The sequence below is a fragment of the Rhodoblastus sp. genome, from assembly GCF_019449565.1.
Lineage (GTDB): Bacteria > Pseudomonadota > Alphaproteobacteria > Rhizobiales > Beijerinckiaceae > Rhodoblastus.
In genome coordinates this window covers 56835-111546 of the sequence record NZ_JAGRPM010000006.1, presented here as the reverse complement: position 1 = coordinate 111546, position 54712 = coordinate 56835, and the positions used below count along the sequence as shown (strand labels likewise).

At 64.4% G+C, this 54712-nt stretch carries 61 protein-coding genes and 1 tRNA gene (2 of these 62 only partly in view); 36 read left to right on the top strand and 26 right to left on the bottom strand.

Annotated elements, in window-relative coordinates:
• The 5 genes from QZ409_RS00985 to QZ409_RS00965 all read left to right on the top strand — a co-directional run.
• Positions 1-976, top strand: the 3' portion of a protein-coding gene (locus QZ409_RS00985) for a sigma-54-dependent Fis family transcriptional regulator (RefSeq protein WP_296706178.1). 935 nt of this gene lie to the left of the window's left edge; 976 of the gene's 1911 nt are visible here — the last part of the coding sequence; the start codon falls outside the window, past its left edge; its stop codon occupies positions 974-976.
• A gap of 152 nt (positions 977-1128) precedes the next feature.
• Positions 1129-2175 (top strand): NAD(+)/NADH kinase, encoded by a 1047-nt coding sequence (locus tag QZ409_RS00980; protein ID WP_296706177.1) that lies wholly within the window; start codon positions 1129-1131, stop codon positions 2173-2175.
• 38 nt (positions 2176-2213) lie between these two features.
• A complete protein-coding gene (locus QZ409_RS00975) occupies positions 2214-3197 on the top strand; it encodes a thiamine pyrophosphate-dependent dehydrogenase E1 component subunit alpha (protein ID WP_296706176.1) in 984 nt (327 codons plus the stop codon).
• A gap of 24 nt (positions 3198-3221) precedes the next feature.
• Positions 3222-4244, top strand: coding sequence for an alpha-ketoacid dehydrogenase subunit beta (locus QZ409_RS00970; RefSeq protein WP_296706175.1), 1023 nt, complete (start codon positions 3222-3224; stop codon positions 4242-4244).
• Between the two features lie 11 nt (positions 4245-4255).
• Positions 4256-5371, top strand: coding sequence for an acetoin dehydrogenase dihydrolipoyllysine-residue acetyltransferase subunit (locus QZ409_RS00965; protein ID WP_296706174.1), 1116 nt, complete (start codon positions 4256-4258; stop codon positions 5369-5371).
• A 48-nt stretch (positions 5372-5419) separates the two neighbouring features.
• Here QZ409_RS00965 and QZ409_RS00960 read toward each other — a convergent pair whose 3' ends face one another.
• Together QZ409_RS00960 and QZ409_RS00955 are read right to left on the bottom strand one after the other, a co-directional pair.
• A complete protein-coding gene (locus tag QZ409_RS00960; RefSeq protein ID WP_296706173.1) occupies positions 5420-6169 on the bottom strand; it encodes a sulfite exporter TauE/SafE family protein in 750 nt (249 codons plus the stop codon).
• A 19-nt stretch (positions 6170-6188) separates the two neighbouring features.
• On the bottom strand, positions 6189-6866 hold the full coding sequence (locus QZ409_RS00955; RefSeq protein ID WP_296706172.1) for a GntR family transcriptional regulator: 678 nt from the start codon (positions 6864-6866) through the stop codon (positions 6189-6191).
• A 133-nt stretch (positions 6867-6999) separates the two neighbouring features.
• On the opposite strand from QZ409_RS00955, the gene madL reads away from it, so the two are divergent.
• From madL to QZ409_RS00885, 14 genes are all read left to right on the top strand, one after another.
• Positions 7000-7440, top strand: a complete 441-nt coding sequence (gene madL / locus QZ409_RS00950; protein WP_296706171.1) for a malonate transporter subunit MadL — start codon at positions 7000-7002, stop codon at positions 7438-7440.
• A gap of 11 nt (positions 7441-7451) precedes the next feature.
• Positions 7452-8216, top strand: a complete 765-nt coding sequence (gene madM, locus QZ409_RS00945) for a malonate transporter subunit MadM (protein WP_296706170.1) — start codon at positions 7452-7454, stop codon at positions 8214-8216.
• Positions 8217-8245: 29 nt separating this feature from the next.
• Positions 8246-9889: a malonate decarboxylase subunit alpha gene (mdcA, locus tag QZ409_RS00940; RefSeq protein WP_296706169.1), complete on the top strand. Its 1644-nt coding sequence runs from the start codon at positions 8246-8248 to the stop codon at positions 9887-9889.
• A 7-nt stretch (positions 9890-9896) separates the two neighbouring features.
• The gene (gene mdcC / locus QZ409_RS00935) at positions 9897-10214 is read left to right on the top strand and encodes a malonate decarboxylase acyl carrier protein (RefSeq protein WP_296706168.1); all 318 of its coding nucleotides are present in this window, start codon (positions 9897-9899) and stop codon (positions 10212-10214) included.
• Positions 10211-11086 carry a biotin-independent malonate decarboxylase subunit beta gene (locus QZ409_RS00930; RefSeq protein ID WP_296706167.1) on the top strand — a complete coding sequence of 292 codons (876 nt, stop codon included), beginning with the start codon at positions 10211-10213 and terminating at the stop codon, positions 11084-11086. Before mdcC ends, QZ409_RS00930 begins: the two co-directional genes overlap by 4 nt.
• 1 nt (position 11087) lies before the next feature.
• A complete protein-coding gene (mdcE, locus tag QZ409_RS00925) occupies positions 11088-11792 on the top strand; it encodes a biotin-independent malonate decarboxylase subunit gamma (protein ID WP_296706166.1) in 705 nt (234 codons plus the stop codon).
• On the top strand, positions 11779-12453 hold the full coding sequence (gene mdcG / locus QZ409_RS00920) for a malonate decarboxylase holo-[acyl-carrier-protein] synthase (RefSeq protein WP_296706165.1): 675 nt from the start codon (positions 11779-11781) through the stop codon (positions 12451-12453). The genes mdcE and mdcG overlap by 14 nt, the downstream gene beginning before the upstream one ends.
• Complete coding sequence (gene mdcB / locus QZ409_RS00915; RefSeq protein ID WP_296706164.1) at positions 12450-13301, top strand: triphosphoribosyl-dephospho-CoA synthase MdcB; 852 nt, start codon at positions 12450-12452, stop codon at positions 13299-13301. The genes mdcG and mdcB overlap by 4 nt, the downstream gene beginning before the upstream one ends.
• Before the next feature lie 44 nt (positions 13302-13345).
• Positions 13346-14254: an acyltransferase domain-containing protein gene (locus QZ409_RS00910; RefSeq protein ID WP_296706163.1), complete on the top strand. Its 909-nt coding sequence runs from the start codon at positions 13346-13348 to the stop codon at positions 14252-14254.
• A gap of 177 nt (positions 14255-14431) precedes the next feature.
• On the top strand, positions 14432-15478 hold the full coding sequence (locus tag QZ409_RS00905; RefSeq protein ID WP_296706162.1) for an alpha/beta fold hydrolase: 1047 nt from the start codon (positions 14432-14434) through the stop codon (positions 15476-15478).
• A 37-nt stretch (positions 15479-15515) separates the two neighbouring features.
• Entirely contained in the window at positions 15516-16163 is a 648-nt protein-coding gene (locus QZ409_RS00900) for a DUF938 domain-containing protein (RefSeq protein WP_296706161.1), read from the top strand.
• A 7-nt stretch (positions 16164-16170) separates the two neighbouring features.
• Entirely contained in the window at positions 16171-16959 is a 789-nt protein-coding gene (locus tag QZ409_RS00895; RefSeq protein ID WP_342394819.1) for an SDR family NAD(P)-dependent oxidoreductase, read from the top strand.
• A gap of 13 nt (positions 16960-16972) precedes the next feature.
• A complete protein-coding gene (locus QZ409_RS00890) occupies positions 16973-17290 on the top strand; it encodes a YdhR family protein (protein WP_296706160.1) in 318 nt (105 codons plus the stop codon).
• 184 nt (positions 17291-17474) lie between these two features.
• Positions 17475-18443 (top strand): DUF4105 domain-containing protein, encoded by a 969-nt coding sequence (locus QZ409_RS00885; protein ID WP_296706201.1) that lies wholly within the window; start codon positions 17475-17477, stop codon positions 18441-18443.
• A 33-nt stretch (positions 18444-18476) separates the two neighbouring features.
• On the opposite strand, the gene QZ409_RS00880 is transcribed toward QZ409_RS00885, so the two are convergent.
• From QZ409_RS00880 to QZ409_RS00865, 4 genes are all read right to left on the bottom strand, one after another.
• The gene (locus QZ409_RS00880) at positions 18477-18860 is read right to left on the bottom strand and encodes a hypothetical protein (RefSeq protein WP_296706159.1); all 384 of its coding nucleotides are present in this window, start codon (positions 18858-18860) and stop codon (positions 18477-18479) included.
• A gap of 22 nt (positions 18861-18882) precedes the next feature.
• Positions 18883-22023, bottom strand: a complete 3141-nt coding sequence (locus tag QZ409_RS00875) for an efflux RND transporter permease subunit (protein WP_296706158.1) — start codon at positions 22021-22023, stop codon at positions 18883-18885.
• Between the two features lie 4 nt (positions 22024-22027).
• Positions 22028-23650 (bottom strand): HlyD family efflux transporter periplasmic adaptor subunit, encoded by a 1623-nt coding sequence (locus QZ409_RS00870; protein ID WP_296706157.1) that lies wholly within the window; start codon positions 23648-23650, stop codon positions 22028-22030.
• Positions 23651-23720: 70 nt separating this feature from the next.
• Positions 23721-24197 carry a hypothetical protein gene (locus tag QZ409_RS00865; protein ID WP_296706156.1) on the bottom strand — a complete coding sequence of 159 codons (477 nt, stop codon included), beginning with the start codon at positions 24195-24197 and terminating at the stop codon, positions 23721-23723.
• Positions 24198-24381: 184 nt separating this feature from the next.
• Between QZ409_RS00865 and QZ409_RS00860 the strand changes: the two genes are divergently transcribed.
• Positions 24382-26124, top strand: coding sequence for a metallophosphoesterase (locus QZ409_RS00860; RefSeq protein ID WP_296706155.1), 1743 nt, complete (start codon positions 24382-24384; stop codon positions 26122-26124).
• Positions 26125-26131: 7 nt separating this feature from the next.
• Here the strand turns inward: QZ409_RS00860 and QZ409_RS00855 are convergent, their stop codons facing one another.
• The 6 genes from QZ409_RS00855 to QZ409_RS00830 all read right to left on the bottom strand — a co-directional run bounded on the left by QZ409_RS00855 (position 26132) and on the right by QZ409_RS00830 (position 30086).
• The gene (locus QZ409_RS00855) at positions 26132-27166 is read right to left on the bottom strand and encodes an AI-2E family transporter (protein ID WP_296706154.1); all 1035 of its coding nucleotides are present in this window, start codon (positions 27164-27166) and stop codon (positions 26132-26134) included.
• 105 nt (positions 27167-27271) lie between these two features.
• Entirely contained in the window at positions 27272-27760 is a 489-nt protein-coding gene (locus QZ409_RS00850) for a MarR family transcriptional regulator (RefSeq protein WP_296706153.1), read from the bottom strand.
• A 97-nt stretch (positions 27761-27857) separates the two neighbouring features.
• A complete protein-coding gene (locus QZ409_RS00845; RefSeq protein ID WP_296706152.1) occupies positions 27858-28283 on the bottom strand; it encodes an organic hydroperoxide resistance protein in 426 nt (141 codons plus the stop codon).
• 63 nt (positions 28284-28346) lie between these two features.
• Positions 28347-28607 (bottom strand): hypothetical protein, encoded by a 261-nt coding sequence (locus QZ409_RS00840; RefSeq protein ID WP_296706151.1) that lies wholly within the window; start codon positions 28605-28607, stop codon positions 28347-28349.
• 74 nt (positions 28608-28681) lie between these two features.
• On the bottom strand, positions 28682-28948 hold the full coding sequence (locus tag QZ409_RS00835; protein ID WP_296706150.1) for a hypothetical protein: 267 nt from the start codon (positions 28946-28948) through the stop codon (positions 28682-28684).
• A 148-nt stretch (positions 28949-29096) separates the two neighbouring features.
• A complete protein-coding gene (locus QZ409_RS00830) occupies positions 29097-30086 on the bottom strand; it encodes a P1 family peptidase (RefSeq protein ID WP_296706149.1) in 990 nt (329 codons plus the stop codon).
• A 112-nt stretch (positions 30087-30198) separates the two neighbouring features.
• Between QZ409_RS00830 and QZ409_RS00825 the strand changes: the two genes are divergently transcribed.
• Positions 30199-30930, top strand: coding sequence for a cytochrome c biogenesis protein CcdA (locus QZ409_RS00825; protein WP_296706148.1), 732 nt, complete (start codon positions 30199-30201; stop codon positions 30928-30930).
• A 98-nt stretch (positions 30931-31028) separates the two neighbouring features.
• Here the strand turns inward: QZ409_RS00825 and QZ409_RS00820 are convergent, their stop codons facing one another.
• From QZ409_RS00820 to QZ409_RS00785, 8 genes are all read right to left on the bottom strand, one after another.
• Positions 31029-32153, bottom strand: a complete 1125-nt coding sequence (locus tag QZ409_RS00820) for a branched-chain amino acid ABC transporter substrate-binding protein (RefSeq protein ID WP_296706147.1) — start codon at positions 32151-32153, stop codon at positions 31029-31031.
• A 101-nt stretch (positions 32154-32254) separates the two neighbouring features.
• Positions 32255-32788 (bottom strand): hypothetical protein, encoded by a 534-nt coding sequence (locus tag QZ409_RS00815; protein ID WP_296706146.1) that lies wholly within the window; start codon positions 32786-32788, stop codon positions 32255-32257.
• Positions 32789-33159: 371 nt separating this feature from the next.
• The gene (locus QZ409_RS00810; RefSeq protein WP_296706145.1) at positions 33160-33645 is read right to left on the bottom strand and encodes a hypothetical protein; all 486 of its coding nucleotides are present in this window, start codon (positions 33643-33645) and stop codon (positions 33160-33162) included.
• Positions 33646-33749: 104 nt separating this feature from the next.
• Positions 33750-34058: a DUF6867 family protein gene (locus tag QZ409_RS00805; RefSeq protein ID WP_296706144.1), complete on the bottom strand. Its 309-nt coding sequence runs from the start codon at positions 34056-34058 to the stop codon at positions 33750-33752.
• Positions 34055-34792, bottom strand: coding sequence for an ABC transporter ATP-binding protein (locus QZ409_RS00800; RefSeq protein ID WP_296706143.1), 738 nt, complete (start codon positions 34790-34792; stop codon positions 34055-34057). Before QZ409_RS00800 ends, QZ409_RS00805 begins: the two co-directional genes overlap by 4 nt.
• Positions 34789-35664, bottom strand: coding sequence for an ABC transporter ATP-binding protein (locus QZ409_RS00795; RefSeq protein WP_296706200.1), 876 nt, complete (start codon positions 35662-35664; stop codon positions 34789-34791). The genes QZ409_RS00800 and QZ409_RS00795 overlap by 4 nt, the downstream gene beginning before the upstream one ends.
• Before the next feature lie 50 nt (positions 35665-35714).
• A complete protein-coding gene (gene livM / locus QZ409_RS00790; protein WP_296706142.1) occupies positions 35715-37043 on the bottom strand; it encodes a high-affinity branched-chain amino acid ABC transporter permease LivM in 1329 nt (442 codons plus the stop codon).
• A 3-nt stretch (positions 37044-37046) separates the two neighbouring features.
• Positions 37047-37961, bottom strand: a complete 915-nt coding sequence (locus tag QZ409_RS00785) for a branched-chain amino acid ABC transporter permease LivH (RefSeq protein WP_296706141.1) — start codon at positions 37959-37961, stop codon at positions 37047-37049.
• Positions 37962-38138: 177 nt separating this feature from the next.
• On the opposite strand from QZ409_RS00785, the gene QZ409_RS00780 reads away from it, so the two are divergent.
• From QZ409_RS00780 to panC, 7 genes are all read left to right on the top strand, one after another.
• Positions 38139-38624 carry a flavin reductase family protein gene (locus QZ409_RS00780; protein ID WP_296706140.1) on the top strand — a complete coding sequence of 162 codons (486 nt, stop codon included), beginning with the start codon at positions 38139-38141 and terminating at the stop codon, positions 38622-38624.
• 146 nt (positions 38625-38770) lie between these two features.
• Positions 38771-39196 (top strand): GFA family protein, encoded by a 426-nt coding sequence (locus QZ409_RS00775; protein WP_296706139.1) that lies wholly within the window; start codon positions 38771-38773, stop codon positions 39194-39196.
• Between the two features lie 225 nt (positions 39197-39421).
• Complete coding sequence (locus tag QZ409_RS00770) at positions 39422-39880, top strand: hypothetical protein (RefSeq protein ID WP_296706138.1); 459 nt, start codon at positions 39422-39424, stop codon at positions 39878-39880.
• A gap of 140 nt (positions 39881-40020) precedes the next feature.
• Positions 40021-42063 (top strand): acetyl/propionyl/methylcrotonyl-CoA carboxylase subunit alpha, encoded by a 2043-nt coding sequence (locus QZ409_RS00765; RefSeq protein WP_296706137.1) that lies wholly within the window; start codon positions 40021-40023, stop codon positions 42061-42063.
• 136 nt (positions 42064-42199) lie between these two features.
• Entirely contained in the window at positions 42200-43051 is an 852-nt protein-coding gene (locus tag QZ409_RS00760; protein WP_296706136.1) for a DUF4339 domain-containing protein, read from the top strand.
• A 26-nt stretch (positions 43052-43077) separates the two neighbouring features.
• Positions 43078-43560 carry a gamma-glutamylcyclotransferase family protein gene (locus QZ409_RS00755; protein ID WP_296706135.1) on the top strand — a complete coding sequence of 161 codons (483 nt, stop codon included), beginning with the start codon at positions 43078-43080 and terminating at the stop codon, positions 43558-43560.
• A 7-nt stretch (positions 43561-43567) separates the two neighbouring features.
• Positions 43568-44419, top strand: a complete 852-nt coding sequence (gene panC / locus QZ409_RS00750) for a pantoate--beta-alanine ligase (protein WP_296706134.1) — start codon at positions 43568-43570, stop codon at positions 44417-44419.
• Here the strand turns inward: panC and lipB are convergent.
• Positions 44416-45138 carry a lipoyl(octanoyl) transferase LipB gene (lipB, locus tag QZ409_RS00745; RefSeq protein WP_296706133.1) on the bottom strand — a complete coding sequence of 241 codons (723 nt, stop codon included), beginning with the start codon at positions 45136-45138 and terminating at the stop codon, positions 44416-44418. The genes panC and lipB overlap by 4 nt on opposite strands.
• A gap of 141 nt (positions 45139-45279) precedes the next feature.
• Between lipB and QZ409_RS00740 the strand changes: the two genes are divergently transcribed.
• Positions 45280-45366, top strand: a tRNA-Leu gene (locus tag QZ409_RS00740).
• 31 nt (positions 45367-45397) lie between these two features.
• Here QZ409_RS00740 and QZ409_RS00735 read toward each other — a convergent pair.
• Positions 45398-46300, bottom strand: coding sequence for a polysaccharide deacetylase family protein (locus QZ409_RS00735; RefSeq protein ID WP_296706132.1), 903 nt, complete (start codon positions 46298-46300; stop codon positions 45398-45400).
• A gap of 269 nt (positions 46301-46569) precedes the next feature.
• Here QZ409_RS00735 and QZ409_RS00730 point away from each other — a divergent pair, with 269 nt between their 5' ends.
• Complete coding sequence (locus QZ409_RS00730; RefSeq protein WP_296706131.1) at positions 46570-47373, top strand: GH25 family lysozyme; 804 nt, start codon at positions 46570-46572, stop codon at positions 47371-47373.
• A gap of 2 nt (positions 47374-47375) precedes the next feature.
• On the opposite strand, the gene QZ409_RS00725 is transcribed toward QZ409_RS00730, so the two are convergent.
• Positions 47376-48164, bottom strand: a complete 789-nt coding sequence (locus tag QZ409_RS00725; RefSeq protein WP_296706130.1) for a YdcF family protein — start codon at positions 48162-48164, stop codon at positions 47376-47378.
• Between the two features lie 30 nt (positions 48165-48194).
• The gene (locus QZ409_RS00720) at positions 48195-48467 is read right to left on the bottom strand and encodes a DUF3253 domain-containing protein (RefSeq protein WP_296706129.1); all 273 of its coding nucleotides are present in this window, start codon (positions 48465-48467) and stop codon (positions 48195-48197) included.
• A 93-nt stretch (positions 48468-48560) separates the two neighbouring features.
• On the opposite strand from QZ409_RS00720, the gene QZ409_RS00715 reads away from it, so the two are divergent.
• The 4 genes from QZ409_RS00715 (at position 48561) to QZ409_RS00700 (ending at position 51147) form a co-directional block, all read left to right on the top strand.
• On the top strand, positions 48561-48980 hold the full coding sequence (locus tag QZ409_RS00715; protein WP_296706128.1) for a rhodanese-like domain-containing protein: 420 nt from the start codon (positions 48561-48563) through the stop codon (positions 48978-48980).
• A gap of 14 nt (positions 48981-48994) precedes the next feature.
• The gene (locus tag QZ409_RS00710) at positions 48995-49648 is read left to right on the top strand and encodes a glutathione S-transferase (RefSeq protein WP_296706127.1); all 654 of its coding nucleotides are present in this window, start codon (positions 48995-48997) and stop codon (positions 49646-49648) included.
• Between the two features lie 4 nt (positions 49649-49652).
• Positions 49653-50549 (top strand): ion channel, encoded by an 897-nt coding sequence (locus QZ409_RS00705; protein ID WP_296706126.1) that lies wholly within the window; start codon positions 49653-49655, stop codon positions 50547-50549.
• A gap of 184 nt (positions 50550-50733) precedes the next feature.
• Positions 50734-51147 (top strand): globin family protein, encoded by a 414-nt coding sequence (locus QZ409_RS00700; protein ID WP_296706125.1) that lies wholly within the window; start codon positions 50734-50736, stop codon positions 51145-51147.
• 50 nt (positions 51148-51197) lie between these two features.
• Here the strand turns inward: QZ409_RS00700 and QZ409_RS00695 are convergent, their stop codons facing one another.
• Complete coding sequence (locus QZ409_RS00695) at positions 51198-51620, bottom strand: DUF1489 domain-containing protein (RefSeq protein WP_296706124.1); 423 nt, start codon at positions 51618-51620, stop codon at positions 51198-51200.
• Positions 51621-51762: 142 nt separating this feature from the next.
• Here QZ409_RS00695 and QZ409_RS00690 point away from each other — a divergent pair, with 142 nt between their 5' ends.
• Together QZ409_RS00690 and QZ409_RS00685 are read left to right on the top strand one after the other, a co-directional pair.
• Positions 51763-52467, top strand: a complete 705-nt coding sequence (locus QZ409_RS00690) for a VWA domain-containing protein (RefSeq protein ID WP_296706123.1) — start codon at positions 51763-51765, stop codon at positions 52465-52467.
• 53 nt (positions 52468-52520) lie between these two features.
• Entirely contained in the window at positions 52521-53240 is a 720-nt protein-coding gene (locus QZ409_RS00685) for a DnaJ domain-containing protein (RefSeq protein ID WP_296706122.1), read from the top strand.
• A 59-nt stretch (positions 53241-53299) separates the two neighbouring features.
• On the opposite strand, the gene QZ409_RS00680 is transcribed toward QZ409_RS00685, so the two are convergent.
• A protein-coding gene (locus QZ409_RS00680) for a serine hydrolase (RefSeq protein ID WP_296706121.1) crosses the window boundary here: on the bottom strand, positions 53300-54712 show its 3' portion. Its footprint extends 381 nt past the window's final position; 1413 of the gene's 1794 nt are visible here — the last part of the coding sequence; its start codon lies off the right edge, out of view; the stop codon is at positions 53300-53302.

Genomic DNA, 54712 nt, shown 5'->3' with positions numbered 1-54712 from the left:
GCCGCCGAAGAAGTCGGCGGGCGCGCCGCTTCGCGAGCGTCCGCTGCCGGCGGCGCTTGCGGCGCTGGCCGGCGACGACGACGCGATGCGCAATGTTCTTTCGCGCGCGACCAAGCTGGTCAATACGCAGATGGGGCTGTTGATCCACGGCGAAACCGGCACCGGCAAGGAACACCTGACCAAGGCGCTGCATAGCGTCAGCCCGCGCGCGGGCAAGCCCTTCATCGCCGTGAATTGCGCCGCGCTGCCTGAAGCGCTGATCGAGAGCGAATTATTCGGCCATGAAGCGGGCGCCTTCACCGGCGCCAAGGTCAAGGGCAAGAAGGGGCTGGTGCTGGAAGCCAATGGCGGCACCTTGTTCCTCGATGAGATCGGCGACATGCCGCTGGCCTCGCAGACCCGTCTGCTCCGCGTACTGGCGGAACGCGAACTGACCCCGGTCGGCGCGACGCGCCCGATCCCCGTCGATATCCGCGTCATCGCCGCGACCCATCGCGACCTCGTCGAATTGATCAAGAGCGGCAATTTCCGCGAAGACCTCTATTTCCGTCTCAGCGGCGCCGTGCTGAAGCTGCCGCCGCTGCGCGAACGGTTAGATTTCGAATGGCTGGTCGAGAAGATGCTGGCCGAGCGGCGGGCGCAATTCACGCGCGCCTTCGCGCTGTCGCCGGCGGCGCTCGCGCGGATGCGGCAATATGACTGGCCGGGCAATATTCGCGAGCTGATCAATGCGCTGGATTACGCCTGCGCGATCGCCGAAGGCGACCTGATCCAACTCGACGATCTGCCGGACCGGATCGCGTTCTGCGACGCCGACGAGCGTAAGGTCAGCGGCTCGGCGGAAGACCTTCTCGCCGAATTGCGTCGCAACCGCTGGAACGTCTCCCAGGTCGCACGGCTTCGCGGGGTCGACCGCACCACCATCCATCGGCAGATTCGCCGGCACGGCCTGATGGCGTTCAAGAATCACGGCTGAGCGCGCCGACCTGTGGCGTCCGGCGCCACAGCTGTGGCGCGGCGCCCCGCTAGGACGTCGGGCGCCATTTCAGGAAATATAATTATTTCAATCATGTGCGGGGAATCCCCGCGCTGGCGCCGCGCTTGCTGAACATCCTCAAGAAAAAAATCTTGAGGAAACCCATGCCGCTCAAGGTCGGCGTCATCGCCAACCCGGTTTCGGGGCGCGACATCCGTCGCGTCATCGCCCAGGCCAATAGCCTGCAAGTTGCGGATCGCGCCAATATGCTGCTGCGCGCGCTTGCCGGCCTCGCCGCCTGTGGCGTGGCGGAGGCTGTGATGATGCCGGAGCGCGGCGGTGTCGCCGGCCATGTGCTGCGCCATCTCGCTCAGTCCGCCAATCGCGGCGAGGCTCGCTTTCCGCGTCTGTCCTTCCTCGAAATGCCCGTCACCGGCACGGTCGATGATTCCCGCCTCGCCGCGCGAAAACTGGCGGGCGAGGGCGTCGCCGCGATCATCGTTCTCGGCGGCGACGGCACGCATCGGGCGGTCGCTGCGGAATGCGGCGCCACCCCCATCGCGGGCATTTCGACCGGCACCAATAACGCCTTTCCCGAATATCGCGAGCCAACCGTCACGGGCTTCGCGACCGGCCTCGCCGCGAGCGGCGCTGTCCCGAAGGACGTGGCGATCGCGGCCAACAAATGGCTGAAGGTGTGCATTGAAGGCGCGCCGTCCGAAATCGCTTTGGTCGATGTCGCCGTCGTGACCGAGCAGAATCTCGGCGCCCGCGCGCTGTGGCGAGCCGACACCTTCCGCGAGCTTTACGTGACCTTCGCCGATCCTCAGGTCATCGGGATGTCCGCGATCGCCGGGCTGGTCGAGCCAGTCGGGCGGGACGAGGCGGGCGGCCTGATGCTTCGGCTGGCGCCGGCGGGCGCAGCGGCGACAATCGTGCGGGCGCCGATCGCTCCCGGCCTCGTCGAGCCGATCGGGGTGGAAGACTGGCGGCGTCTTCCTGCCGGGCGCGCTTTCACGCCTGCGCTTGCTGCGGGATCGATCGCGCTGGATGGCGAGCGCGAACTGTCCTTCGGCCCCAGGCGGAAGGTGTCGATCGAACTGGTCGAAAACGCCTTCGCCACCATCAATGTCGCGGCCGTCATGCGCTACGCGGCGGCCAAAGGGCTGCTGCGCGAAGGCAGGCTCGCCTGCGCCTGAACAACCAATCCAAAACCAGAAGAAGGAGGAAACGACAAATGTCCAGCAATCCATTTCCCTTGTCGAGGGACGAGCTATTGCGGGCCTACCGCACCATGCGCACCATCCGCGATTTCGAGGAGAGGCTGCATTTCGAATTCGCCAAGGGCGACATTCCCGGCTTCGTCCATCTCTATGCCGGCGAGGAAGCCTGCGCGACCGGCATCATGATGCATCTGACTGACATCGACCGCATCGCCTCGACGCATCGCGGCCACGGCCATTGCATCGCCAAGGGTGTCGATGTCCATGAAATGATGGCCGAGATCTATGGCAAGGCCACGGGCTCGTGCCGGGGCAAGGGCGGCTCGATGCATATCGCCGACCTCTCCAAGGGCATGATGGGCGCCAATGGCATTCTGGGCGCCGGCGCGCCCTTGATCTGCGGCGCCGCGCTCGCCTCGAAATTCCGTGGCGACCACGGTGTGGGCGTCACCTTCTTCGGCGATGGCGCAGCCAATCAGGGCACCGTGCTGGAAAGCATGAACCTCGCCGCCGTGTGGAATCTTCCGGTCCTCTTCGTCGTCGAGAACAATGGTTACGCCGAAGCCACATCGGTCGAATACGCCACGGCGGTCGATTCCTATGTCGATCGCGCTTCGGGCTTCGGCATGCCTGGCGTCACCGTCGACGGGACCGACTTTTTCGCGGTCTATGAAGCCGCGGGCGAGATCATCAGACGCGCGCGCGAGGGCGGCGGGCCAGCCTTGCTCGAATGCAGCGTCACGCGCTTCTACGGCCATTTTGAAGGCGACGCCCAGACTTACAAGGCCAAGGGTGAGAATGAGTTCAATCGCGCCAATCGCGACTGCCTCAAGATCTTTCGCGCGCGCGTTTGCGACGCCGAACTGGCGAGCGAGCGCGACTTCGCCCTGATCGACGTCGAGGTCGCGGCGTTGATCGACGCCGCTGTTTCATCAGCCAAGGACGCGCCGCTGCCCCATGCGCGCGAGCTGCTTACCGACGTTTACGTTTCCTACTGACGCCCGGAACGAAGGAGAAAAATCATGACCCGCAAGATCAGCTTCAAGACGGCGATCAACGAGGCGCTGGACCTCGAAATGACTCGTGACCCGAATGTCATCCTGCTCGGCGAGGATATTGTCGGCGGCTCCGGCGCGCCCGGCGAAGCCGACGCCTGGGGCGGCGTGTTGGGCGTCACCAAGGGGCTTTACGCCAAGCATGGCGGCCGCCTGCTCGACACGCCCTTATCGGAATCGGCCTATGTCGGCGCGGCCATCGGCGCCGCCGCCTGCGGCATGCGCCCGGTCGCCGAACTGATGTTCATCGACTTCATGGGCGTCTGTTTCGACCAGATCTTCAACCAGGCGGCCAAGTTCCGCTACATGTTCGGCGGCAAGGCCAAGACGCCCGTGGTCATCCGCGCCATGGTCGGAGCGGGCTTCCGCGCCGCCGCCCAGCATTCGCAAATGCTCACGCCGCTATTCACCCATATCCCCGGGCTGAAGGTGGTCTGCCCCTCGAACGCCTATGAAGCGAAGGGCCTGCTCATCCAGGCGATCCGCGACGACGATCCGGTCATCTTTTGCGAGCACAAGAATCTCTATGGCCTCGAATGCGAGGTTCCGGAGGAGTCCTACGCTATACCCTTCGGCGAGGCGAATATCGCGCGCGAGGGCAAGGACGTCACCATCGTCAGCTATGGTCTGACCGTCAATCGCGCGCTCGAAGCGGCGGAAAGACTCGCCCGGAAGGATCGCGTCGAGGCGGAGGTGATCGACCTGCGCACCTTGTCGCCGATTGATTGGGACACGGTGCTTGAAAGCGTCGAAAGCACCGGCCGTCTGGTCGTGGTGGACGAGGCCAATCCGCGCTGCTCGCTCGCCAGCGACGTCGCGGCCTATGTGGCCCAGCACGCTTTTGGCGCGCTCAAGGCCGCTCCGCAGATGGTGACCGCGCCGCATACGCCGACGCCCTTTTCGCCCTCGCTGGAAGACCTCTACGTCCCCTCGACGGACGCCATCGTCGCCGCCGTCGGCAAGACCATCGCCCGCGCCAAAGCGGCCTGAAGGAGCGCCATATGAATATGAATATTACGCCGATCGTCATGCCCAAATGGGGCCTGTCGATGTCGGAGGGAAAGCTGACCGGCTGGCTCAAGCCGGTCGGCGCCCAAATCGCCGTCGGCGATGAAATTATGGAAGTCGAGACGGACAAGATCGTCAATGTCGTCGAGGCCGACGCCGCCGGCGTTCTGCGCCGCGTCATCGGCGAAGACGGCGTCGTCTATCCGGTCAAGGCGCTCATTGGCGTCATCGCCGGCGCCGACGTTGCGGACGAGGAGATCGAGGCTTTCGTCGCCGGTTACGCGGCGCCCGCGAGCGAGGAGGGCGGCGACGAGGACTCCGGCCCGCGCTACGAATTCGTGATGACGCCCTTCGGTCGCCTGCGTTACGCCAAGCGGGGCGATGGCGCGGAAGCCGTCGTCCTGGTGCATGGCTTCGGCGGCGACCTCGACAACTGGCTTTTCAATATCGAGGCTTTGGCCGGAGCGGGGACGGTTTACGCCCTCGATCTGCCCGGCCACGGCCAGTCGGATAAAAAGCTTGGCGACGCGAGTCTTGGCTGGCTGGCCTCCGCCGTTGTCGCCTTCATGGACGCCGTCGGCGTGGAGTCGGCGCATCTGGTCGGCCATTCCATGGGCGGCGCCGTCGCCGGCCGCGTGGCGCTGGACCAGCCCGGGCGGGTCAAATCGCTGGCGCTGATCGGTTCGGCGGGGCTCGGCCCCGAGATCAACGGCCCCTATCTCGACGGCTTCGTCGCTGCCGGCTCCCGGCGCGACCTCAAGCCGCTGCTCGAGCAGCTGTTTGACGACCCTGCGCTCGTCAACCGGCAACTGGTTGACGAAGTTCTCAAATACAAGCGCATCGACGGGGTCGAAGGCGCCTTGCGGGGCCTCGCGGCGGGCGTTTTCCCGGAAGGGCGTCAGACTTCAGTGCTCGCGGAAGAATTGAAAGCGTCCGGAATCCCGGCTCTGGTGATCTGGGGCGAGACGGATCGCATCATCCCGGCCGCGCATGCGTCCGCTCTGGGGGCGGGCGCCAAATCGGAGACGCTTGCCGGCGCGGGGCACATGGTTCAGATGGAAAAGGCGGGCCGGGTGAACGAGCTGCTGCTCGCGCATCTTTCGGCCTAGCTCGCCGGGCGCCGAGGCGAACCGCCGCATCTCGCGGCGGTTCGCCTGTCAGCGATAGGCGCGCCAGAAGACGAGCAGTGTGATCGTGGCGTTGAGGCAGGAGATGACGATCCGCGCCTTGGCGGGGTCCAGCCGCCTCCCGTAATGGCCGGCGAGATAGCCGCCGAAGGTCGAGGTAACAAGCAACACCGCCATTTCCCTCCAGTAGATCAGCCCGCCGAAAATGAAGAGCAATGACGCCGTGGCGTTCATCGACGCATTGAGCAGATGACGCGACGCCTGCATGGAATTGACGGTCGCCTTGGTCAGGACGCTCCAGGCCGCCAGCATCATGACGCCGACCGCGCCGCCGAAATAGCCGCCGTAAACGCCGAGGACGAATTGGACCGCGGGCAGGGCGTGCGGATGGATGTTCACGCGCTTGCGCAGCTCGTCGCCCAGCTTCCGGCCGAAGGCGAAGACCAGAACGCCGAACAGAAGCAGGAACGGGAAGATTTCGTCGAAGAATTTCTGCGAGGATTTGAGCAGCAGGACCGCGCCGATTGCGCCGCCAATCACGCTTACCGCCGCCATGGTCGAGAGCTTGACGCCATCGAAGCCGCGGAAATCGTGGCGATAGGCGAAGCCGGTCGCGAGCGCGCTCGGCACCAGCGCGACCGTGTTGGTCGCATTGGCGAAGAGCGAAGGCATGCCGGCGGCGACCAGAGCCGGCAGCGTCACGAAGGAGCCTCCGCCGGCGATGGCGTTCATGACGCCGCCGAGCAGGCCGGCCCCCGCCACAAGGATCGCGTTGTGCATTTGTCCCTCGGGCTGGGGGTTAGGCCGGCCGCTTGACGTCGGCGGCCGATAATTTTTCGACGGATTTAACGAGATTGGCGAAACGCTCGCCTTGCACCATAACGTGCTGGCGCAGTTTTTCCGCCGCGAGTTCGGCGTTATTGGCGAGGATCGTTCTCACAATCTCTTCATGTTCGGCGAAGGACGAGGCAATGCGCTCGGGAACGCGCAATTGCAGGCGCCGGTAAGGCCGCGCGCGGCGCTGCATTTCCAGCGTTTGCTCGATCAGGAATTCATTGCCGCTCGCCTCGTAGAGCGCGACATGAAAGATTTCGTTCAGCCGGTAATATTCGTCCGGGTCTTTCACGCCTCGGCAGGCTTCATGGGCCGCTAGCAGCTTTTGTAACTGAAACGGCGTGGCGCGGCGTGCGGCGAAACCGCCGCAAAGCGCCTCCAGTTCAGCCATGAACTCGAACATTTCCACCAGGCGGCGCGGCGAGGCCGGGGCGATGGCCCAGCCCCTGCGCGGCATTTTCTCGATGATGTGGATCGAGCCAAGCCGGATCAACGCTTCGCGGATCGGCGTGCGCGAGACGCCGAAGGCCTCGGCGAGTTCGACCTCATCGAGCCGCGCGCCCGGCGGATATTCGCCGGTGACGATTCGTTCCTCGATCGCTTCGAGCAATTGTTCTGACAGGCGGTTCGGGGGTTGGTCCATGGCGGCCAGCGCTGAAAAATTATTTATGATTCCTTCATACAAAATGCTTGACAGCGTGTCCATCTTAATGTCTTCTGTATACATAAATTGGAATTGGAATACATAAATCCAGCCAGTTTTGGGGAGGAAATCGATGGTAATTTTTGGCACCGCCTTATTGGCGGCCTGCTATCTCGCAGGCGTGGTCATAGGCGAAGGAATTGCGGCGCTGATCGGCGTCAAGGCGAATGTCGGCGGCGTCGGCATCGCGATGCTGCTTCTGATAGCGGCCCAGCATTATCTGCAAAAACGCGGTATGTTCCCGGTCGATACGGCCAAGGGCGTGACCTTCTGGGCGATGATGTACATCCCCGTGGTCGTCGCGATGGCGGCGACCCAAAATGTGATCGTCGCCGCCCGAAGCGGCCCGATCGCCTTGCTGAGCGCCGCCGGCGCCTTTGCGATCTGCATAGTCTTCATTTCGCTGATCAACCGCGTCATCGAACGGGCCCATATTGCCAGCGCGGCTCTCGAGCCGGTCTCCGATGATCATGATCCCGCCAGCGACCTCTCGGTCGCCCCCGACCATCGCTGAGGACCGCCAACATGTTGCACATGCTCGAAAAAACCGTTCTCGACAATCCGCTGGTCGCCGCCTTCGCCTTTGTCGGCGCCGTGATCTGGGTTTCCAACCTGCTCGGCCGTCATCTCACCGGCGGCCGTGTGGCGGGCTCCGCCATCGCAATTATCGTGGGCCTTGCCCTCGCCTATTGGGGCGGTGCGGTCACCGGCAAGACCAAGGGTCTCGCCGACGTCGCCCAGTTCGGCGGTCTCGCCCTTATGGGCGGCGCCATGATGCGGGATTTCACCATCGTCGCTACGGCGAGCGAGGTTCATGTCGATGAGGCGAAAAAGGCCGGCTGGCTGGGCTTTCTCGCGCTGGTGCTGGGTACGGTGCTGCCCTTCATCGTCGGCGTGGGCGTGGCTTACGCCTATGGCCATCGCGACCCTGTGACGCTCACCACCATCGGCGCCGGCGCCGTCACCTATATCGTCGGCCCGATCACCGGGGCCGCCATCGGCGCCTCCTCGGACGTCATCGCGCTCTCCATCGCCACCGGCGTGGTCAAGGCGATCCTGGTGATGATCTTCACCCCGGTATTCGCCCGCTTCATGCGGCTGAACAATCCGCAGGCGGCGATGGTCTTCGGCGGTCTCGCCGGAACCGTGAGCGGCGTGAGCGCGGGCCTCGCCGCGACCGACCGCCGGCTGGTGCCCTATGGCGCCCTGGTCGCGACCTTCCACACCGGGTTCGGCTGCCTGCTCGGCCCTTCCATTCTCTTCCTCGCGGTCAAGGCCCTGTTCGGCTGAGAACGGGACGATCACTGAAAGGTTTTTCCATGCGAGACTGGAACATTCAGGCGCGCAACAGGGAGGCGCGGCTCGCCCGCGCAGTTTCCCTGGCGAAAGGCAAGGAAGTCGCCGCCGCCAATATCGGAGCCTTGCTCGAAGCCGTGCTGGAGCCCGGCGACCGCGTCTGCCTCGAAGGCAACAACCAGAAGCAGGCGGATTTTCTCGCCGCCGCGCTTGCTGGCCTCAATCCCGAAAAAGTCCACGACCTGCACATGGTGCAGTCCGTGCTGGCTCTGCCCGAACATATCGACGTGTTCGAACGCGGCGTCGCCTCGAAGCTGGATTTCTCCTTTTCCGGCCCGCAGGCGGGGCGTCTCGCCAAGCTTGTTGGCGCCAATCAGATCAGAATCGGCGCGATCCACACCTATCTCGAATTGTTCGGCCGCTATTTCGTCGACCTGACGCCTCGGATCAGCCTTGTCTGCGCTCAATCCGCGGACCGGCAAGGCAATCTCTACACCGGCCCGAACACCGAGGACACGCCCGTCATCGTCGAGGCGACCGCTTTCAAGGGCGGCATCGTCATCGCCCAGGTCAACGAGATCGTCGATACGCTGCCGCGCGTCGACATTCCCGGCGGCTGGGTGGACTTTATCGTGCAAAGCCCGAAGCCGCATTTCATCGAGCCCCTGTTCACTCGCGATCCGGCCCAGATCTCTGAAATTCAGGTTCTGATGGCCATGATGGCGATCAAGGGAATTTACGCCGAATATGGCGTGAACCGCCTGAACCACGGCATCGGCTTCGACACGGCGGCGATTGAGCTGATCCTGCCGACCTATGCGGAATCGCTCGGGCTGAAAGGCAAGATCTGCCAGCATTGGGCGCTCAACCCGCATCCGGCGCTGATCCCGGCGATTGAGGCCGGCTTTGTCGAGAGCGTGCATTCGTTCGGCTCCGAGCTTGGCATGGAGGCCTATATCCGCGCCCGGCCCGATATTTTCTTCACCGGCGCCGACGGCTCGATGCGCTCCAATCGCGCCATGTGCCAGGCGGCGGGCCATTACGCCTGCGATATGTTCATCGGCTCGACCCTGCAGGTCGATCTTGCCGGAAACTCCTCCACCGCCACGCTCGGCCGCATCGCCGGGTTCGGCGGCGCCCCGAACATGGGTTCTGACGCGCGCGGGCGGCGTCACGCGAGTCCGGCGTGGCTGAAAGCGGGCCGCGAGGCGCGGGATGGCCGCAATCTCATTCCGCGCGGCCAGAAGCTGGTCGTGCAGATGGTCGAGACTTTCCGCGAGCATATGCAGCCCGCTTTTGTGGAAAAACTCGACGCCTGGGAACTGGCCGAAACCGCCAACATGGATCTGCCGCCGGTGATGATCTACGGCGAGGACGTCAGCCATATCCTGACCGAGGAAGGCATCGCCAACCTTCTGCTGTGCCGCACCGACGAGGAGCGCGAGCAGGCCATTCGCGGCGTCGCCGGCTATACGCCCGTCGGCCTCGGACGCGACAAGGCAATGGTCGAGAATCTTCGCGATCGCGGCATTATCCGCCGCCCCGAGGACCTCGGCATCGACAAGCGTCACGCCACCCGCGATCTCCTCGCCGCGCGCTCCGTCAAAGACCTCGTGCGCGCTTCCGGCGGTCTCTACGACCCGCCCAAACGCTTCCGCAACTGGTAGGCCCAACATGGAAAAGCTGACCTTTGAATTTCTTGGCGGCGCCCCTGTAAATGCGACGCGCGCGCCCGCCCTTGTCGGCGTCGTCGGCTCCGGCAATCTTGAAGTGCTGATCGAGCCGGTCGAACTCGGTGGCCGTTGCGCCGTCGAAATCCTCACAGCGGCGCGCGGTTTCGGCGCCACCTGGGAAGCTGTGCTCGACGACTTTTTCGCGCGGCACAAGCTCGCCGACGTGCGCATTTCGATCAATGACGTCGGCGCGACGCCGGCGGTGGTTTCGCTGCGGCTGGACCAGGCCGTCGAAGATTTTCTGGGAGGGGCCGCATGACCAGCTATTACGAGTCCAGCGCCCGCGAGCGACTGGCGAATGTGCTCGATCCGGGCAGCTTCCACGAGTTCCTGCCACCGACCGAGCGCGTCATCAGCACGCATCTCGTGCAGCTCGAAACGCCCGCCGCGTTCGACGATGGAATCATCGTCGGCCGGGGGACACTCGACGGCCGCCCCGTTCTGGCGGCGGCGCAGGAAGGCGGCTTCATGGGCGGCGCCGTGGGCGAAGTTCATGGCGCCAAGCTGGTCGGCCTTCTGGAGCGGGCGCGCGACGAAAAGCCCGCCGCAGTCCTGCTGCTGGTGGAATCCGGCGGCGTGCGGCTGCATGAGGCCAATGCCGGATTGATCGGGGTTTCCGAAATCATGCGCGCGGTGCTCGCCCTGCGCAGCGCGGGCGTTCCCGTCCTCGTGCTGGATGGCGGCCAGTTTGGCTGTTTCGGCGGCATGGGCATTGTTGCGCGGCTGTGCGACGCCATCGTGATGAGCGAGGAGGGGCGGCTCGGCCTTTCCGGCCCGGAGGTGATCGAGACGACCTGCGGCGTCGAGGAATTCGACTCGCGCGACCGCGCCCTGGTCTGGCGCACGGTTGGCGGCAAGCATCGCTATCTGCTTGGCGAGGCCAACGCCCTAGTTGCGGATAATGTCGCCGCCTTCCGCAAGGCCGCGATCAGCTTGCTCGACACGAAGCCCGACCTCTCGCTCGAAGCATTGACGGAGGAGCATGAAAAACTAGGCGCGCGGCTGGAGAAGTTCGGCGCCTGCCGCGACGCGCTCGACATCTGGTCGGCGCTGGGCATCGAAGCGCCGGAAGGCCTGCCCTTGCTGGAGGCCGATGCTTTTGTGGCCAAGGTTGCTGGAAGGAGAGCCTGACATGGACGCCAAAACCCTGCTCGAAAAGCTCTTTCCCAACGGAAGCGAAGTCGCTTTCGACGGCCTTTATTTTGCCGGAACGGGCGAGAGCTCGCATGGAAAAGTCGCGATCATCGGCTCGATCGACGCGGCGCCGATCGGCGTCGAACTCGCCTTCCGCATGGCGGGCGAGGTCCTGCGAATCGTGCGCGACGCCCCCGGCCGGCCGATCCTGCTGTTGGTGGATACGCAAGGCCAAAGGCTGAGCCGCCGCGACGAATTGCTCGGCATTAACGGCTATATGGCGCATCTCGCCAAATGCCTGCAACTGGCGCGCAACAATGGCCACAAGATCATCGGCCTCGTTTATTCCGAGGCGGTGAGCGGCGGCTTCCTCGCGTCCAGCCTGCTGTCCGACCGCTGCTACGCGCTGCCCGAGTCGCAGGTCCGCGTGATGAATCTCCCGGCCATGTCGCGCATCACCAAGATCCCGCTGGAGCGACTGGAAGAACTCAGCAAGTCGTCGCCGGTCTTCGCGCCCGGCGTGAAGAACTATCTGAAAATGGGCGCCGTCAATTCGCTGTGGGAAGGCGATCTGGCCCAGCGCCTGGCCGAGGCGCTCGACGTTCCGCCGGAGGGCGATAGCCGCCGCCAATGGGGCGAGGAGCGCGAAGGCCGCAAGCTGGCGCGCGGGGTAGCCGAAAGGGTGCGCCATGCGGCAGGCTGACGTTTATCGCCGCCACGACTGGGTCTATCTCACCGACTACTGGGGCCGCCAGCTCGTGGCGTCCTTGTCGCGCGAGAACAAGGACGCGCTCGCGCGCTGGATGGCGCAGCGCCGTCCGCTGGTCGTCGCGCGCCGTCAGGAAGGCGATGCGCCCGACCTGCTTCGTCTCGGACTGGCTCTTCCCGGCAAGAAACGCATCTGCGTGGCCGTTTCAGCCGACGCGGTCGTGATGCGCCGGCGGCCGCCTTTTCTTCTCGAAGTCATCAAGATCGGCGCCGGGTTCTGGCCCGAGGCGATGCGTGAACTGGTTGCGACAATTGGCTGCGCCGCGCCGGATACGAGGATCTTCGGTTCGCTCGCTTGGCAGTTTTTCTCCGCGGACCCGGCCTATAGCTATGTGACGCCTGAGTCCGACATCGATTTGCTTCTGACGCCAAGCCGTGGCGCCAATCTATCGGCATGGATCGATCTGTTGCAAGACTTTGAGAGGCGCCAGCTGGCGCCGCGCCTCGACGGCGAGATCGCCTTGCCCGGGGGGAATTTCGTCTCCTGGCGCGAATTTGCGGCGCGCCCCAAGAAAATTCTGGTCAAGGGCGCGGACAATATCAGCTTGCGCCCGATCGAGGATATTGACGCTCTTTTTTCCGCGAGGGCAGCATGAACAGTCAGATTCGTTTTGCGCCCGATCTGCGCGGCGCATCCGGCAATATTGGACGCCTCGCCATTCGCGCGCTGCTGACCGAGCTGACGCTTCATCCAAAGCCCGGACTCGTCAGCCCCGTCGATAATGGCGCGCATGACGACATGAATCTGACGACTTTCGTGCGCTCTCTTCTGGCGTTGCGCTCCTATTTCACGGCAATCGCGGAGGCTGGCGCGCGCGAGGCGCCTTTCGTCGAATTGCAGCGTCTCGGGATCGAAGCCGAACGGCGGATGCTGGCTGCGACGGGCGGGATCAACACCCATCGCGGCGCGATTTTCTGCCTTGGCTTTCTCGTCGCGGCGGCGGGGTGGCGGCGTGCGCGCGGCCTCGACCTTCAAGGTGAAGGCCTGACGGAAACGGTCCTCCAACTCTGGGGCAAAGGCGTCGCGGAAGTTGGGCGCGCAGCGCCGGACTCCCATGGCGCGCGCGTGATCCGGCGCTATGGCGCGCGCGGGGCGCGGGAGGAATTGCTTGCGGGCCTGCCGACGCTGCTGGAAGTCGCCGTTCCGGCGCTGCGCGAAGCGCTGCAGCAAACGTCCTGCGCGGAGCGCGCCTCTGTTCAGTGCCTTTTCGCCATCATGGCCGAATTGCAGGACACCAACCTGCTCCATCGCGGCGGGCTCGAAGGCCTGGTCTTCGTCCAGAACGCGGCGCGGCGATTCCTTGACGCCGGCGGCGTGCATGCGCGGGACTGGCGCCAGCGCGCGCTTGACCTGCATGGCGATTGCGTCGCCCTGCATCTTTCGCCCGGCGGCGCGGCCGATTGCCTTGCAGCCGCCTGGTTCGTGCATGGTCTTTCTCAATGAGCCTCCTCAGATGAGCTGTTTCTTCCCATGAGCGGTCTCCTGACATGAGTCTCGGGCTGCTTTGCCCCGGCCAGGGCGACCAGACGCCCGCCATGTTCGGCGTCCTGAAGGACGACTGCCGGGCGCAGCCGATATGGGATATTTTTGCGCGCGAGACCGGGCGCGATCCGTTCGAGCTCACCGCCGAGGAGATGCAGGTCAACGCCATCGCGCAGCCGATGGTCTGCGCCTTTCAGCTGGCGGTCTGGGCGGCGATCGGGGACAGGCTGCCGCGGGTCCACGCTCTTGCGGGTTACAGCGTCGGCGAATTGGCGGCTTATGGCTGCGCGGGCGCGCTTGCGCCGCAGGATGTCGTTGCGCTGGCGCGGCGGCGCGCCCTTTTGATGGACGACGCCTTTCGGGGCGGCGGCGCCATGCTGGCTTTGCGCGGTCTGGACCGCGCGACGGTTCACGCTCTCTGCGCCCGGCATGGCGTCGAAATCGCCATTGTCAATGACGACGACAGGCTCGTGGTCGGCGGCGCCCCGGCGGCGGTCTCCGCCTGCGGCGACGAAGCGCTGGCGCGGGGCGCGAAAGCGACGCCGCTGGCGATCCATATTCCCTCCCACACCAGCCTGATGCGGCCCGCCGTCGCGCCCTTCCGCCTCGCGCTCGAGCAGGCGGAATGGAAAAGACCTTCGGCGCCCGTGCTGGCCGGGATCAGCGGCGCGCCTGTTTTCGCGCCGGCGCCGGCGCGGGAGGCTCTGTCCGCCCAGTTGGCGCAAACGATCGATTGGGCGGCCTGCCTCGACGGCTTGCGCGAGCGAGGCTGCACGGTCCTGCTCGAACTCGGCCCGGGCGCGGGTCTGGCGCGCATGGCGCGCGACAGAATGCCGGATATTCCTGCGCGCTCGGTCGCGGAATTCAACAGCCTTGACGGCGTGCTGGACTGGGTGGCGCGACAGCTCGCCTGAAACGCGCGTCCGCCCGCGAGCGAAAGCATTGGCCCGAATGCGCGGGCCGCGCTGCCGCGTCTTTGCGATGTCGTGCGAAAAAAAATCCAAATTAGGAGATAAAAACAGAAATCAAAGTTCTTGATAAAAACAATATATTTAATAGTGTTCAACCGTGAACTTGAGCGGTGCGAACCTATGGCGAGCGAATATTACAGCCAGGACATTCATGGTCCTTACCAGCTTTTCGAGCTTGGCGATTTTGAATTCGAAAGCGGCGCCAAGGTTCGCAACCTCACGCTAGCCTTTGCGACCTTCGGCGCGCTCGCGCCGGACAAGAGCAACGCCATCCTGTTTCCGACCTGGTATTCGGGTTCGTCGAAAATTCTGGAACAGGCCTATATCGGCCCGGGCCGGGCGCTCGATCCGTCGAAATACTTTATTATTCTGGTCAACCAGATAGGCAATGGCCTCTCGTCCTCGCCGAGCAATGCGCCCGCGCCTTTCAACGCGGCGGCCTTTCCGCAGCCATCCATCGGCGATGACGTACGCGCGCAATATGAGCTCGTCACCCGCCATTTCGGGCTGACCCGACTCGCCCTCGTGCTGGGCGGATCGATGGGCGCCCAGCAAAGCTGGGAATGGGCGGTTCGCTATCCCGAATTCGTGGCGCGCGTGGCCCCCATCGCCGGGACGGCCAAGGAGACGCTGCATAATCGTTTGCTGGTCGAAACTTTCATCGACGCCATCGCCGCCGACCCGGCTTTTAACGGCGGCTGGTATGCGCCGGGCGCCGTCCATCGCGGCCTGCGCGCCCATGCGAAGCTTTTCGCGGCTTCCGGTTTCAGCCCGGTCTTGTTCAATACGCGCGGCTGGAGCGGTTTCGGCTTCACCACGACGGAGGATTTCGTCACCGGCTTCGTCGCCAATCATTTCCTGCCGCAGGATCCCAATAATCTGCTCCTGCTGGCCCGGAAATGGCGCGACGGCGACGTGTCGCGCCACGCAGGCGGCGATCTCAAGGCGGCGCTCGGCCGCATCAAGGCGAAGACAGCCGTCGTCGCCATCGACGAGGACGCCTTCTTTCCGCTCGCCGATCTCGCCGCCGAACAGGCGCTGATCCCGAACAGCCAGCTCAAGCGCATTTCGTCCGTTTGGGGCCATCTCGCGCTGTTCGGCGTCGATCCCGGCTTCAATGCCGCCATTGACGCCATCCTCGGCGAATTGCTGGCGACTCCGGCCTGATTTCTTTCCCTTCCCCTCCCAACAGAAGAGCAACCTCATGACCGACGCGCGCCCCGATATCGATCCGCATCCGCTCAGCCCCTATGTCGCCTGGGCCGGCAACCGCAACAAGGACCCGATCCTTGCATCCTTCAAGGAGCTGTTCCCCGCCTCGGGCGAGGCGCTTGAGCTGGCGTCTGGCGCTGGTCTGCACGTCAATTATTTCGCGCCGTATTTCCCGTCGCTCAACTTCCAGCCATCGGATTACGACGTCGAGGTCTTCGACAGCATCAAGGCCAAGCGCGCTGCGGCGGGCAATACGAATATCGCCGATCCGATCCGCATCGACCTGACCGATCCGTCGACCTTCCCGGACCCGAAGGCCAAGCTCTATGACGCGATCTTCGTCATCAATATCTTCCAGGTGGCGCCGGTCGCCATCGCCGAAGGCATCGCCCGCCTCGGCGCCTCGGTGCTGAAGCCGGACGGCTTCATCGCCATTTATGGTCCCTTCAAGGTGGATGGAGGCTATACGACGCCGTCCAACGCGGATTTCGACAAGGAAATCCTGGCCGCCAAGGTCCCGGAATGGGGCCTCAAGGATGTCCGCGATCTCGAAAAGGCTGCGGCGCCCTTCGGGATCAGGCTGGATCGGCGGCTCGACCTTCCAGCCAATAATTTCATCCTGCTGTTCAAGAAGGCCTGAGCCGAAATTGACAGGGATCAAAGGGTCGAAACGCCCGGCGGCGGCGCGGGCGGGCCATGCGCGCAAAGCGCCCCGGCCCGTCGCCGTTGTTTTCGGGGTCGGGCCGGAAAACGGCCTTGGCGCCGCGCTGGCGCGTCGCTTTGCGCGCGAGGGCCATGTCGTGGTGCTCGCGGGGCGAACGCCGGAAAAGCTCGAAAAGGTCGCAAGCGCGATCGCCGGGGAAGGCGGCGAGGCCTGGGCGCGAGTCACCGACGCCACTTCCGCGCGCGACGTCGGGGCGGCGCTAGACTTCGCCTCCATCCAGGGGGCGCTCGACCTCGTCGTCTATAATGTCGGCTCCAATCGCGCGGCGCCGGCGCTCGATACCAGCGCGGAGCTTTTCGAATCCCTGTGGCGGCAGAACGCCTTGGGCGGCTTCATTGTTGGACGGGAGGCGGCGGCGCGCCTGCTGACCTGCGGACGCGGCTCGATCCTGTTCACCGGCGCGACCGCCTCCCTGCGCGCCCGTCCGCCCTTCACCGCTTTCGCCTCCGCCAAGGCCGCCTTGCGCGCCGTGGCGCAGGGGCTAGCGCGCGAGTTCGGGCCCCGCGGCGTCCATGTCGCCCATGTGGTCGTCGATGGCGTCATCGACGGCGATTATGCGGCGGAGAACTTCCCGGATCTTTTCGCCGCCAAGGGTGCGGGCGGACGCCTGAACTCCGATGCGATCGCCGAGGCCTATTGGGCGATCCACCGGCAACATCCCAGCGCCTGGAGTCACGAAATCGACCTCCGGCCTTTCAGCGAAACCTTCTGACAGCGAGGAAACAATGGCTGACGTTCATGTCTATCTCTACGCCGAATATCAGGTCTCGATTCCATTCGACAAAATCGATTGGGCGCCGATCAATGTGGAAATGAAAAAATTTCCGGGCCTGATTTCCAAGACCTGGCTTAGCGGCTTGAACACCTATAGCGTCGGCGGCTTCTATGCTTTCGACACGCGTGAAAACGCGCAGGCCTATATCGATGGCCTGCTGCTTCCCTTCGCCGCGCAGGTCAATGGCAATCTCGCCGTGCGCCTCTTCGACGCCGATGCGACCCGCGACGCCAGTATCGGCATGGCTTCGCCTTTTTTCGGCAAATAGGTTCTGCCCGGCAAGGCCCGTTCGGCGCTGGCGCCGGGAAGGCTTTGCCAGTTCTCTCCCTCTCAAGCTAAGCTTCGTCGAATCCGCATTTGGGCGAGAGCGCCCGAATGCTTTCCTTGAGCGAGGTTTTGAGTTGGCAAATTGGAGTCGGAAGGCCGCGAATTTTGTCTGGGGCCTTGTCGCCCTGTTCTTCATCTTTCCGGTCGGCGTCTGGGCTTCGCTCGCGCTTTGGTTCCGCACGCCGGGGCCGGAATGGGTCCGGGCCATTGCGGCGGGCGCTTTCGGTCTGCTCGCGCTGGCGACGATCCTGGGGCTATTGGCCGGTCGTCGCCTGCGCTCGCTCGGCCTGTTCGCGGCGGCTTTCGGCGCCGTCCTGCTGTGGTGGAGCACGATCAAGCCCCCGGAAACCGGGAACTGGTCGCCGGACGTCGCCCGTCAGGTGACGGGCGTGGTCGATGGCGACATGCTGACGCTCACGAATGTCCGCGACTTCGATTGGAGCAGCCGCACGGAATTCAAGGAGCGCTGGGTCGCCGAGACCTACGACCTGTCGAAACTGCGCTATCTCGATCTGTTTCTGGCCTATTGGGCCGGTCCTGAAATGGCCCATGTCATCATGAGTTTCGGCTTCGAGGACGGCCGCTATCTCGCCTGGTCGATCGAGGTCCGCAGTCTGAAAGGCGGCGAATTCGCGCCCATCGCGGATCTTTTCAGGAACAGTCCGCTGGTGATCGTGGCGTCGGAAGAGCGCGACGTCGTTCGGCTGCGCTCGAATATCAGGGAGGAGGACGTCCAGCTCTACCGGTTGCGCACGCCGCCCGCCATCGCCCGCGCCATTCTGCTGCAATATGTCGAGGAGTCGAACGATCTGGCCGCGAGGCCGCGCTTCTACAATTCGATCGTGACCAATTGCACGACGGCGGTCGTGAAGCTGATCCGCGCCGCTGGCGGACACATGCCGTTCGATTGGCGCCTGATCGTCAACGGCTTCCTGCCGGGCTATCTCTACGATCGCGACGCAGTGGACACCAGCATTTCGCTTGCGGAATTGCGCGCGCGCTCCCGCATCAGCGCCCGCGCCCGAGAGGTGGATCTTTCGCCGGATTTTTCGAAACTCATCCGCGAGGGCGTGCCATCGCCCGCCCCACGCTGATCGAAACCCGAGCCGCACCTTGCCGCGAGGCGGTCAGTGCTCGTGTTCGCCGAATTTGCCCTGCACCGTGCTTCCCGTTTGCGTGGTAATCTGGACCGCGCCTTCGAGTTCGGCCGGCAGCGGCGAGGGCGCGACGCCGGTCAGCTTATTGTCGCTGGCGGGCGCGAGCGGGATGCGGACCGGCTTGCCGTCCGCCGCCTTCAAAATGGCCACGCCCTTGAACCCTGCCGAAGCGACAGGTTTGGCGGCATGGTCGTTGAGATAGACGTCCAGTGTCAGGTCCTTGGCGACGGCTTCGACATGGAACGAGCCGGCGTCGGTCTGGGGGCCGCCATGCTCGCCGATTTTCGGCCCATGGGCGAGACAGGCGGGCGTGGCGGCCAGCAACAAGGCAAGGGCGAGAAGAGAGCGTTTCATTGAGAGTTTTCCTTCGTTTCACTTAATAGATCGGGGTTTCGGCCCCCTGCGCCGTGGCGGCGGGGGACGCATCCGCGCCGCCGGCAAGGAGCCTGCGCAGGGGCTTTTCTCCGAACAGCAGCACGAGGGCCGGGGTCAGAAAGGCGTCGAGCGCGGTGGCGCTGACGAGGCCGCCGAAAATCGTGATCGCAACCGGATGCAGGATTTCCTTCCCCGGCGCCTGGGCGTCAAACAGCAAAGGCGACAGAGCGACGCCGGCGGAAAGGGCGGTCATCAAGACGGGCGTCATGCGCTCCAGCGAGCCCCGGACCACCAGTTCGCGCCCGAATGGAACGCCCTCGTGCAAGGCGAGATTGAGCATGTGGCTGATTTTCAGAATGCCATTGCGCGACGCGATGCCGGTCAGGGTGATGAAGCCGATCATCGAGGCGACGGAGAGGCTTTGTCCGGCCAAGGCCAAAGCGGCGACGCTGCCGATCAGGGCGAGCGGAACGCTGCCCATGATGATGGCGGCGAAGACGGCCGAGCGATAGCGCGAATAAAGCAACGCAAAGACCAGCGCGAGCGCGACGAGAGACAGCAGGCCGATGGTGCGGCTGGCCTCTTCCTGCGCCCGGAAGGTTCCTTCCAGACTGGTGAAAAAGCCTTTTGGCATGGGTTCGGCGGCAAGCTTCGCTCTGATGTCGGCGACGATCCGCGCCATGTCCGCCCCCGGGGCGGCATTGGCGAAAACCACGATGCGCCGCTGGCCGTTTTCGCGCAGGATCTGATTTGGGCCGTCGGTTTCCCGCACCTCGGCGACCTGCCGCACGGGGACCCAGCCATAAGGCGTCTCGATCAGCAGATCGGCCAGAGCGGCGCTGGTGCGGGCGCGGTCGTCGAGCCGTTCGACAATGTCGAACCGGCGCACGCCGTCGGCGATGCGGGAGACGAGCTTGCCATTGGAAAGCCGCTGCAACTGGTCGATCACGGCGGCGGGCTGTACGCCGTAAAGCGCGGCGCGGCGATAATCCACATTGATTTCGAGCTGCGGAACCCGCGCCTGCTTCTCGGTTTGCAGATCGACAAGGCCCGGGATCGAGGCCAGCCTGCGCCGGACGTCCTCGCCCAGCCGCGTGAGGCCGTCGAGATCGTCGCCAAAGATTTTCACGGCGATCTGGGCGCGCACGCCGGACAGCATGTGATCGAGCCGATGCAAAATCGGCTGGCCGATATTGACCGCCATCGGCAAGACGCCAAGTTTTTCACGAATGTCCGCGAGCACGACCTCTTTCCCGCGCGCGGAAGCCTGGAGATCGACCTCGATTTCCGACGAATGCACGCCTTCCGCATGTTCGTCGAGTTCGGCGCGGCCGGTGCGGCGGCCGACCGATTTCACCTCCGGCACATCCAGCAGGAGCCGTTCCGCGATTAGGCCGACGCGGTTGGACTCGGCCAGGGTAATGCCCGGGTTGAACACCGCATTGATGGTCAGAGAGCCCTCGTTGAACGGTGGCAGAAAGGCGCGGGGCAGGGTGAGGGCGCCAAGGGCGGCGGCGGCGACCGCCAACGCCGCCGCCGAGATCAAAGCCGGGGCGTGATCGAGCGCGCGCTCCAGGCCAGCGCGATAGGCTTTCTTCAGCCAGCGCACCAGCGCGCTTTCGCGCGCGTCGAGCCGTTTCAGGCCGGGCAGGAGATAGAAGGCGAGGACCGGCGTCAGCGTGATCGAGACGACAAGGCTCGCCAGGATTGAGATGATATAGGCCTGCCCGAGCGGCGCAAACAACCGCCCCTCGATGCCGGACAGGGCGAAGAGCGGGAGGAAGACCAGTACGATGATCGCGGTCGCATAGACGATGCCCGAGCGCACCTCCTGGCTGGCGGAGACGATGATGTCGAAGACGCTTCGCGGCGATCCGGCCTGACGGTTTTCGCGCAGGCGGCGGAAGATGTTCTCGACATCGACCACGGCGTCGTCGACCAGTTCGCCAATGGCGATGGCGAGGCCGCCGAGCGTCATCGTATTGATCGACAGCCCCATCAGGTGAAACATGATTGCCGCGACGAGGATCGACATCGGGATCGCGGTCAGGGAAATGAAAGTCGTGCGCGCATTGAGCAGGAAGGCGAACAGCACGAGCGCGACGACCGCGACCGCCTCGATCAGCACTTGCTCGACATTGGCGACCGACGTCTCGATGAAATCGGCTTGCCGGAACAGGATATTGTCGGCCTTGATCCCGGCGGGAAGCGACGGCCCCAGCCCTTGCAGGGCGGCCTCGATCTCGCGCGTCAGGCCGATGGTGTCGACGCCCGGCTGCTTCTCCACCGCGACGATCACCCCCGGCTTGCCCATATAGCCGGCGTCGCCGCGCTTGGGCTTGGCCCCGAAGCTCACTTGCGCGATCTGCTTCAGGCGAACGGGCTTGTTGTTGGGCGTGGCGACGACCAGTTCGGAAAGATCGTCGAGACTCAGGCTGCGGGCGAGATTGCGGATCAGATATTCATTGGCGTGCTGGTCGGCGAAGCCGCCGCCGCTATTGCCGCCGAACTGGGCCAAAGCGCGGTCGAGCTGATCGAACGTGACGCCCAAAGCGCGCATGGCGGAGGGATCGGGCGCGACGCGATATTGACGGACCTCGCCGCCAATCGGAATGACCTGGGCGACGCCGGGAATGGCCAGCAGGCGCGGGCGCAGGACGAAATCCGCCGTTTCGCGCAGGGTCATCGGCGAGACGTCGTCCGCCGCCGTCAACGCCACGAGCACGATCTGGCCCATGATCGAATTCACCGGCCCCATCTGCGGCGTGACATTGGCCGGCAGGCGGTCGCGCACGAGGGTCAGGCGCTCGGCGATCTGCTGACGGTCGCGGAAAATGTCGCTGGCCCAATCGAATTCGACCGTGACGATCGACAGGCCCACGCCGGAAACGGAACGGACCCTTGTGACGCCGGGGACGCCGTTCATCTGGGTTTCGATCACGAATGTGACCAGTTGTTCCACTTCCGGCGGCGCCAGCCCCTCGGCCTCGGTCATGATGGTGACGGTGGGCCGGTTGAGATCGGGCAGCACGTCGACCGGAAGCCGCGACAGGGTGAAGCCGCCATAAATCATCAGGACGGCGGCGAGGGCGAGGACCAGCAGGCGATTACGCAGCGATTGCGTGACGAGGAAAGTGAACATGGCCTCACCTGACCTGATCGAGCAGCTGCGCGCCCTGGACGACGATCCTCTTGCCCGGCTCGATACCGGCGACGACCAGAACATTTTCGCTGTCGAGCGGTTCGACGCGCACGTCGCGGGCGGCGAAAACCTCCGCGCGGATATGTTCGAACACCACGGATTGGCCGTCGCCGCGCCGCACGACGCTGGAGCGCGGCACGGCAAGCCCGGTCTTTTCCTCCTCCACCTGCGCCGAAACCGTGACGAACTGGCCGAGGCGCAAAGCGTCGGCGCCTTCGGCGCGCAAGGCGAAATCGACCGGCGTCGCCTGATTGCGGTCGGCAAGGCCCGCGCCGATGAAATCCAGCGCGAAACCCTTGCCGTCGGCGGTCTTCGCCATGCCCTTGCCGGCATAGGTCTTGGGATCGAAAGCCAGGGCTTCGACCCACAGGCGCTGCGGATCGACGATCTGGAAAATGACCGCATTGGCGTCCGCGATCTGGCCCGCCATGGCGTTGGCCGAGGCGATGACGCCATCGACCGGCGCGACCAGCGGCTCCGGCTCGCGCTTGACCTTTTCGACATCGGCGCGGCGCTCGCGCATGCCCTGCAGCGCAAGGCGGGCCTCGTCCAGAGTCGCCTGCGCCACGGACTGGGTCTTGATCAGGATTTCATATCGGGCGACCCGCCGCTCGGCGATGGCGATCTGCTGATCGAGGTCGCCGGCCGTCTGGTGCAGGGTTGACTGATCGATGGCGAGGAAGGGAACCGTGGAATAAGCGAGCACGTCGCCCTTGCGCACCTTCGCCCCCAGACGCGGAAAGCCGCCCGGCGGCGGCGACAAGCGGCCGGCGGTCGCCGTCTGGACCAGTCCGCTGGCGTTGGGATCGGGGATGATCCGCCCCGGCAGCTCCACGGACAGGGCGTGGGGGACGTTCTCGCCGAGGCGCGTGCGAACCGCCAGAATGCGCTGGCTGGCCTTGGGGGCGAAGATCGAGCCATCATCGGCCACGCCGGGCCGGTCCATGGTGACTGGCGACGGCGCGGGCGAGTCGCCTGGTCCGCCACGCGCGAAGAGTGACGCGACGCCGTAAAGGGCGACGACACAGGCGGCGAGCGCCGGCGCCCAGAGCAGCCGCCGGTTGCGCAGGAGAATAGGAATGGCGGCGCCGATCAGCAACGCAAGACCCGCGACAAAGGGCCACGCCTTGTCCGGATTACGCGAGACGGCGCCCGTCAGGGGAGGCGGCGGCACGGTCAGGCTGGCGGTCAGGACGTCGATGTCCGATCCCGCCGAAACGGTGAAGATCAGGTCATGGCGTCCCGGCTTCGCGGCCCAGGGCGCTGGCGCGCGATAGACGCCGCTCTCCGCCTTTGCCTCGACCGGTCCGTCCGGCGTCTCGATGGAAATCGACGCGCCCACGACCGGCTCATTGGTGGCGAAACGATCCAGCCAGATGTCGAGCTGGCCGTTTTTTGGAACGGCGACTAGTTCGAAAGCCGGCGACTGGGCTTCGGCGCGGGGCGCGAGCTTGGCGATGGCTGGCGGCGGCGCGGCGTGATCATGCCCCTCATGGGCGAACAGAGGCGACGCGCCAAGAAAGACGCAAATCAGGGCCGCGACGCGGGCGGCGATTTTGATGGACATGGGAAAGCCTTCGACCGGAACAGCGGCGGCGGGCCTCTCCCGTCAAGGGAGCGGCGCCGGTGGCGAGCGTTCAGGCGAAGGCGGCCGGTGGTTCGAGCAAGGAGGAGGGGCGATTGCCCGCGACTGCGAGATCGCTCGGCGGCCGAAGCTTTGACGAAGCCTGCACAGGGCGCGGGTTCAGGCTCTCGGCGATGGTGAAGACCGCCGCGCAACATCCGGCGCCGCAGCCCAAGTTGCAACATTTGCCGTTGCAGGACGAGGGGACTTCGCCCGTCATGACCGCGGTCACAGCCGAGGGCTTCACCGAGACAAAGGCCTTTTCGAGCCTTACGGTCGGGGACTGCGCCAGCGCCGCAGAACTTGCTGCAAGCGGCGAAGGACTTGCGCTGGCGGAGGCGATGCGAACGGCGTCATGGCCGCCGGCAGCTGTCGCGCCTTGAGGGGCGGCGGCCGCGCCGTGATGGGCGTGTCCTTCATGGGCGAAAGCGGAATTCGGCGCGAACGACAGCACGGCGGCGAAAAACGCCGCAATCAGCCATGTCGTCAAAAGTCCCATCCGCCTGGACAAGGTTGAACTCCGTTCGCAGTCCTCTCGTAGCATGAGAGGCGCGCAAATTCCATCGCGACAATGAGCAGCGTTAACGGCGGCTCCCGACCGTCGCTCTGGCGGCCAGCTTGGCCGCGGGCTATGGTCGCACACCGCGCTCTCGGGCGCATTTCGGAGGCGGCTTTTGAAGCCCATCATAGATCCTCGCCTTGGCGACATTGAAAATGACGCGTCCAGCACCAAGAGCCGTTCGTTGCTGTCGCTGGCCGGCACGCTGCTGACGGAGATCAGCCTGCCGAAACTGGCCGTGACCTGGGTGTTGCTGATCCTGCTCCCCGGCCTGCTGCTCGGGATGGCCCCGGTCGTCGCCTCGATCTGGCTCAGCGCCTTTTTCGACAGGGTCGAGGTCTTTCAGGCGGGGCTGTGGTCGGCGGCGGTTCTCGCTTTGCTGCTCGCCGTCGCCCTGTTAAGCTCCCGCCGCCTGTTCCGCTTGGCCGAGAGCAATTTCTGGGCGCTGAACGCGCTCGCCGTCCAGCCCATTTACGCGGCCGGCCGCGAAGCGATGCGCCAGCTGTTCGAACGACGCATTGCGCCCGATAGCGCCCATCTTGCCAAACTGCGCGCCGCCGCCGCCCTGGCGTCGGGCCTCGTGATCTGCGCGATCTCGCTCTGGGTGCTGGCCGCGGCGTGGCCTTCCACGCTCATCGTCAGCGATATCGCCATCCTCCACGCCCCCTGGCGGCTGGCGCGCGCCGCTCTGGCCAACAGCACCGTGCTGGTGAGCGCCTATGTCGCCGTGGCGGCGCTGGCCTGGGCGATCGCCGACGCGACGATGGACCAGCCGCACGATCTGGAACGTTTCGACGAAACGCCGGGCGATGACGCCATTTGGCGCATCGCGCATTTGTCCGATATCCATGTCGTCGGGGAGAATTACGGCTTTCGTATCGAAAGCGGCCGCTCGGGGCCGCGCGGCAATGAGCGGCTGGATCAGGCTTTCGTCCGGCTTGAGGCCATTCACGCGGCCGATCCTCTGCACGCGATTCTGATCACCGGCGATGTGACCGACGCCGGTCTTTCCACGGAATGGGCCGAGTTTCTCGACATTGTCGCGCGCCATCCCGCCATCGCGGACCTGATCGTGATGGCGCCGGGCAATCACGATCTGAACATTGTCGATCGCGCCAATCCCGCGCGACTGGACCTGCCAACGAGCCCGTCGAAGAAATTGCGTAAATTGCGCGTCCTGTCCGCGATGGCCGCGCTGCAAGGCGAGCGCGTCCGGGTCGTGGATGTGGCGAGTGGGCGAATGGGCGGCAGTCTCGCAACGGCTTTGGCGCCCTTCGCGAATCTGATGACCAGATTCGTCGATTCGGGAAAGCCGTGGCTCTCGCAGGACCTGTCCGATCTATGGGCCAGGGCCTTTCCGCTGGTGCTGCCGCCGGACCGGGAGGATGGCCTCGGGATGATTCTGCTCAATTCCAGCGCCGACACGCATTTTTCCTTCACGAATGCGCTGGGCATGGTCTCGATGGAGCAGGTCCGCGCGTTGGAAAAGGCCATGGCCCTTTATCCGAAGGCCTATTGGGTCCTCGCGCTCCATCACCATCTCGTCGAATATCCGCGCCCCGCCAAGGCGCTTTCCGAGCGTATCGGGACCGCGCTCGTCAATGGCAACTGGTTCGTCCGGCGCTTGCGGCCGCTCGCGGGCCGCGTCGTGGCGATGCATGGCCATCGCCACATCGATTGGGTCGGAGAATGCGCCGGGCTAAGGCTCGTATCGGCGCCGTCGCCGGTGATGGACGCCCGGGACCAGGACGAAACCTGCTTCTATGTGCATCGCCTGACTGTTGGGGCGGACCGGCGGCTCAAGCTGTTGCAGCCCAAAAAGATCATCCTCGACGGGCTGCCGAAGGTGCAAGCCTGATGCGGCGTCAGGCCGGCTTGTTTCGATCGCCGCCCGACAAAAGGATGGCGATCCATTTCGATGGCTCATGTTCACCGCAAATGGTGAGAACCGCGATCAGGATCGGCACGCCAATGAACGCCCCGGCGATGCCCCACAGAAAGCTCCAAAAAAACACCGCGAACAGAACCATGAAGGGCGAAAGCGAAAGCCGGGCGCCCGCGATGCGCGGTTCGAGATAGCTGCCGATGAAGAACTGGATCGCGTTCAGGCAGCCGAAAACGATCAGCGCAAGATTCCAAGATTCGAATTGCGCCAGGGCGAACAGCGAAGGGAACACGGTCGCCACCAGAGGCCCGATGAAGGGAATATAGTTCAAGACGAAGGCGATCACGCCCCAGGCCGTGGCCAGTTCGATGCCTGCGGTCAGAGCGAAAACCCAGACGACGGCGCCGGTCAACGCGCTCATCGTGCTGCGGACCAGCATGTATTTCTGGAATTTGGCGGATATTTCCTTGGCCGGGGTCAGTAGGGATTCGCGCAGCCGCGCGTTTTCAAGGCGCTGGATGTTGTGGTGGGCGAGATCGACCTCCAGCAGGCCCAGCACCGTGAAGGCGAAGGCGATCACGACGAAGGACAGCAGGCCATAGCCCTGTCCGCCGATCTCGCGCACCGCGCCGGTGATCCAGGCCGGGCTGAAACTGGTCGCCATCAGCGGCTGCACGGCGAGGCCATGCGCTTCGAGCCATGCGACGGCCTGACCGTAAAGCGCCTGGAAGCGCGCGGTATTGTTGAGCAGCCATTGCGCGACATGGCTGAAAGCCCAGACCACGAGATAGCCGAGAATCGAAATCGCCGCGAGGGTCGAAAGCAGGGTGACGACCATCGCCAACAGTTTCGGAACCCTCCGCTGCATGACGCCCTGGATCGGCCAGACCACCGCGACGATGAAAACCGCGAAGGTCACGGGGGCGAGAATGGGCCGGGCGAAAAAGGCCGCCGCGAGAAGGATCACCATTGCGGCGAGCAGAAGCGAAGCGGTCGCCGCGCGATCTTGAATCATGAATCGGCTTTCTGGCCTTGAGCCTTGCGTGGTCCAATCTTGAGTTAAGCCGCTTTTCGCCCGAACTCAACCGTCACCACGCGCGCAGCGATCGGGCGCCCGCGCTTACAAATTGCGCGGAGGCTCGATCGGATGGCCAAGCTGTTCCATGAGGTTCTGCAAAGCTTTGAAGTGTTCGGGCGTGATTTTGAGCTTTCCGCCCAGCTCTTTCGACACGCAGATCGCTTCCTCGACGACTTTTTCGCCCGCCGGGGTTAAATCGACGCGTACGATGCGCTCGTCCTCGCTGTCGCGCCGGCGCTTGACGAACCCGGCGGCTTCGAGACGCTTGATAAGCGGCGTCAGCGTGTTTGAGTCCAGCGACAGGCGCTCGCCCAGTTCCTTGATCGATTGCGCGCTGCGATGGCGTAGCAGCAGCAGCGCCATATATTGCAGATAGGTGATTCCCAAAGCGTCGAGCTTGGGCTTGTAGGCGCGATTGAACGCCAACCCGGCCGTGTAGACCGAGAAGCAAAGCATGCCCGCCAGCGGATCGATATCCGTTCCGCTGTCCTTGGGATCCGCGAGAGGGGAATCGGCGACAGTGTTGCTCATGGCTGCATTCTATATCGTGTGCGACTTGATCCCAACGTCATTCGATCGCGCAAGTTCCTGAAAGACCGCGGCGCAGGGAACGCCGCGGTCCTGGGCGTCAGACGACAGTCAGGCCAACATTCACATTATTGCGGGTGGCGTTGGAATAGGGGCAGACCTGATGGGCTTTCTCTACCAGCGCCTCGGCTTCGGCGCGCTCGACGCCGGGCAGGGAGATCTCCAGCCCGATTTCAAGGCCGAAGCCGCCTTCGGAGCGCGGGCCGATGCCGACGGTGGCGGTCACATTGGCGTCGGCGGGGACCTTCTGCTTGCCCTGTGCGGCGACGAATTTCATGGCGCCGAGGAAGCAGGCGGCATAGCCGGTGGCGAAGAGCTGCTCCGGATTGACGCCGGCCCCGCCAGCGCCGCCCAGCTCCTTCGGAGTCGAGAGCGCGACGTCGACCGCGCCGTCGAGCGTGGCGGAGTGGCCGTCGCGGCCGCCGGTGGCGCGGGCGGAAGTGCGGTAGAGAACATTCACGGACATTGTTTGACCTTTCTGGGTATGGTTTTCGCGGCGCCGTCGCGCTCCGAGGCGCCGCGATGAGGTTCAGCGATGGCGCACTTCGCCGGTGCGCGCGTTCACCTGATCGTCGGCGCCGTAAAAGCCGCCCAGGATTTCCGCGCCATTGGGCTTGCGCCACTCGGCGCGCTCATCGCCCTGAAGGTGGATGTCATAGCCGAAAGCCTGAAAATCGCGGGCGTTGACGGCGGCGGCCTGAACGGGCGCCGATTGCAGGGCCAGCCCGGCGACGAGCGCGATAGCGGCCAGCGAGAAGGAATTGCGGATGGTCGTGGTCTTGGTGGTCATAGCGGTCTCCTATTGTGCGAGATTTAATCGTGTGCGATGTTTATGGTCGAGCGCAGGCGTAAAGGAGCGTTCGATCAGCGATGGCGGATTTCGCCGGTGCGGGTGTTGACCTGATCGTCGGCGCCGTAAAAGCCTCCGATGATTTCGGCGCCATTGGGCTTGCGCCACTCGGCATGTTCATCGCTCTGAAGCCGGATGTCGTAGCCGAAGGCCTGAAAATCGCGGGCGTTGACGGCGGCGGCCTGAACAGGCGCCGACTGCAGGGCCAGCCCGGCGACGAGCGCAATGGCGGCCAGCGAGCGGATCCTGGAGGATTTGTTCTCGATAATGGCGTTCAACATGTTCCGTTCCTTTCTAATCGTTCACGATTTAATCGTGTGCGATCTTTATATGGGAACCTACGCAGCGCGTCAATAGCGTACGATTAAATCGTGCGCGATTTTTTTTAGGAACGCATTTTCGGCGATAGAGGCGCGGTCTCTTATCCGTTCACGCGCCGAACTTTTGCCGCCAGCTCGGCAGGGCGTTGGCGAAGGGCAGGGGCTCCGCTTCAAATACCGCGCGCCCGACGGCGCGGGCGAGGCAATCGGCGGCGACGGCCCCGATTTGCGTCAAGGCGATGGCGTCGACCGGGCCTTCGGCGCGCCCCGTGGCGGCCGCAAAGACCACGTCGCCATCCATGGCCGCATGGACTGGACGCAGCGCCCGCGCCAATCCGTCCTGCGCCATGACCGCCACGCGTTTGGCCTGGGCCTTGGTGAGGGCGGCGTCGGTCGCAACGATGGCGATATTGGTGTTTTGCGGAGCGGCGCCCTTCATCTTCAACGCCAGGGCGCCGGGCGGCGGGGACGCCGGCCAGCCGAGCCCGCCGAATTCGCCGTCGCGTTCATAGGGCGCGGCCCAGAAATGTCCCGTTTCGCCAATGGTCGCCTGTCCCACGGCGTTGACGGCGACCAAAGCTCCGACCCAAAAGCCGTCCGTCGTTTGGGCGCTGGCCGAGCCGAGTCCGCCTTTGAGGTCGACAAGGGTCGCGCCATGGCCCGCGCCATGGCTGCCGAGCCGGAAATCCAGCGCCGCCGCTTGCGCCGCCATATGGCCGAGCCGCCAATAGGCCGGCTCGCGCCAGAAATTCTTGTCGCCGCCATTGACGAGGTCGAACAATATGGCCCCGGGGGCGATCGGCACCAGCTGGCCCGCCACATCGAAGCCGCGCCCGCTCTCGCGCAAGGCCGCTTGCACGCCGCCGACCGAATCGAGGCCAAAGGCTGAGCCGCCCGACAGGACCAGAGCGTCGATCTGCTGAACCGTCATGTCGGCTTCGAGCAAAGCGGCGTCGCGCAGGCCCGGCGCGCCGCCGGAAATCGCAATGGACGCGGTCGCGGGCGCGTCGAAAATGAGCGCCGTGACGCCTGACGCCAGCAGGGAATCATGGGCGGAGCCGACCTTGAGGCCGGCGACATCGGTAATAAGGTTGCGCACGAGCAATTTTTCCGGGCTTGAAATGATGCACGAATTCTATCGTATAAGCAGATATCTCGCAGAACTATTCGCGCGGCCGAAAAATGCGCCGTCGCGACGCCAGGAATGATGCATGAGCAGCAATGTGACCCTTTCGGCGGCGGCCCTTGCCGGGCTGCTGTCCTTTCTTAGCCCCTGCGTGCTGCCGCTGGTCCCGCCTTATCTTACCTTCATCGCCGGCGCGGGGCTGGAAGAGCTGGTCGAGGGCGGCGAGCGGCGCGCGCGCCGCGATACGCTGATCGCGGCGATTCTGTTCGTGCTTGGCTTTTCCACGGTTTTCGTGCTGCTCGGCGCGACGGCTTCCGCGCTCGGCCAGACCGTGCGCGCCTATCTGCCGCTGCTTACGACGCTGGCGGGGCTCGCCATTATCGGGATGGGCCTGCACTTTCTGGGCGTGTTTCAGCTCAGCCTGATGTATCGCGAGAAGCGGGTCAGCGTCGAAAAGCCGATCGGCCTCTGGGGCGCCTATGTCATGGGCCTGGCCTTCGCCTTCGGCTGGACGCCCTGCATCGGCCCGATCCTCGCCGCCATTCTCGCCGTAGCCTCCTCCGAGGATACGGTGGCGCGCGGCGCCGGCCTGCTCGCGGTCTATTCCTTCGGGCTTGGCCTGCCGTTTCTGCTGGCGGCGCTGGCGATGGAGCCGTTCGTCCATTTCCTGAAGCGGTTCAAGGCTCATTTCGGCAAGGTCGAGCGCGTCGTCGGCGTGCTGCTGGTGATCACCGGCGTGATGTTCCTCACCGGCGGCATCCAGAATGTCAGCTTCTGGCTGCTCCAGACCTTTCCGGGCCTCGCCACGCTGGGCTGAGCGAACAAAAGGAAAGGGGCCGGCGGCACCGACCCCTTCGTGCTATGGTTCAGGTCTATTTTGTCGCTTGAACAAACTGTTAACTATAAAATCGCAGATTATTTGTCAAGCTGGACATAGCTGATTTTGCCGTCCGGGCCCTTGCGCCATTCATAGACGACATAATCGGCGCGGGTAACGTCGCCCTTGGCGTCGAAGGACAGGTCGCCCACGACCGTGTTGAACGGCCCGCCCTCATGCAGCGCCTTGGCGACCGCCACAGGATCGGTCGACTTGGCCTTTTCGATGCCCTGCTTGATCGCCTGCACGGCGGCATAGCTATAGAGCGTATAGGTTTCCGGATTGTAGTTCTTCGCCTCGAATTCCTTGACCACGGCGGCGGCTTCCGGGCGCAGGCGCGGGTCCGGCGGGAAGGTCATCAGCGTGCCTTCGACGCCCGGCCCGGCGATGGCGGCGAATTCCTGGCTGGCGATGCCGTCGCCGCCCATCAGCACGGCCTTGACGCCCTGGTCGCGCATCTGCCGCACCAGCAACCCGCCCTCGGTATGGACGCCGCCGTAAAAGACAATATCGGCGTCCACCGACTTGAGCTTGGAGACGATGGCGGAAAAATCCTTCTCGCCCTTGTTCAGCCCCTCATACATGACGTCGCGGACGCCTGCGGCGACGAGCGCCTTGCGCGTCTCGTCGGCGAGGCCTTTGCCATAGGTCGATTTGTCGTGGAGGATGGCGATCTTCTTGCCCTTGGCGTGGGCGACGAGATAGGCGGCCGCCACCGCGCCCTGCTGATCGTCGCGCCCGCAGGTGCGGAACAGCATAGGATAGCCGCGCTCGGTAATCTGCGGATTGGTCGAGCCGGGAGTGATCTCGAGCACGCCCGCCTCGTTATAGGCGTCGGAAGCCGGCATGGTGACCGACGAATTGAAATGGCCGACGACGAAGGTCACGCCATCGCCGACGAATTGATTGGCGACCGAGCGGCCCTGCTTGGCGTCGGCGGCGTCGTCGCCAATCTTGAGCGTGACCTTCTGCCCGAGGATGCCGCCCGAGGCGTTGATGTCCGCCACGGCCTGTTCCGCGCCATTCTTGAGCTGGAGGCCGAAGGCCGCGTCCGGGCCGGTCACCGGCGCGCCGACGCCCATCTTGATCTGGGCCTGGGCGACGCCAGACCAAAGGACTGCGGCCAGACCGGCCCCTAAGCAGGCCCCTAAATTTCTTCGCATGAATCGGCTCCGGCGCCATTGTTGATCGGGCCGATCTTGCCCACGGTCACGCGGGTTGTCGATCAATTTCGCGGCCTCTGCGTAACAAGCCGCTCCGCCGATCAGCGATGGGCGCGGAATCCGCCGCCGCGGAAACCTCCGCCGTGAAAGCCGCCGCCATGGAATCCGCCACCGTGGAAGCCGCCAAAACCGCGTCCGCCATAGTAGCCCGCGTGGCGCCAATGGCCGCCATAGCCGCCGTAACCATAGGCTGGGTAACCACCATAGACGCCGTAACCGTAACCCGGGTAGCCGCCATAACCGTAATAACCGCAGTTTCCATAATAGCAGCTGTTGCTCAGTAAGCCGCCGACAGCGGCGCCGAAAAACGCCGCAGCCGCTGCGTTGCTGCCGTAATAATACCGATGGTGACGATAATAGTGGTGGTGTCGATAATAATGGCGGTGGCGATAATAGTGGTGGTAATAATGACGGTGATAGGGGTGATGATAGTAGTAGGCGACTTTCTCGATTGGCGCCGGCGAAGAGTCATAGACAGGCCTCGGCAAGCCCAATGGCGCGGCGCGGGCGGAATTGCTCGCAAAATTGCAGAACGCTAAAGAGATAGCGAGCAAACTTGTGAATATTCTGAGCATTTTCGGCGCCCTCCCGATCGAGCGCGTCCGTTGGAGCATGACTGGAACGCTGAATGACATTTCGGGCGCAAGTGGCGTCGGGAAAGGTCACGGGAGCGAACTGTCGCTCATTGGCGCGCACAAAAGCGCACAACCTTCCCCAAGCATATAATCACGGCGCCATTCCGACGCCAGATCCGGCGATGCTGGAATGGCGCCAAATAGCGGTGAGACGACCGCAAATTTGAGGCGTTGTTTCGAGATTCAGGGATTTTGCTTGATTTGGGCCTGGGCTGCGCCAGAAAGGAAAAGTGGCCAGGAAAATCGCCGTAATTCGCGCCGCGCGGCGGCGCCTCCGCGCGGGCAGGGCTTTCGAAGCCGATGCTTAGGACCTACTTCTGGTCGTGAACTTGGCGCTGCTTGTGTGTTCCATGACGCGCTGCCCGGCTTCCAGGATCAATCATGACCGAGGAAACCGCCGCTTTGGCGGCCTGTCTAGACATCGCCTGGTAAGCGTCCAGAATGGCGTGCTCGTCCGCCGCCGTCGCGCCGCCCCAGCTTCCGCTGCAGGAGAGGCCCGGATAACAGGCGTCGCGAGGGTCGTAATAGCAGCCGCCGGAGAAGCAGGGATTGGTCAGCAAGCCGCCAACGAGGACGCCGAGAACCGCCGGACCAGATTCAGCGCCGTAACCGGGTGGATAGCGCCGCCAGGCGCGCCAGTCATGATGGCGATGCGGATAGGTTTCGTCAAAGTAGACCTGGACTATCGGGACCGGTTGTTCGTTGCGCAGACCCGACGGCGAAATCGGCGCAGCCTCGGCACCGGCGAAGGCGCCGGCCAGAGAGGTCGCGAGCAGGACAATGAGCAGGCGGGGCATCTGGCGTCTCCCTCAAGGATTCCAGCCTTTTTGAACTATATCGCGCCCCGCTGGGCCGGTCACCTTCCGCGAACCGAAAAATCGCTAAAAAAGCTGCCGCCGCCTCAGATCAGCCACGGATATTGCTTTTTCACCAGCGCGCCATGTGTGGCGCGCCAGGCGAGGCCCTGCACGGCGAGCGTCCAGGCATAGGCGACGAGCGCGGCGGCCGGCGCGGCGAGGGGCTCGCCGAACAGCGACCAATGCAAAAATCGCATGGCGAAGGCCAGGGGAAGGCCATAGAGCGGCAGCAGCCAGAGCGGGCGCCATGTGCTCGCCACGGCGCGACCGGCGGCGAAGGAGGCGAGACCGCCCAGCAGCAAAGTCACGCCAATGAAGACGCGCGGATCGCCCAGGATGACGCTCTCGTTCAATGCGCGCCCCCTTCGAGATAGGCGGCGCGGATCTTGGGGTCACGCAGCAATTCGCGTCCCGGTCCCTGCAGCGCGATGGCGCCATTGACCATGACATAGCCGCGATCCGCCAGCTTGAGCGCGTGATGCGCGTCCTGCTCGACCAGAAAGACCGAAAGGCCTTCCTCCTTGTTGAGCCGCCGCACGACCTCGAAAATCTGTTTGCAGATCAGCGGCGCGAGGCCGAGCGAGGGCTCGTCGAGCAGCAACAGCTTGGGCCGGCTCATGAGGGCGCGGGCGATGGCCAGCATTTGCTGCTCTCCGCCGGACAAGGTGCCGCCGCGCTGTCCCACGCGTTCTTTCAGCCGAGGGAATATGGCGAAGACCCGTTCGAGATTTTCCTCGAACAGATTTTCCTGAGAACGGTCGAAACGCGCCACCGCCGCGCCCATTTGCAGATTTTCGTAAACGGTCATGCGCGCGAAAATGCGCCGTCCTTCCGGTGATTGCGCGATAGAAAGCCGCGCGATTTCATGGGTCGGCAGATCGGTTATGTTGCGGCCGTCATAAATGATGCTGCCGCTGCTCAGACGCGGCGCGCCGAACACGCTCATCATCAAGGTGGATTTGCCGGCGCCATTGGCGCCAATCAGCGCCACGATCTCGCCCTGTCCGACGTCGAGATCGACGCCTTTCAGCGCCTGGACGGCGCCATAATAGGCCGTTGCGCCGCGAATGGAGAGCAGGGCGCTCATTTTTGCTCCTCCATGCCCAGCGCGGATTCGACGGCGTCGGCCTCGGCCTCCTCGACGCCGAGATAGGCCGCGATCACGGCGGGGTCCTCGCGCACTTGCTCGGGCGCGCCGTCGGCGATTTTCTGACCATAGTCGAGCACGACGATATGATCGGAAATGGCCATGACTACCGACATGTCATGCTCGATCAACAGGATCGAGGCGCAGTCTATATCGCGGATTTCGCGCAGGAGCTGCGCGAGTTCGGCGGATTCGTGGCCATTCAAGCCAGCGGCGGGCTCGTCGAGGCAGAGCAGGCTCGGCTCCGCGCACATGGCGCGGGCGATCTCCAGCCGGCGCTGGTCTCCGTAAGGCAAAGCGCCTGCGGGATCGTCGGCGCGGTCGCGCAGGCCGATGCGCTCCAGCCATCGCTGTGCTTTCGCCACGGCGGCCTGTTCCGCGCGGCGGTAGATCGGCAGGCCCAGCAAGCCGAACAGGCCGTAGCCCGAGGCTGGAGTCAGTGCGACATGCTGGGCGACGATCAGATTTTCCAGCGCGCTCATGCCCGCGAACAGGCGGATATTCTGGAAGGTGCGGGCGACCTTGGCCTTCCTGGCGATTTCGTAATCGGGCATCCGCTCCAGCAGGAACAGGTCTTCGCCTCCGTCGCGCGAATAGCGGCGCGACGAGGCGGTCAGCGCCTCGATGCGGCTGTCGTCCTGCAAGCCCTTCTGAGAGAAGGCGATCCGGCCGACGGTCGGCTTGTAGAAGCCGGTCAGGCAATTGAAAAGGGTGGTTTTGCCCGCGCCATTCGGGCCGATCAGCGCCGTGACGTCGCCGCGCCCGACCGAGAAGGACACATCATTGACCGCGACGAGTCCGCCGAAGCGCATGGTGAGGCGATCGACCCGCAGCAGCGGCTCGGCGATCCAGCGCGGGGCGGTCACGCCCTGCCTCCGACGGGAGGAAGGGTAATGGTCGGCTGGCGCGCCGAGACGATGCCGCGCGGGCGGAAATTCATCATCGCCACCATGGCGAGGCCGACCAGCAGCATGCGATATTGCGCGGGATCGAAATCGGGACCGAAGATCGCCTTGAGGAAAGAGAGTTCGCGCAGCAGTTCCGAGGCGCCGACGATCAGCACGGCGGCCAGCGCCACGCCCCATTGCGAGCCGCGCCCGCCCAGAACGACAATGGCGAGGATGGTCGCGCTTTCGTTGAAGGTAAAGCTCGACGGCGACACCACGCCCTGGCGCAGGGCGAAGATGCAGCCCGCGATCCCGGCGAAAAAGGCTCCAAGCGCGAAGGCGGTGAGCTTGATATTGGCGGTGTCGAGGCCGAGCGCACGGCAGGCGATCTCATCTTCGCGCAGGGCCTCCCAGGCGCGTCCGAGCGGCAGGCGGCGAAGCCGGATCGAAACGAAATTGGCGAGCAGCGCCAGCGCCAGCACCACGAAATAGAGGAAGATCAGCTTGTGGACAGCGGCGAAGGGCAGGCCGAAATGGGCCGCGAAGCCACGCGGACCCGGAATGAAGGGCAGGCCGAAAAAAGTGACCGGCGGAAAGCCGAACAGGCCGGCCTCGCCATGGGTCACGACGTCCCAATTGACCAGAACGATGCGGACGATTTCCGCGAAGGCCAGCGTGACGATGGCGAGATAATCGCCGCGCAGCCGCAGCACGGGAAAGCCGATGCAGAAGCCCCAGAAAGCCGCGAGCAGGCCGCAGATAGGCAGCAGCGCCCAGAAGGACAGGCCGGTGAGGGGCACGAGCAGGGCATAGGCATAGGCGCCGACCGCATAGAAGGCGGCATAGCCGAGATCGAGCAGGCCCGCGAGGCCGACCGCGATGTTGAGCCCCCAGCCGAGCAGAATATAAAGGAGGATCTGCACGCCAAAAGTATCGACCCATTTCAGCGCGGCCTGCGGCCCGAGCACAACCAGGATGACGATGGGATAGGCGATAAGGGCGGCGAGCCCGAGCGGCGCCAGCCAGCGGTTTTTCGACGTTGCGCCTGGTTTTTCAAGCGCGAGCGCCGCTTCGCCGCGCGCCGCCTTGGGCCGTCCGGACCAGAGCGTGAGCAGGAAGCGCAGGCCGAAGCCGAGCCCGCAGAAAATGAAGAACAGCGGCCAGCGCGAGGTCAGCGCCAGCGCGTTGTTGAAATCCGGCTCGGCGCGAAAGGCGATGATGGGATAGCTCAGGCCGCCGACGATGACCGCCGCGAGGCTTGCTTCCTTGAAGGCCCGAGAAAGGAGGGGCTGCGGCGCGCTCAAATGTCAGACCTTTTCGACATCTGGCCGCCCCAGCAGGCCGGAAGGCATGAAGATCAGCGTGATCGCCAGGATCGAAAAGGCCGCGACATCCTTGTAGTCGCTCGAAAAATATTGCCCCCAAAGGGTCTCGATCAGGCCGATCGCCAGCCCGCCAAGCACTGCGCCCGGCAGCGAGCCGATGCCGCCGAGCACCGCAGCCGTAAAGGCCTTCACGCCCGGCACGAAGCCGTCGGAGGATTTGACCACGCCATATTGCAGCAGGAACAGGCAGCCCGCGACCGCCGCCAGCGCCGCGCCGATGACAAAGGTGAGCGCGATGGTGCGGTTGACGTCCACCCCCAGCAAAGAAGCCATTTTGGCGTCCTGCTCGCAGGCGCGCTGCGCCCGGCCGAGCGAGGTCTTTTGCACCACGAACCAGAAGGCCGCGAGCAAAATCGCGGTGACGACGACGATCAGGATCTGCTTGTAGGACAGCGTGACGTCATAGGCGCCGCCGGTCGTGAGCGGAATGATATGATCGAGCAGGGGCGGGATGGACTTGTTGTTCGGCCCCTGGGTCACGGTGACGAAATTGGCCAGAAAAGTCGACATGCCGATGGCCGAGATCAGCGGTGCGAGGCGGAAGGAGCCGCGCAGGCGGCGGTAGGCGACCCGTTCGATCACGAAATTCCACAGCGCCGTCAGGCACATGGCCCCAAAAAGCACGGGGACGAAGGCGAGGCCGGCAGGCAGGCCCAGCACTTGAGTTAGCAGCAGCAGGAGCAGCAGCGCAATGAAGGCCGACAGCATGAACACGTCGCCATGGGCGAAATTGACCATGCCAATGATGCCGAACACCATCGTATAGCCGATCGCGATCAGCCCGTAGATCGAGCCGAGCGTAACGCCATTGATGAGCTGCTGCAGAAAGATTTCCATTCGCCATCCAGAATCGGCGCGCGCGCCATGTGACGCTAGCAAGGGCCGCGCCGCGCCGCAATGTTATGGTTTTGGCGGCCTTTTGCGGCTGTGGGGTTTCCTTGTGGACGGGCTCCGGCTAAGACCGGCCTGAAACATGCCTGACGGAGAGACCGATTGCGCGCGGAAGAGGTGGTAATGCTCGATCCCCAAGCCTATCGCGACGCGATGAGCGAGATCGCCTCGCCGGTTCATCTCATCGCCACCGATGGCCCGGCCGGGATCGCGGGCATGACCGTGACCGCTTTGGCCTCGATTTCCGACCATCCGCCAACCTTGCTCGTCTGCGTCAACCGCAATTCGCCGTCAGCGGCGCGCTTTCTCGAAAACGCGGTGTTCAGTGTCAATTCGCTCGGCGCGGAAGACCAGCAGCTCGCCGATATCTTCGCTGGCCGCACGAATGAGCATTTTGCCCAAAAATTCAGCCACGGCTCGTGGCGCAAAGGCCTGACTGGCTCGCCCCTGCTCGAAAACGCGCTCGCCAGTTTCGATTGCCGGTTGATTGACGTGAAGGATGTTGGAACTCATCATATTCTCATCGGCAGGGTCGAGACGGTTGCACGTCGCGACCAGGGGCCGAGCCTGCTCTATCACCGCCGCGGCTATCACCGCAGCATGGACTAGCGGCTGGACTCAACCAGCCTGAGGATGGGGTTCCGCTTCCGACCCGAAGGAGCCAGTCTCAACCTCATGCCACAGAGACGGGTGGCGCCAACGAGTTCACACGCGGCGCCGTTCTACGCAGCTATGATTGGGGGAAAACGGGCAACATGGCGGTCGACACGAATGTTCGGGCTGGCCAGTGCCATTGCGGCGCGGTGCGTTTCGAGGTGATGCTCAGCGACGGCTTCAATTCGATCCGCCGGTGCACTTGCTCTTACTGCCGGATGCGCGGCGCCGTCGTTGCCATGGCGGAAATGGGTGGGATCAAGATCCTGCAGGGCGAGGATGCGTTGACAAGCTACCGCTTCCATACCGGATCAGCGCAGCACTTCTTCTGTTCCCGCTGCGGAATATACACACATCATCAACGACGGTCTAACCAGAACCTATATGCCGTAAACGTGGCTTGCCTGGACGGAGTAAGCCCATTCGATTTCTTTGAAGTGCCTGTCATGGATGGCGTCAATCATACGAACGACACCGGCAGGCCAACGCGCCGAGCAGGCACACTCCGCTTCATCCCCGCTGACTAGCTATCGCCGTCGGCCAACAACCGCTCGGCAATACTCTTGCCTGGAAGCTGACTGTCGCATTCCTTGACCGCGATGATCTGCTGTCAAGGAGAAATGGATCAGGCGCGGGCGGCGATAGAACTTATTGAAATGAAAAGTTTTAACCTTTCCAAGCGTTCACTTTGTCTCTTTAGGAACAGGCAAGGCGCGGGGCGCTAGGCTTCATCTGTCGATGGAGTCCTAGTGATGAGCACCGCCCGCGCCGTGAAATTTTCCCTCTATGGCCTGGAAGCCCTGAACGAGCGACGCGCCCTGATCGCCGCTCTGGCCCGGCAGGGCCGCAATCTGACCTCCTCCGAGGTCCGCCAGCTGCGCCGCGCCCTGTTTGAAGACGAGGCCGCGACGCAGGACGAGATCGCCGCCCTGTTCAATCTGGAGCGCGTCCAGGACGCGCCTTGCGCCGAATGGACGGAGTTTTTCATCCATTGCGTCACGGATCACATGGTCTGGCAGCGCCGCCCGACCGGCGTGGTGATCGGCGAGCAGGCGGAATGGCTGTTGGCCGAGGCCGACCGCTGCCGCGCCCTCACTGCCGTCGCTTTGCTCGCCAATGTGCTGGCGGAAGCGCATCGCGCGCCGGATTGGCTGGTCGCCGCCGTGCGCGCGAGGATCGAGGCTCCCGAGGTTCAGGCCGCGCTGGCGTAAGGCGCAGCGCAAAGTCGAGGCGGCATCAGCCCTTTGACGGCTGGACGAGGGCGGAGACTTCCCATAAAAGCGGTCCCGATCCAACCGTAAGCACGGGCCTTGTGATCGCAAGGCCGCTTTCGTTCAGCTCCGGGGCCTGAATGTTCAAGAAAATCCTGATCGCCAATCGTGGCGAAATCGCTTGTCGTGTCATCAAGACGGCGCGGCGGATGGGCATCAAGACGGTCGCCGTCTATTCCGACGCCGATAAAGACGCCCTTCATGTCGAAATGGCCGACGAAGCCGTCCATATCGGCCCGCCCCCGGCCGCTGAATCCTATCTCATCATCGAAAAGATCATCGACGCCTGCAAAAAGACCGGCGCCGAGGCCGTCCATCCGGGCTATGGCTTCCTGTCGGAGCGCGCCGCCTTCGCCGAGGCGCTGAAAGCCAATAACATCGTGTTCATCGGCCCGAATGTCGGCGCCATCGAAGCGATGGGCGACAAGATCGAGTCGAAAAAATTCGCCAACGCCGCCAAGGTCAGCACCGTTCCGGGCTTCCTCGGCGTGATCGAGACGCCGGAAGAGGCGGTCACGATCGCCGACGGCATCGGCTATCCGGTGATTCTCAAGGCCTCCGCCGGCGGCGGCGGCAAGGGCATGCGCATCGCCCACACCCGCGAGGAAGTCGCCGAAGGTTTTGCGCGCGCCAAGTCCGAAGCCAAGAGCAGCTTCGGCGACGATCGCGTCTTCGTCGAAAAATTCATCGTCAACCCGCGCCATATCGAAATTCAGGTGCTGGGCGACAAGCACGGCAATGTCATCTATCTCGGCGAGCGCGAATGCTCCATTCAGCGCCGCAACCAGAAAGTGATCGAGGAGGCCCCGTCGCCGCTGCTTGACGAGGCGACCCGCAAGAAGATGGGCGAGCAGGCCGTCGCGCTGGCCAAGGCGGTCAATTACGATTCCGCCGGCACGGTGGAATTCGTCGCCGGGCAGGACAAGAGCTTCTACTTCCTCGAAATGAACACCCGCCTACAGGTGGAGCATCCGGTCACCGAGCTGATCACCGGCATCGACCTCGTTGAGCAGATGATCCGCGTCGCCGCCGGCGAAAAGCTCGGCATCGAGCAGAAGGATGTGCATCTCAAGGGCTGGGCCGTCGAGAGTCGCATCTATGCGGAAGACCCGACGCGCAATTTCCTGCCGTCGACCGGCCGTCTCGTCAAATATCGCCCGCCGGAAGAAGGCCGCTGGAAAGGCGTCACCGTGCGCAATGACACCGGCGTGTTTGAGGGCGGCGAAATCTCGATCTATTATGATCCCATGATCGCCAAGCTGGTGACCCACGCCGGCGACCGCCTCACGGCGATCGAGGCGCAGGCGCGCGCGCTCGACGGCTTCGTCATCGACGGCATCCGCCACAATATTCCCTTCCTGTCCTCGCTGATGCAGCACGAGCGCTGGCGTTCGGGCAATATTTCCACGGCCTTCATCGCCGAGGAATATCCGGACGGCTTCTCGCCGCTGACCGCGAAGGGCGAGGTCGCCCATCGCCTTGCGGCGGTCGCGGCTTTCGTCGATTCCATCGGCAATGAGCGCAAGCGCCAGATTTCGGGCCAGTTGCAGACGCAGAAGCCGGTCAGGTTCCAGACCGCGCGCACCGTGACACTCGACAAGGCGCATTACGACATCGACATCGACCTGGGCGATGGCGCGCTGCTGGTGCGCTTCGCCGAGGATGGGCAAAAGGCCTCCGATGACGCCAGTTCCTCGACGGGCTGCGCCCATCGCCTCGAATCCGAATGGGTTCCGGGGGATGCGGTCTGGAACGGACTGATCGACGGCGAAGCGGTGGCGGTGCAGGTGCGCTCGATCCTGAACGGCTTCGAGATCGCCCATGCTGGCGTGACCGTCGAGGCCCGCGTCTTCACCCGGCGAGAGGCTGAATTCTTCGCGCTCATGCCGGAAAAGAAGATCGCCGACACGTCGAAATCGCTGCTTTGCCCGATGCCGGGCCTGGTCAAGGCGCTTTATGTGGCGGAAGGCCAGGAAGTGAAGGCCGGCGATCCGCTCGCCATGGTCGAGGCGATGAAGATGGAGAACGTGCTGCGCGCCGAGCGCGACGTCACCGTCAAGGCGCTGAAGGCCAAGGAAGGCGATTCGCTCGCCGTCGACGCGGTCATCATGGAATTTGCCTGATCGGGGTTCTTGGCCGCTCGCTCTTGCGTGCGGAAAGCTTTTTGCGCCAGTCCCATCGCTCGGGACTGGCGTTTTTTTTAGCTGCGCCGCAGACTGGCGGGGCTATTGAGCACCGAGGCAATTTGAGGACCGGCGCATGGCGGGAAATTATTATTTCAAGGATCGCTCGGGCGCGCAGAACGGCCCCGTCACTTTGGAAGAACTCGCGACTCTGGCCAAGTCCGGGCGGATCGCGCCGGATTGCCTGGTTTGGGCCGAGGGTGGAGCGCCCACGCTGGCGTCGAATCATCCCGCGCTGGCCGCCATCTTCGCGCAGATCGCCGCCGCCGCGCCGTCGGGCGCCGGGCCGCTTGAACCGTCCTTTCCGGTCTGGGGCCTGTTCTGGCGCTCGATCGTGTTGATGTTCGCCATCGCCTTGATCATTCCTGCGCCCTGGGTCGGCCTGTGGTTCTACCGCTGGTTGGCGGAGCAGGTCGCGCTGCCGGGCGGACGCCGCCTGTTTCTGGAAAGCACGCTGGGCGAATGCTGGTATATTTTCGCCGGCCTGGGCCTCGTCGAATTGATCGGCCCGGGACTTTCCGGCTCGCAGGCCCAAGGCTCGGCCTCGCTCATCGCGCTGGCGCTGAGCGTCTTCCTCAATGTGCTGCTGATCGGCTGGTTCTGCCGCTCGCTTCGGGCGGAGCAGGGCGGTCTCTCCCTCGCCTTCGAGGGCGGGTTCCTTGGCTATTTTGGCTGGGTGCTGCTGCTGGCCTTTTCGATGCTGACCATCATAGGCTGGGCCTGGGCGCTGAAATACATGATGCGCTGGATATGCTCCAACGTGGTCGGAACCCATGCCTTCGAATTCATCGGCTCGGGCCTCGACCTGCTTTGGCGCTCGCTGGTCCTGGCGCTCGCGCTGGGCTTCCTGCTGCCGTTTCCCTGGGCCTTGCGCTGGTTCGTCGACTGGTATGTCTCGCAGATCGTCGTGAAGCCGCGCATGGCTTGATCCGCCCTTCCTCTGGTTCTGACATCATGCCCCTGACTTTCGCCTATGGCTCCAACATGGATGCCGACGCCATGGCGCGGCGTTGCCCCGGCGCGCGGCTGCTCGGCCGAGCGTTTCTGCCGCGCCATCGCTTTGACTTGCTGCCCGACGGTTTCGCCACCATTGTGCGCGACCCCGCCGCCACCGCCTTCGGCGTATTGTGGGAGCTGAGTTTCGGCGATTTCGCGGCGCTCGACCGCTATGAGGGCGTAGCTCAGGGCGCCTATCGCAAGATCAGCCAGCCTGTTTTGCGTGAAGGCGCCTCGCCCATCCGCGCCCTTGTCTATGTCGGCGCGCCGGGCAAGAGCCTTGGACGCGCGCCAGCGGATTACATGAGCAAGATCGTGGCGGCGGCGCGGGCGCAGGGCCTGTCGGGTGATTATGTCGATTTCCTGCGCCGCGTCGCGGGCGAAAACGTCCCTGAGGCGCCGAAGAAATTCCGCGCGATCAAGAACTCTTCCTTTCTCTGAGCCGAAAATGACCCAACAGCCGCTGATTTTCCGCGAGATTTCCGCTCTGCGCCGCGCCGTCGGGCAATGGCGCGCGGCGGGCGAGACCGTCGCGCTGGTCCCCACCATGGGGGCGTTGCACGCGGGCCATATTTCTTTGGTCGAGGCCTCGCGCGCCCATGCGACGCGTTGCGTCGTCTCCATCTTCGTCAATCCGACGCAATTCGCCCCGAACGAGGATTTTTCGGCCTATCCGCGCACCTTCGAGGCCGATCTCGCGAAGTTAGCGGAAATCGGCTGCGACGGCTGTTTCGCTCCGACGGCGGCGGAAATGTATCCGCAAGGTTTCTCGACGCAGGTGATCCCCGGCGGTCCCGCGCTGGCGGGGCTGGAGGACAGGTTCCGGCCAGATCACTTCGCCGGCGTGGCGCAGGTCGTCGCCAAATTGCTGAATCAGGCGCAGGCCGATTGCGCCTTTTTCGGCGAGAAGGATTTCCAGCAACTGGCCGTTATTCGCCGCATGGCCGCCGATCTCGACATTCCAACGCAAATCCATGGCGTCCCGACCCTGCGCGAGCCCGACGGCCTCGCAATGTCCTCGCGCAATGTCTATCTGAGCGGCGAAGAGCGGGCGACGGCGGTCACGCTGTCGCGGGCGTTGCGCGAGAGCGCCGAGGCGATTCGCGGCGGCGCAGCGGTTGCGTCCGTCCTTTCGCGCGCTGAGGAAAAAATCACAGCGGCAGGCTTTGCGCTCGATTATTTCGAAGCGCGCAATGCCGCGAGCCTCGCGCCGGCCGCGTCGCATGCCGATGGCCCGATCCGCCTGCTGGTCGCGGCCAAACTCGGCAAGACGCGGTTGATCGATAATTGGGCGGTCTAGACCGCGACCGTCGGCCCGAAAATTTCCTCAAAGCTCTGCCGCAAAACCACGTCCACATCCGGCAAACCCACCGGCAGGCCGAGATCGACCAGGCTGGTGACGCCGAAATGGCTTTCGGCGATGCCGCAGGGCACGATGCCTGAAAAATGCGAAAGCTCCGGCTCGACATTGAGCGCGATGCCGTGGAACGAGACCCAGCGGCGCATGCGCACGCCAATGGCCGCGATCTTGTCTTCCGCGATCTCGCCGTGGAGGCCCGCGCGCTTCTCTGGCCGACGCACCCAGACGCCGACGCGGCCGTCGCGTATCTCGCCCTTGACGTTGAAACGCGCCAGCGCGGCGATGATCCATTTTTCCAGCGCGCAGACATAGGCGCGGACGTCGCGCGTGCGGCGGTTGAGGTCCAGCATCACATAGGCGACGCGCTGGCCGGGGCCGTGATAGGTGAACTGGCCGCCGCGCCCCGTCGCATGGACCGGAAAGCGCGCGTCGAGCAGGTCCTGCGGCCGCGCGGACGTGCCTGACGTGTAGAGCGGCGGATGTTCCAGCAGCCAGACCAGCTCATTGGCGCTTCCATCGGCTATGGCCGAGGCGCGCGCCTCCATTTCGGCGACCGCGAAGGCGTAATCGGTCAGGCCGTCCGAAATGCGCCATTCCACCGGCGGCGCGCCGGGCGCGGGCAGCAGGGAGGGGGCGGATTTTTCGCTGGTTTCGGTCATGGAAGCGGCTCTGTTTTTTTGCTTATCGCGCGGCGCCGCTCCGGCGTCGAGAAAAAAGCGGGCGAATAGCTTGCAACCTCAGGACCGATTTGTTAGACGACGCGCCTACCGATTGTTCGGGCCTCCTTGGCCAACAATCCTGCGGCCATGGCGGAATTGGTAGACGCGCTAGCTTGAGGTGCTAGTCCTTTAACGGGGGTGGAGGTTCGAGTCCTCTTGGCCGCACCAAGCTTCTTCGAAGCTTGATGTTTTCCCCAGATCAGATTTTCGGCGGCGCGGAGTCCTTCTGCTCCTGAATAGGCGCGTCGGCTTTGGGCGCATTGTCTTGGAGCGCGTCGCCCATGGGCGCCGGCGCCGTCCTGGCGCGCTTTGTCGCGCCGCTCACGCTCATTTTCTGCAAGGTCGCATCGGTTTCCGAGGTCCAGCCCGCCGGAGCCTGTTTGAGCGCGGGCGGCGAAGCGCCGGGAACGATATGGACGAGATGAAAACCCTCAGCCTTCAGCGCCGCCAGCAGGGCCGGAATCATGTCCGCCGTCTGCTTGTGGGTGTCGTGCAGCAGGACGATGCCGCCCCCGGCGCGGCGCAGCCGCCCCATCAGCAGTTCCAGCTCCTCCTGCGGCGTCATCACATTCCAGTCCGAGGCCCAGAGATCGGCGCCGAACACCGGCATGCCTTTCCTGTCGAGCGCCTCCAGCAAGGCCGGCGAATCGGCGAAGCCGGGAAAGCGGAAGAATTTCGAATCCTTGCCGCCCGCCGCCTTGTCCACCGACGCGACGCCATCGTCGATATTGGCCATCGCCTTGGCGAAGGGCAGGCTGCGGAGCATGGGATGGGAGTTGGAATGGTGGCCCACCGTGTGGCCCTCGGCGATCTCGCGTTGCACGACGCGCGGCATTCCGGCGGCGTTGCGGCCGATGAGGAAGAAACTCGCCTTGGCGCATTGGGCGGCCAAAGCGTCGAGCACGCGGGACGTGGTCGCGGCCGGGCCGTCGTCGAAAGTCAGGACGACTTCATGGTCCTTGAGGTCGAGGGTCTGCGGATAGGTCTTGAACCCGACATGCGGCGACCCGCCGATGGCTATGGTCCGGGAGACGCCAAGAGCCTCCGGCCCGCAGCTTGGGGTTTGCGCCGCGCCCGCGGTTTCCGCTCCTGCAACGGTCAAGAACGCCCAAAAGCCGAACGCGATTAATGCTTTATTAGCCGTCATGCGTAGAATTCCTGAACGCGCGTTTACGCTTTAGCGGACGCGCCGGCCTTTCTGGCGCCCCCGACCCGGCGCTGGCAAGGGGCGAAACGCCCGGAATTGAAGCCTTTGCGGCTGTTAGACTTCAGCTGCGCTTGCCAAAGGCGCAAATTTCGCTTCAATGCAGGCGGTGACGAGGCGTGATGCAGATTAAGGACTCATTACCCAGTGAGAGGTAATTTGCCCGCATGAGTGATTTTTATATGAAAATCATGGCGCGAATCGCGCTTCCCGGTTTCCTCCTCGCGCTTGCGGCTTGCGGCGCGGGACCGACCGTTTTGCCGGAAAAGCCGCTCGTTGGCGCGCGTCCCGGCACCTATAAAGAGACCGAGGCGACCCAGCTCGCCCGCGCTTTCACCATCCATGGCGTGGATGTGTCGAAATATCAGGGCAATGTCGATTGGATGGCGGTCCAGGAGGGCGGCGTCAAATTCGCCTATATCAAGGCGACCGAGGGCGGCGACCGTATCGATCCGAAATTTATCCAGAACTGGCAGGGCGCCAAGGCCGCGGGCCTGCCGCGCGGCGCCTATCATTTCGTATATTGGTGCCGGCCGTGGAGTGAGAACATGGCCTGGTTCGAGAAGAACGTGCCGCCGGAGCCGGACGCTTTGCCGCCGGTGCTCGACGTCGAGGCGACGCCGGATTCCCCGACCTGCCCGAAACGGCTCGAACGCGATCCGACCCTGCGCGAAATCAAGGCCATGCTGGTCGAGATGGAGCGTTTTTACGGCAAGAAGCCGGTCATCTACACCACGGTCGATTTCTATGCCGCGATCATCGACGGCGCGCTGCATGAATATCCGATCTGGATCCGCTCGACCAAGCATCGCCCCTCGGTGAAATATGGCGATCGCGCCTGGCATTTCTGGCAGTACCAGTCCGACGCCTATGTCAATGGCATCCCGACCAAGGTGGACCGCAACGCCTTCTTCGGCGACGAAAAGGACTGGAAGGGCTGGCTGAAGGTCAATGGCTACGCCAGCAACTGATCTTACGGCGCGGGCAGGAGTGAATCCGTCTTGCCCGTGAGCCGATAGACCAGCAATCCAACCCATTCCCGCGCCGCCGTTTCGAAATTGCGGATGGCGAGCGTTCCGTCCGAGGGCGGGCGGAAATCAGTGGAATCGCCATAGGTCCGGTAATCGACGGGGAAGGCGGTCGGCTCCATCCCCAGCGCGCGGAAAATGCCCATGGCGCGCGGCATGTGATAGGCCGAGGTGATCAGCAGCCAGTCCTCGCCTTTGCGCGGCTTGACGAGCGCCTTGGTGTAGACGGCGTTCTCGAACGTGTTGCGCGAGCGGTCCTCGAAGACCATCTGGCTGTCGGGCACGCCGAGTTCGCGCCATAATTGGCGCGCGACGTCGGCTTCCTTCGCCGAATCGTCGACCAGCGCGCCCGAGCCTCCCGAAAAGACCAGCTTCGCCTGAGGGTAGAGCCGCGCCAGCGCCGCTGCGGCGGTCATGCGCTCTGCGGCTTCATTGGTGGCCACCTGGCCGCGCGCGGCGGCTATGCGCTCGTCCAGCGCCCCGCCCAGCACGATGATTCCCTTGGGCGGCGGCATCGCCTCTGCGCGGCGCGGGAATCGGTCCTCCAGCGGGCGCAGCAGCATTGCGCTGACGGGCGAAAAGGCCATCAGCGCGAGGCCTGCGGTCGCCGCGAGCGCCAACGTGCGGCCGTAGCGCCAGCGCGGGGCAAGCAGCAGCCCGACGATCAGGCAGATGAGCAGGAAGTGCAGCGGCGAGGCGAACAGCCAGACGATTTTCGAGACGTTGAAAAACATTTCGGCGCTTCCTCTTCCCCGCTCCGGACGTCAGTCGCCGCGCGGCAGGCCGATGCGATAGACGCCGCGAAAATCATTGGGGTCCGCCGGTTTGCCTTTGCGATAGACCACCAGCCTTCCCGCGCGGGCGAGCGCCACGGCGCGAGCGCGCACTTGCGTCAAATGGCTGCGCCAGGCGAGATCGTCCTCCTCGCGCTGGCGGGCGTAATGTTTCGCCGCCTCCGAGGGGTCGATCGATTTGCCGGGGCCGACGGCGGCGCAAAGCGCGATGATGGTCTGGGCGAGGGGGTCGTCTTCGAGCATTCCCGCTTGTCGGCAAAAGCCGGGGCCGGGTCAAGAGATGGAAGTTGACGCGGCGGCGGCCCTACGGTCCAATCCGGCCAGAAGGAATCCCCCATGCCGTCGAACATCTCTTATGGAATCCAGCAAATGCTGGCCGAGGCCAACGCCGCGATCAAGACCTTGAGCGTAGCTGAGGCGCAGGAACTGCTCGGGCGCGACGATGTGCTGTTCGTCGATCTGCGCGACCCGCGTGAACTGGAGAGGGAAGGGCGAATCGCCGGCGCCTTCCATTGCCCGCGCGGCATGCTGGAATTCTGGATCGACCCGGCCAGCCCCTATGCCAAGCCGCAATTCCAGCAAGACAAGACCTTTGTCTTTTTCTGCGCCGGAGGCCTTCGCTCCGCTCTGGCGACCCATCTGGCGCAGCGCATGGGACTCGCGCCGGTCGCCCATGTCGAGGGCGGATTCGGCGCCTGGAAAAAGGCCGGCGCGCCGCACGAGGCGCCGCTTGCGCCGCCTGCCAAAAAGCCCTGAGTCCGGAGTTTTTCATGTCCTTGACATTGTTCATCGGCAACAAGGCCTATTCGTCCTGGTCGCTGCGGCCCTGGCTGCTCATGCGCGCTCTGGATATTCCCTTCACGGAAGTGGTCACGCCGCTTTATGTCGACGGCTCGCGCGAAAAAATGCTGCGCGAGGGGCCGACCGGGAAGGTGCCGCTGCTGCGCGACGACGATTTCGCCGTGTGGGATTCGCTCGCCATCGTCGAATATCTCGCGGAAAAATTCCCCGACCGGAATGTCTGGCCCAAGGCGGCTCAGGCTCGCGCCCGGGCGCGCTCGCTCTGTGCGGAAATGCATGCCGGCTTTCAGGGACTGCGCCAAGCCTGCCCGACCAATTTCCGCCGCGCCCGTCGCGCCGCGCCCTTGCCGCTGGAAGAAGCGGCGCAGGCGGATCTCGCCCGCATTCAGGCCATTTTCACGGAAACGCCCGCGCAATATGGCGGTCCCTTCCTGTTCGGCGCATTTTCCGCCGCCGACGCCTTTTTTGCGCCGGTCGCCAGCCGCCTCGACACTTACGCCCTGTCGCTGGAAGCGCCCGCCCGCGCCTATTGCGACGCGATCCTGTCCCATCCCGCTTTCGCGCACTGGCGCGAAGGCGCGAAGGCCGAAAGCTGGGTGATCGAGAAATGGGAAAATCTCTGAGCCGATGATCCGCCGTCGCCATCGCCACAACGCCGACCGCGCCCAGATCGTCCGCATCGGCGACCGCGAATTCCTGACTCGCGGTCTCGACCAATCCTTCTGGACCGATGCGTTCCACAACAGCATGAGCGTGTCCTGGCCGGTGTTTTTCGGCGGCTTCGGACTTTATTTCCTGGTGATGAACATCATCTTCGCCACTCTGTTCTGGCTGGGCGGCGATTGTGTCGCCAATGCGCGGCCGGGCTCTTTAGTCGATCTGTTTTTCTTTTCGATCGAGACTCTGGCGACTGTCGGCTATGGCGACATGCATCCGCGGAACGCTTACGGCCATTCGATCGCAACGCTGGAAATCTTCACTGGCATGTCGACTCTGGCCGTGTTCACCGGCCTGATTTTCGCGCGCTTCTCCCGGCCGCGCGCGCGGGTCATTTTCGCCGACGTGATGACCATGGCGCCGCATGACGGCCAGAACATGCTGATGGCGCGTTTCGTCAACGCCCGCCGCAGTTCCGTGAATGCGGCGCGCGGCGAGGTCTGGCTGATCTATAACGACGACACGGCCGAGGGCGTCGGCTACCGCAGGTTCAAACAGCTGCAATTGGTGCAGGCGCGCAATCCGATCTTCGCCTTTTCCTGGACGCTTTTTCATCCGATCGACGAGAAAGGCCCCCTGTTTGGCCTCGGCCCCGAGCAACTGGAGGCGATGGACGCCTTTTTCGTCGTGATCTTCGACGGTCTGGACGATGTCTCCGGCCAGACCATCAATGTGCGCAAGGGCTATTCCTGGCGCGACATTCGGTTTGGCGAGGTCTTCGCCGATATTCTGAACGCGCGCGAGAATGGCGTGCCGCAGATCGACTACCGGCAGCTCAGCATCACCGAGCCGCTGGACGAGAGCTGACGGACGCACAAAAAAGCATCGTACTGATCAAGACTCTGGCGAGGCGATGTCCTTGCTCGGGCGCCGTTTCGGCAGCCGCAAGGCGCTACGGGCGAAAATTCACGGCATAGTCCTTGCCTTGAATGGGCGTCCGCGCCGCCGCCATGGATCGGCTCGCGGCGTCCAATAATCCGGGGAGCCTTGCATGACGCCGCAACAAGTCAAACTGATCCAACAGAGTTTCGCCAAGGTCGCGCCGATCGCCGACACGGCGGCCGGCCTGTTTTACGGGCGGCTGTTCGAAATCGCGCCCGAGGTCCGGCCCATGTTCAAGGGCGATATCGGCGAACAGGGGCGCAAGCTCATGGCGACCCTCGCGCTCGCAGTGAACAGTCTGGAAAAATTCGACCAGCTCCAGCCCGCGCTGACGTCGCTTGCGCAGCGACATGTGGGCTATGGGGTGCGCGACGAGCATTATGCGCCCGTTGGCGCAGCGCTGATCTGGACTCTTGAGCAGGGGCTGGGCGAATCCTTTACCGACGAGACGCGGGAGGCCTGGCTGACCGCCTATACGGCCATAGCCGAAACGATGAAGGCTGGCGCCGCCAACGCGGCCTGACAGCGGCTAAGCGCTTTTCAAGCGAAGCGAATACGCGTTAAAACAAAAAGCTAGAGCAACCCCAGATCCGACAGCTCCCGCCGCAGCGCCTCCGGCATTTCGTCCAGGCCGGCGGCGACGGAGTCGAGATCGGGCGGGGCGTCGGCGGGCGTCAGGTAACGCCAGCCCTGGAAGGCGCGATGGGGCTGCGGGCGCAGGGCGACCACTTCGTCGTCGAGTTGCAACGCGCAGCGCTTCCCCCCGGCAGAATCGACGAAGGGCTGTACGCCGATCAGTCGCTGCCGCGCGGAAATCTGGCCCTTGATGACCCAATAGAGTGAGCCGCCGTCGAGCAATTCGACGGCGCGCTTTGGGATCATGCGCGTGACATGTGCGTGGACTTCAGGCGCGTGCTTGCGCCGCATCCGGGTAAAGGCGCGCAGCTCCGCGATTGAGTCCACGCCGACGCAGAGCTTCAGCAGATGCAGGGTCATGCGCGAAACTTAGCGCGCCGCTGGAGAAGCGCCAAGCATCCTCAACAGGCGTCAGGCATTCTTGAAGGGCTAAGCATCCCGACGGCGCCGCCTTGCGTTTCGCCGCGCCTTCGCCATCTTATCGGGAGCAGGGGAGAAAATCGTGGGCGACGGGGACAAGACTCCGGTCATTCCGGCGAACAAGGCCGAGGTCGAGGCGTTTGCCGACGCCATGCGCAAGGCGCCTATGCGTCCGCAGCCCGGGCGCGGACGCCTCGTCTTTGCGCTCGACGCGACCATGAGCCGTCAGCCGACCTGGGATGTCGCGCAACAGGTCCAGGGACAGATGTTCGCCGCCGCGTCCTCCTGCGGCGGGCTGGACATCCAGCTCGTCTATTTTCGTGGCTTCAACGATTGCCGGGCCTCCGCGTTCCTGCGGGACGGCGCCGGGCTCGCCGCCGCCATGGCGAAAATTTCGGTCATGAGCGGCGCGACCCAAATTGGCCGCGTGCTGCGCCACATTCGCTCCGAACAGGCCGAGGCGCCCATCGGGGCCTTCGTCTATATTGGCGACAGCATGGAGGAAAAGGCCGATGAACTGGGCCGCCTCGCCGGGGAGCTTGGCCTGCTCGGCGTGAAGGGCTTCATCTTCCACGAGGGCGGCGACCGCAAGGCGACGGCCTGTTTCAAGGATATCGCCCGGCTCACCGGGGGCGCCTACGCCACCTTCGATTCCAGTTCCGCCGGCCGACTCGCTAACCTGCTGCGCGCGGCGGCGGCCTATGCCGCGGGCGGCTTCACGGCGCTGAGCGACCGTGCGCGCAAGGGCGATTCCGAAGCGCGCCAGCTGCTGTCCCAGATGCGCTGATCCCTGTTGGCGCGCAGCTGCGATGCAGATCTCGCCAAGATTTTGGAGACAAGATGCCTTTCCTGCTGTTTGGAATTCTGACCTTGATCCTCGGCGTCTATTTCCTGCGCCAACTGGGCCGGGCCTCGCCCGCGCGGGTCGCGGAAAGCCTGCGCATGGGCGGCGGGATGCTCGCGGCGGCGGCGGCCTTGCTGGTTCTGTTGCGGGGCAGGGTTCCGCTCGCGCTCGGCTTCGGCGGGCTGTCGCTTTATCTCTTCACGGGCGAAAGCTTTTCCTGGAGCAAGTTCGCGCAAATGGCCGCGCGCCGCGCGCAAGCGAAAAAGACGTCTCGGGTCCGCACGGCTTTTCTCGAAATGACGCTCGATCTTGCCAGCGGCGATGTCGAGGGAACGGTGCTGGCCGGGGCGTTCACAGGCGCGCGGCTCAGCGCCTTGACCCGTGAGGAACTGGACGGGTTGCGCGAGGAATGCGCGGCGCGCGACCCGGATTCGGTCCTGTTACTTGATAATTATCTCGACCGCCGCTTTCCCGGATGGCGCGCGGCAGGCCAGGGTGACGCGCACGCGGCAGGGAGCCAGGCGCGGCGTGGCGGCGAAATGACCGAGGAGGAAGCCTATCAGACGCTGGGTCTTCGATCGGGCGCGAGCGCGGAGGAGATCGTTCGGGCGCACCGGCGCCTCATGAAGGAACGACATCCCGACCACGGGGGGACGACGGATGATGCGGCCAGACTGAATCAGGCCAAGGACAGGCTCATGCGTCGTCAAGGCTGATACGCTCCCAACTCGTAATTACGCGGACGAACTCGAAGGAACGGAGCGGCTCGAGCCGCTCAGTTCCGGGTGGTGAAACAGCTGAAGCCAGAGACCTTCAGAGCCTTGCAGGCGGCTTCGGCCTTGGACTCTTCAAGTCCGGCGAAACGCGCGCGGTAGATCGTGCCGCCGCCCTTGCTCACTTTTTCCGTAAAAGGCTTGGCCGAGGCGAGCAGCGAACCGCGCTGGGCCTTGGCCTTGGACAGCAGCGCCGCGGCCTTGTCGACGTCGTCGGTGGCGCCGATCTGGATCATCCAGCCCGGAACGGGCGGCTTGGTCGGCAGGGCCTGTTTCGAGGCGGAAGCGCTCTCGTCGGTTTTCGAGACAGCCTTGGTCTCCAGCTTCGCTTCCTGTTTGAGTTCGGGCCGCACCGGCGGCTTGATCTCAATGCGATTGTCGAGTTTGGCCTCGGACTTGGTTTCGGACTTGGTTTCGGACTTGGCCTCCGATTTGGCCTCGGCTTTTCCGTTCGGCTGGAAGCGAACCGCCGCGCGCAAGGCTTCGCGGCCAACCGGGCCGGCGATCCAGCGGCCAGCGGGCGTCACCGCGCCGGCGCTTTCATGGGCCTGCGCGGTGGTCGAGCCATCGGCCGCGCTGCCGTGGCGCGCGATGGTCGCGGTCGGCAGGCGGGTTTCCTCATTCTCGCGGGAGGGCTGCGCCGCCGAGACATAGGCCGGACGCGGGCGAGGATCGGGGCTGACGGCCGCGACGGACAGGCGCGCCGGCGCGTCGGGCGCGGCGCTTTCGCTCGGCGGGGCCAGCACGACGGGCTTGCGCTCCGGTTCGTTCCTGGGCTCAACCCTGGCCTGGCGGACGGGCTCTTCCCGCGCCGGCTCTTCCTGTTCGGCGACGCGGGTCGCGCCGCGCGCCGAGCCGCCTTCGTCGATATATTTCTCGATCAGGGCTTCCATGTAATTGTCGCGCGAGCGCGCGGACTTGCCGCCCATCACCACCGAAACGATGTAATGGCCGTCGCGCTTGACGGAGCTGAGCAGGTTGAAGCCCGAGGCGGCGGTATAGCCGGTCTTGATGCCGTCCATGCCCTCGACGCGATCCATCAGATGGTTGTGATTATGGATGCGCTGGCCGCGATAGGCGAATTCATGCATCGAGAAATAGCGGTAATAGCGCGGGAAACGCTCCTGGATCGAGCGGCCCAGAACGGCGAGGTCGGCCGCCGTGGTGATCTGTTCCGGGTTCGGCAGGCCGGAGGCGTTGCGGTAGAAGGTATGGTTCATGCCGAGCGCATAGGCCTTGCGGGTCATCTGTTCGGCGAAATCGCTCTCCGTACCGCCAACGGCCTCGGCCACCGCGACGGCGATGTCATTGGCGGATTTGGTGCAGATGGCCTTGATGGCGTCCTCGACCTTAATCGTCTGACCCGGGCGCAGACCGAGCTTCGAAGGCGACTGGGCGGCCGCGTGGCTGGAAAT

Bases quoted from the DNA above. Each gene is read 5' to 3' on its own strand.
- QZ409_RS00840 (WP_296706151.1), bottom strand. From the start codon at position 28,607: ATGACCACCAAGACCACGACCATCCGCAATTCCTTCTCGCTGGCCGCT.
- QZ409_RS00930 (WP_296706167.1), top strand. From the start codon at position 10,211: ATGACCAGCTATTACGAGTCCAGCGCCCGCGAGCGACTGGCGAATGTG.
- QZ409_RS00755 (WP_296706135.1), top strand. From the start codon at position 43,078: ATGCCCCTGACTTTCGCCTATGGCTCCAACATGGATGCCGACGCCATG.
- QZ409_RS00810 (WP_296706145.1), bottom strand. From the start codon at position 33,645: ATGCCCCGCCTGCTCATTGTCCTGCTCGCGACCTCTCTGGCCGGCGCC.
- QZ409_RS00700 (WP_296706125.1), top strand. From the start codon at position 50,734: ATGACGCCGCAACAAGTCAAACTGATCCAACAGAGTTTCGCCAAGGTC.
- QZ409_RS00905 (WP_296706162.1), top strand. From the start codon at position 14,432: ATGGCGAGCGAATATTACAGCCAGGACATTCATGGTCCTTACCAGCTT.
- QZ409_RS00730 (WP_296706131.1), top strand. From the start codon at position 46,570: ATGAGTGATTTTTATATGAAAATCATGGCGCGAATCGCGCTTCCCGGT.
- QZ409_RS00780 (WP_296706140.1), top strand. From the start codon at position 38,139: ATGCTCGATCCCCAAGCCTATCGCGACGCGATGAGCGAGATCGCCTCG.
- QZ409_RS00760 (WP_296706136.1), top strand. From the start codon at position 42,200: ATGGCGGGAAATTATTATTTCAAGGATCGCTCGGGCGCGCAGAACGGC.
- QZ409_RS00975 (WP_296706176.1), top strand. From the start codon at position 2,214: ATGTCCAGCAATCCATTTCCCTTGTCGAGGGACGAGCTATTGCGGGCC.
- QZ409_RS00725 (WP_296706130.1), bottom strand. From the start codon at position 48,164: ATGTTTTTCAACGTCTCGAAAATCGTCTGGCTGTTCGCCTCGCCGCTG.
- QZ409_RS00870 (WP_296706157.1), bottom strand. From the start codon at position 23,650: ATGTCCATCAAAATCGCCGCCCGCGTCGCGGCCCTGATTTGCGTCTTT.
- QZ409_RS00890 (WP_296706160.1), top strand. From the start codon at position 16,973: ATGGCTGACGTTCATGTCTATCTCTACGCCGAATATCAGGTCTCGATT.
- mdcA (WP_296706169.1), top strand. From the start codon at position 8,246: ATGCGAGACTGGAACATTCAGGCGCGCAACAGGGAGGCGCGGCTCGCC.
- QZ409_RS00880 (WP_296706159.1), bottom strand. From the start codon at position 18,860: ATGAAACGCTCTCTTCTCGCCCTTGCCTTGTTGCTGGCCGCCACGCCC.
- QZ409_RS00765 (WP_296706137.1), top strand. From the start codon at position 40,021: ATGTTCAAGAAAATCCTGATCGCCAATCGTGGCGAAATCGCTTGTCGT.
- QZ409_RS00685 (WP_296706122.1), top strand. From the start codon at position 52,521: ATGCCTTTCCTGCTGTTTGGAATTCTGACCTTGATCCTCGGCGTCTAT.
- QZ409_RS00770 (WP_296706138.1), top strand. From the start codon at position 39,422: ATGAGCACCGCCCGCGCCGTGAAATTTTCCCTCTATGGCCTGGAAGCC.
- QZ409_RS00695 (WP_296706124.1), bottom strand. From the start codon at position 51,620: ATGACCCTGCATCTGCTGAAGCTCTGCGTCGGCGTGGACTCAATCGCG.
- QZ409_RS00845 (WP_296706152.1), bottom strand. From the start codon at position 28,283: ATGTCCGTGAATGTTCTCTACCGCACTTCCGCCCGCGCCACCGGCGGC.
- QZ409_RS00715 (WP_296706128.1), top strand. From the start codon at position 48,561: ATGCCGTCGAACATCTCTTATGGAATCCAGCAAATGCTGGCCGAGGCC.
- QZ409_RS00970 (WP_296706175.1), top strand. From the start codon at position 3,222: ATGACCCGCAAGATCAGCTTCAAGACGGCGATCAACGAGGCGCTGGAC.
- QZ409_RS00720 (WP_296706129.1), bottom strand. From the start codon at position 48,467: ATGCTCGAAGACGACCCCCTCGCCCAGACCATCATCGCGCTTTGCGCC.
- QZ409_RS00900 (WP_296706161.1), top strand. From the start codon at position 15,516: ATGACCGACGCGCGCCCCGATATCGATCCGCATCCGCTCAGCCCCTAT.
- QZ409_RS00800 (WP_296706143.1), bottom strand. From the start codon at position 34,792: ATGAGCGCCCTGCTCTCCATTCGCGGCGCAACGGCCTATTATGGCGCC.
- madL (WP_296706171.1), top strand. From the start codon at position 7,000: ATGGTAATTTTTGGCACCGCCTTATTGGCGGCCTGCTATCTCGCAGGC.
- QZ409_RS00825 (WP_296706148.1), top strand. From the start codon at position 30,199: ATGAGCAGCAATGTGACCCTTTCGGCGGCGGCCCTTGCCGGGCTGCTG.
- QZ409_RS00875 (WP_296706158.1), bottom strand. From the start codon at position 22,023: ATGTTCACTTTCCTCGTCACGCAATCGCTGCGTAATCGCCTGCTGGTC.
- lipB (WP_296706133.1), bottom strand. From the start codon at position 45,138: ATGACCGAAACCAGCGAAAAATCCGCCCCCTCCCTGCTGCCCGCGCCC.
- QZ409_RS00910 (WP_296706163.1), top strand. From the start codon at position 13,346: ATGAGTCTCGGGCTGCTTTGCCCCGGCCAGGGCGACCAGACGCCCGCC.
- QZ409_RS00710 (WP_296706127.1), top strand. From the start codon at position 48,995: ATGTCCTTGACATTGTTCATCGGCAACAAGGCCTATTCGTCCTGGTCG.
- mdcE (WP_296706166.1), top strand. From the start codon at position 11,088: ATGGACGCCAAAACCCTGCTCGAAAAGCTCTTTCCCAACGGAAGCGAA.
- QZ409_RS00850 (WP_296706153.1), bottom strand. From the start codon at position 27,760: ATGAGCAACACTGTCGCCGATTCCCCTCTCGCGGATCCCAAGGACAGC.
- QZ409_RS00855 (WP_296706154.1), bottom strand. From the start codon at position 27,166: ATGATTCAAGATCGCGCGGCGACCGCTTCGCTTCTGCTCGCCGCAATG.
- QZ409_RS00775 (WP_296706139.1), top strand. From the start codon at position 38,771: ATGGCGGTCGACACGAATGTTCGGGCTGGCCAGTGCCATTGCGGCGCG.
- QZ409_RS00955 (WP_296706172.1), bottom strand. From the start codon at position 6,866: ATGGACCAACCCCCGAACCGCCTGTCAGAACAATTGCTCGAAGCGATC.
- QZ409_RS00835 (WP_296706150.1), bottom strand. From the start codon at position 28,948: ATGTTGAACGCCATTATCGAGAACAAATCCTCCAGGATCCGCTCGCTG.
- QZ409_RS00785 (WP_296706141.1), bottom strand. From the start codon at position 37,961: ATGGAAATCTTTCTGCAGCAGCTCATCAATGGCGTTACGCTCGGCTCG.
- QZ409_RS00820 (WP_296706147.1), bottom strand. From the start codon at position 32,153: ATGCGAAGAAATTTAGGGGCCTGCTTAGGGGCCGGTCTGGCCGCAGTC.
- QZ409_RS00795 (WP_296706200.1), bottom strand. From the start codon at position 35,664: ATGCGCTTCGGCGGACTCGTCGCGGTCAATGATGTGTCCTTCTCGGTC.
- madM (WP_296706170.1), top strand. From the start codon at position 7,452: ATGTTGCACATGCTCGAAAAAACCGTTCTCGACAATCCGCTGGTCGCC.
- QZ409_RS00965 (WP_296706174.1), top strand. From the start codon at position 4,256: ATGAATATGAATATTACGCCGATCGTCATGCCCAAATGGGGCCTGTCG.
- mdcC (WP_296706168.1), top strand. From the start codon at position 9,897: ATGGAAAAGCTGACCTTTGAATTTCTTGGCGGCGCCCCTGTAAATGCG.
- QZ409_RS00960 (WP_296706173.1), bottom strand. From the start codon at position 6,169: ATGCACAACGCGATCCTTGTGGCGGGGGCCGGCCTGCTCGGCGGCGTC.
- mdcG (WP_296706165.1), top strand. From the start codon at position 11,779: ATGCGGCAGGCTGACGTTTATCGCCGCCACGACTGGGTCTATCTCACC.
- QZ409_RS00815 (WP_296706146.1), bottom strand. From the start codon at position 32,788: ATGCTCAGAATATTCACAAGTTTGCTCGCTATCTCTTTAGCGTTCTGC.
- QZ409_RS00705 (WP_296706126.1), top strand. From the start codon at position 49,653: ATGATCCGCCGTCGCCATCGCCACAACGCCGACCGCGCCCAGATCGTC.
- panC (WP_296706134.1), top strand. From the start codon at position 43,568: ATGACCCAACAGCCGCTGATTTTCCGCGAGATTTCCGCTCTGCGCCGC.
- mdcB (WP_296706164.1), top strand. From the start codon at position 12,450: ATGAACAGTCAGATTCGTTTTGCGCCCGATCTGCGCGGCGCATCCGGC.